The 57095-nt window shown below is 70.6% G+C and carries 56 protein-coding genes; 12 read left to right on the top strand and 44 right to left on the bottom strand.

Going from position 1 to position 57095, the window contains the following annotated elements; all coding sequences use genetic code 11:
- Positions 1-27: 27 nt before the first annotated feature.
- The 4 genes from MR1_RS06420 to MR1_RS06435 all read right to left on the bottom strand — a co-directional run bounded on the left by MR1_RS06420 (position 28) and on the right by MR1_RS06435 (position 2754).
- On the bottom strand, positions 28-1017 hold the full coding sequence (locus MR1_RS06420; protein WP_067244143.1) for an AAA family ATPase: 990 nt from the start codon (positions 1015-1017) through the stop codon (positions 28-30).
- Complete coding sequence (locus MR1_RS06425) at positions 1001-1510, bottom strand: hypothetical protein (protein WP_174522514.1); 510 nt, start codon at positions 1508-1510, stop codon at positions 1001-1003. Before MR1_RS06425 ends, MR1_RS06420 begins: the two co-directional genes overlap by 17 nt.
- Positions 1507-2235 (bottom strand): DUF4129 domain-containing protein, encoded by a 729-nt coding sequence (locus MR1_RS06430; protein WP_067244145.1) that lies wholly within the window; start codon positions 2233-2235, stop codon positions 1507-1509. Before MR1_RS06430 ends, MR1_RS06425 begins: the two co-directional genes overlap by 4 nt.
- Positions 2236-2310: 75 nt before the next feature.
- On the bottom strand, positions 2311-2754 hold the full coding sequence (locus tag MR1_RS06435; protein ID WP_067244147.1) for a MarR family winged helix-turn-helix transcriptional regulator: 444 nt from the start codon (positions 2752-2754) through the stop codon (positions 2311-2313).
- A 46-nt stretch (positions 2755-2800) separates the two neighbouring features.
- Between MR1_RS06435 and MR1_RS06440 the strand changes: the two genes are divergently transcribed.
- A complete protein-coding gene (locus tag MR1_RS06440) occupies positions 2801-3058 on the top strand; it encodes a hypothetical protein (RefSeq protein WP_067244149.1) in 258 nt (85 codons plus the stop codon).
- A 15-nt stretch (positions 3059-3073) separates the two neighbouring features.
- Here MR1_RS06440 and MR1_RS06445 read toward each other — a convergent pair whose 3' ends face one another.
- Both MR1_RS06445 and uvrB read right to left on the bottom strand, forming a co-directional pair.
- A complete protein-coding gene (locus MR1_RS06445; RefSeq protein WP_067244151.1) occupies positions 3074-3436 on the bottom strand; it encodes a TfoX/Sxy family protein in 363 nt (120 codons plus the stop codon).
- A gap of 28 nt (positions 3437-3464) precedes the next feature.
- Positions 3465-5546, bottom strand: coding sequence for an excinuclease ABC subunit UvrB (uvrB, locus tag MR1_RS06450; protein WP_067244153.1), 2082 nt, complete (start codon positions 5544-5546; stop codon positions 3465-3467).
- Between the two features lie 99 nt (positions 5547-5645).
- Here uvrB and MR1_RS06455 point away from each other — a divergent pair, with 99 nt between their 5' ends.
- Entirely contained in the window at positions 5646-6263 is a 618-nt protein-coding gene (locus MR1_RS06455) for a DUF4126 domain-containing protein (protein WP_067244155.1), read from the top strand.
- Here the strand turns inward: MR1_RS06455 and coaE are convergent.
- The 11 genes from coaE to rpsA form a co-directional block, all read right to left on the bottom strand.
- Positions 6250-6849, bottom strand: coding sequence for a dephospho-CoA kinase (coaE, locus tag MR1_RS06460; protein WP_067244261.1), 600 nt, complete (start codon positions 6847-6849; stop codon positions 6250-6252). The two genes, MR1_RS06455 and coaE, sit on opposite strands and share 14 nt — an antisense overlap.
- 41 nt (positions 6850-6890) lie before the next feature.
- Positions 6891-8240: an amidohydrolase gene (locus MR1_RS06465; RefSeq protein ID WP_255218108.1), complete on the bottom strand. Its 1350-nt coding sequence runs from the start codon at positions 8238-8240 to the stop codon at positions 6891-6893.
- On the bottom strand, positions 8237-8890 hold the full coding sequence (locus MR1_RS06470; RefSeq protein ID WP_067244157.1) for a VOC family protein: 654 nt from the start codon (positions 8888-8890) through the stop codon (positions 8237-8239). The genes MR1_RS06465 and MR1_RS06470 overlap by 4 nt, the downstream gene beginning before the upstream one ends.
- Positions 8887-9555 (bottom strand): alkylhydroperoxidase domain protein, encoded by a 669-nt coding sequence (locus MR1_RS06475; protein WP_067244159.1) that lies wholly within the window; start codon positions 9553-9555, stop codon positions 8887-8889. The genes MR1_RS06470 and MR1_RS06475 overlap by 4 nt, the downstream gene beginning before the upstream one ends.
- The gene (locus MR1_RS06480) at positions 9552-10175 is read right to left on the bottom strand and encodes a CMD domain protein (protein ID WP_067244162.1); all 624 of its coding nucleotides are present in this window, start codon (positions 10173-10175) and stop codon (positions 9552-9554) included. The genes MR1_RS06475 and MR1_RS06480 overlap by 4 nt, the downstream gene beginning before the upstream one ends.
- On the bottom strand, positions 10172-11236 hold the full coding sequence (locus tag MR1_RS06485) for a putative FMN-dependent luciferase-like monooxygenase (protein ID WP_067244164.1): 1065 nt from the start codon (positions 11234-11236) through the stop codon (positions 10172-10174). Before MR1_RS06485 ends, MR1_RS06480 begins: the two co-directional genes overlap by 4 nt.
- Positions 11233-12921 carry a dipeptide ABC transporter ATP-binding protein gene (locus tag MR1_RS06490; RefSeq protein ID WP_067244166.1) on the bottom strand — a complete coding sequence of 563 codons (1689 nt, stop codon included), beginning with the start codon at positions 12919-12921 and terminating at the stop codon, positions 11233-11235. Before MR1_RS06490 ends, MR1_RS06485 begins: the two co-directional genes overlap by 4 nt.
- Positions 12918-13787, bottom strand: a complete 870-nt coding sequence (locus MR1_RS06495) for an ABC transporter permease (RefSeq protein ID WP_084344418.1) — start codon at positions 13785-13787, stop codon at positions 12918-12920. The genes MR1_RS06490 and MR1_RS06495 overlap by 4 nt, the downstream gene beginning before the upstream one ends.
- Positions 13784-14788 (bottom strand): ABC transporter permease, encoded by a 1005-nt coding sequence (locus MR1_RS06500; protein ID WP_067244169.1) that lies wholly within the window; start codon positions 14786-14788, stop codon positions 13784-13786. Before MR1_RS06500 ends, MR1_RS06495 begins: the two co-directional genes overlap by 4 nt.
- A gap of 19 nt (positions 14789-14807) precedes the next feature.
- Positions 14808-16457: a TIGR04028 family ABC transporter substrate-binding protein gene (locus tag MR1_RS06505; RefSeq protein WP_067244171.1), complete on the bottom strand. Its 1650-nt coding sequence runs from the start codon at positions 16455-16457 to the stop codon at positions 14808-14810.
- Positions 16458-16721: 264 nt separating this feature from the next.
- The gene (gene rpsA / locus MR1_RS06510) at positions 16722-18176 is read right to left on the bottom strand and encodes a 30S ribosomal protein S1 (protein WP_067244173.1); all 1455 of its coding nucleotides are present in this window, start codon (positions 18174-18176) and stop codon (positions 16722-16724) included.
- Positions 18177-18424: 248 nt separating this feature from the next.
- Here rpsA and MR1_RS06515 point away from each other — a divergent pair, with 248 nt between their 5' ends.
- The 3 genes from MR1_RS06515 (at position 18425) to MR1_RS06525 (ending at position 20793) form a co-directional block, all read left to right on the top strand.
- Entirely contained in the window at positions 18425-18970 is a 546-nt protein-coding gene (locus MR1_RS06515; RefSeq protein ID WP_067244175.1) for a hypothetical protein, read from the top strand.
- A gap of 326 nt (positions 18971-19296) precedes the next feature.
- Positions 19297-19818: a hypothetical protein gene (locus MR1_RS06520; RefSeq protein ID WP_067244177.1), complete on the top strand. Its 522-nt coding sequence runs from the start codon at positions 19297-19299 to the stop codon at positions 19816-19818.
- Between the two features lie 39 nt (positions 19819-19857).
- Positions 19858-20793 (top strand): 5'-3' exonuclease, encoded by a 936-nt coding sequence (locus tag MR1_RS06525; protein ID WP_067244179.1) that lies wholly within the window; start codon positions 19858-19860, stop codon positions 20791-20793.
- Position 20794: 1 nt separating this feature from the next.
- On the opposite strand, the gene MR1_RS06530 is transcribed toward MR1_RS06525, so the two are convergent.
- Together MR1_RS06530 and trpD are read right to left on the bottom strand one after the other, a co-directional pair.
- Entirely contained in the window at positions 20795-21781 is a 987-nt protein-coding gene (locus tag MR1_RS06530; protein WP_067244181.1) for a PHP domain-containing protein, read from the bottom strand.
- A 9-nt stretch (positions 21782-21790) separates the two neighbouring features.
- Positions 21791-22852 (bottom strand): anthranilate phosphoribosyltransferase, encoded by a 1062-nt coding sequence (gene trpD, locus MR1_RS06535; RefSeq protein ID WP_067244184.1) that lies wholly within the window; start codon positions 22850-22852, stop codon positions 21791-21793.
- A 180-nt stretch (positions 22853-23032) separates the two neighbouring features.
- Between trpD and ctaE the strand changes: the two genes are divergently transcribed.
- The 6 genes from ctaE to thrS all read left to right on the top strand — a co-directional run bounded on the left by ctaE (position 23033) and on the right by thrS (position 29341).
- The gene (gene ctaE, locus MR1_RS06540; RefSeq protein ID WP_157517926.1) at positions 23033-23665 is read left to right on the top strand and encodes an aa3-type cytochrome oxidase subunit III; all 633 of its coding nucleotides are present in this window, start codon (positions 23033-23035) and stop codon (positions 23663-23665) included.
- Between the two features lie 23 nt (positions 23666-23688).
- A complete protein-coding gene (gene qcrC, locus MR1_RS06545) occupies positions 23689-24489 on the top strand; it encodes a cytochrome bc1 complex diheme cytochrome c subunit (protein ID WP_067244188.1) in 801 nt (266 codons plus the stop codon).
- A gap of 33 nt (positions 24490-24522) precedes the next feature.
- Positions 24523-25596, top strand: a complete 1074-nt coding sequence (gene qcrA / locus MR1_RS06550; RefSeq protein ID WP_067244190.1) for a cytochrome bc1 complex Rieske iron-sulfur subunit — start codon at positions 24523-24525, stop codon at positions 25594-25596.
- Positions 25593-27419: a cytochrome bc1 complex cytochrome b subunit gene (gene qcrB / locus MR1_RS06555; RefSeq protein WP_067244192.1), complete on the top strand. Its 1827-nt coding sequence runs from the start codon at positions 25593-25595 to the stop codon at positions 27417-27419. The genes qcrA and qcrB overlap by 4 nt, the downstream gene beginning before the upstream one ends.
- 94 nt (positions 27420-27513) lie before the next feature.
- Positions 27514-27933 (top strand): rhodanese-like domain-containing protein, encoded by a 420-nt coding sequence (locus MR1_RS06560; protein WP_067244195.1) that lies wholly within the window; start codon positions 27514-27516, stop codon positions 27931-27933.
- Between the two features lie 199 nt (positions 27934-28132).
- On the top strand, positions 28133-29341 hold the full coding sequence (thrS, locus tag MR1_RS06565) for a threonine--tRNA ligase (RefSeq protein ID WP_067244197.1): 1209 nt from the start codon (positions 28133-28135) through the stop codon (positions 29339-29341).
- A gap of 70 nt (positions 29342-29411) precedes the next feature.
- Here thrS and MR1_RS06570 read toward each other — a convergent pair whose 3' ends face one another.
- The 5 genes from MR1_RS06570 to MR1_RS06590 all read right to left on the bottom strand — a co-directional run bounded on the left by MR1_RS06570 (position 29412) and on the right by MR1_RS06590 (position 34481).
- A complete protein-coding gene (locus MR1_RS06570) occupies positions 29412-29846 on the bottom strand; it encodes a cytochrome c oxidase subunit 4 (RefSeq protein ID WP_067244200.1) in 435 nt (144 codons plus the stop codon).
- A gap of 3 nt (positions 29847-29849) precedes the next feature.
- Entirely contained in the window at positions 29850-31580 is a 1731-nt protein-coding gene (gene ctaD, locus MR1_RS06575; RefSeq protein WP_067244203.1) for an aa3-type cytochrome oxidase subunit I, read from the bottom strand.
- Positions 31581-31585: 5 nt separating this feature from the next.
- A complete protein-coding gene (gene ctaC / locus MR1_RS06580) occupies positions 31586-32485 on the bottom strand; it encodes an aa3-type cytochrome oxidase subunit II (protein WP_067244205.1) in 900 nt (299 codons plus the stop codon).
- A gap of 122 nt (positions 32486-32607) precedes the next feature.
- Positions 32608-32973 carry an iron-sulfur cluster insertion protein ErpA gene (gene erpA / locus MR1_RS06585; RefSeq protein WP_067244207.1) on the bottom strand — a complete coding sequence of 122 codons (366 nt, stop codon included), beginning with the start codon at positions 32971-32973 and terminating at the stop codon, positions 32608-32610.
- 92 nt (positions 32974-33065) lie between these two features.
- Positions 33066-34481 carry a dipeptidase gene (locus MR1_RS06590; RefSeq protein WP_067244209.1) on the bottom strand — a complete coding sequence of 472 codons (1416 nt, stop codon included), beginning with the start codon at positions 34479-34481 and terminating at the stop codon, positions 33066-33068.
- Positions 34482-34527: 46 nt separating this feature from the next.
- On the opposite strand from MR1_RS06590, the gene MR1_RS06595 reads away from it, so the two are divergent.
- Complete coding sequence (locus tag MR1_RS06595; protein WP_067244212.1) at positions 34528-35094, top strand: DUF3043 domain-containing protein; 567 nt, start codon at positions 34528-34530, stop codon at positions 35092-35094.
- Between the two features lie 64 nt (positions 35095-35158).
- Here the strand turns inward: MR1_RS06595 and MR1_RS06600 are convergent, their stop codons facing one another.
- The 20 genes from MR1_RS06600 to MR1_RS06695 all read right to left on the bottom strand — a co-directional run.
- Positions 35159-36178 (bottom strand): quinone-dependent dihydroorotate dehydrogenase, encoded by a 1020-nt coding sequence (locus tag MR1_RS06600; RefSeq protein ID WP_067244214.1) that lies wholly within the window; start codon positions 36176-36178, stop codon positions 35159-35161.
- 10 nt (positions 36179-36188) lie between these two features.
- Positions 36189-36665, bottom strand: a complete 477-nt coding sequence (gene nrdR, locus MR1_RS06605; protein ID WP_067244216.1) for a transcriptional regulator NrdR — start codon at positions 36663-36665, stop codon at positions 36189-36191.
- A gap of 11 nt (positions 36666-36676) precedes the next feature.
- A complete protein-coding gene (gene hisD / locus MR1_RS06610; protein ID WP_067244218.1) occupies positions 36677-38005 on the bottom strand; it encodes a histidinol dehydrogenase in 1329 nt (442 codons plus the stop codon).
- A gap of 6 nt (positions 38006-38011) precedes the next feature.
- Positions 38012-39418, bottom strand: a complete 1407-nt coding sequence (locus MR1_RS06615; RefSeq protein ID WP_067244221.1) for a hypothetical protein — start codon at positions 39416-39418, stop codon at positions 38012-38014.
- Positions 39419-39560: 142 nt separating this feature from the next.
- Positions 39561-43079, bottom strand: a complete 3519-nt coding sequence (gene dnaE, locus MR1_RS06620; RefSeq protein ID WP_067244224.1) for a DNA polymerase III subunit alpha — start codon at positions 43077-43079, stop codon at positions 39561-39563.
- 173 nt (positions 43080-43252) lie between these two features.
- Complete coding sequence (locus MR1_RS06625; protein ID WP_067244227.1) at positions 43253-43825, bottom strand: GNAT family N-acetyltransferase; 573 nt, start codon at positions 43823-43825, stop codon at positions 43253-43255.
- 36 nt (positions 43826-43861) lie between these two features.
- Positions 43862-44782 carry an RluA family pseudouridine synthase gene (locus tag MR1_RS06630; protein WP_067244229.1) on the bottom strand — a complete coding sequence of 307 codons (921 nt, stop codon included), beginning with the start codon at positions 44780-44782 and terminating at the stop codon, positions 43862-43864.
- Position 44783: 1 nt separating this feature from the next.
- Positions 44784-45359 (bottom strand): signal peptidase II, encoded by a 576-nt coding sequence (gene lspA, locus MR1_RS06635; protein ID WP_067244231.1) that lies wholly within the window; start codon positions 45357-45359, stop codon positions 44784-44786.
- Positions 45360-45368: 9 nt separating this feature from the next.
- The gene (locus tag MR1_RS06640) at positions 45369-45953 is read right to left on the bottom strand and encodes a DivIVA domain-containing protein (protein WP_067244234.1); all 585 of its coding nucleotides are present in this window, start codon (positions 45951-45953) and stop codon (positions 45369-45371) included.
- A gap of 126 nt (positions 45954-46079) precedes the next feature.
- Positions 46080-46382, bottom strand: coding sequence for a YggT family protein (locus MR1_RS06645; RefSeq protein WP_067244236.1), 303 nt, complete (start codon positions 46380-46382; stop codon positions 46080-46082).
- Between the two features lie 3 nt (positions 46383-46385).
- Entirely contained in the window at positions 46386-46880 is a 495-nt protein-coding gene (locus MR1_RS06650) for a cell division protein SepF (RefSeq protein WP_067244239.1), read from the bottom strand.
- Positions 46881-46922: 42 nt separating this feature from the next.
- Positions 46923-47603, bottom strand: a complete 681-nt coding sequence (locus MR1_RS06655; protein WP_067244242.1) for a YggS family pyridoxal phosphate-dependent enzyme — start codon at positions 47601-47603, stop codon at positions 46923-46925.
- Entirely contained in the window at positions 47600-48769 is a 1170-nt protein-coding gene (ftsZ, locus tag MR1_RS06660) for a cell division protein FtsZ (protein WP_067244245.1), read from the bottom strand. Before ftsZ ends, MR1_RS06655 begins: the two co-directional genes overlap by 4 nt.
- Positions 48770-48976: 207 nt before the next feature.
- Entirely contained in the window at positions 48977-49957 is a 981-nt protein-coding gene (locus MR1_RS06665; protein WP_067244247.1) for an FtsQ-type POTRA domain-containing protein, read from the bottom strand.
- 3 nt (positions 49958-49960) lie between these two features.
- Positions 49961-51358 (bottom strand): UDP-N-acetylmuramate--L-alanine ligase, encoded by a 1398-nt coding sequence (murC, locus tag MR1_RS06670; protein WP_067244250.1) that lies wholly within the window; start codon positions 51356-51358, stop codon positions 49961-49963.
- Positions 51359-51456: 98 nt separating this feature from the next.
- A complete protein-coding gene (locus MR1_RS06675; protein WP_067244252.1) occupies positions 51457-52530 on the bottom strand; it encodes a UDP-N-acetylglucosamine--N-acetylmuramyl-(pentapeptide) pyrophosphoryl-undecaprenol N-acetylglucosamine transferase in 1074 nt (357 codons plus the stop codon).
- Positions 52527-53795 (bottom strand): putative lipid II flippase FtsW, encoded by a 1269-nt coding sequence (ftsW, locus tag MR1_RS06680; protein WP_067244254.1) that lies wholly within the window; start codon positions 53793-53795, stop codon positions 52527-52529. Before ftsW ends, MR1_RS06675 begins: the two co-directional genes overlap by 4 nt.
- Positions 53749-55296, bottom strand: a complete 1548-nt coding sequence (gene murD / locus MR1_RS06685; RefSeq protein ID WP_067244256.1) for a UDP-N-acetylmuramoyl-L-alanine--D-glutamate ligase — start codon at positions 55294-55296, stop codon at positions 53749-53751. The genes ftsW and murD overlap by 47 nt, the downstream gene beginning before the upstream one ends.
- Complete coding sequence (gene mraY / locus MR1_RS06690) at positions 55293-56402, bottom strand: phospho-N-acetylmuramoyl-pentapeptide-transferase (protein WP_067244259.1); 1110 nt, start codon at positions 56400-56402, stop codon at positions 55293-55295. Before mraY ends, murD begins: the two co-directional genes overlap by 4 nt.
- A partial coding sequence (locus MR1_RS06695) for a glutamate ligase domain-containing protein (RefSeq protein WP_303621319.1) occupies positions 56399-57095 on the bottom strand: 697 nt, incomplete at its 5' end. The genes MR1_RS06695 and mraY, both read right to left, overlap by 4 nt.

Raw genomic sequence — 57095 nt, forward strand, 5'->3', positions numbered from 1 at the left:
CCGTCCGCGGGCCGCGGCGGAGACCGGTCACGGCGCGGCGCCCACGGTCGGAGGCACCGGGGTCTGCGCGAGCGCCGCGGTCACGACCGATGCGGGGTCCGTGCCCTGCGCCCATGCCTGGGGCGTCAGCGTGAGGCGGTGAGCGAGCACCGGCACCGCGATGCGCTTGATGTCGTCGGGGCGGACGTATCCCCGTCCGTCGAGCGCGGCGAGGGCGCGTCCGAGGAGCACGAGCGCCTGTGACCCGCGCGGGGAGGAGCCGACGGCGACCGGGGCCGCCTCGCGCGTCGCGCGTGTGAGCGCGACGCCGTACCGGACCACGTCCGGATCGACGTGGATCCGCTCGACGGCCTCCTGGATCCGACGGAGCCCCGCGCCGTCGATCACCGGCTCCACGACGGTGTCCGGGCGTCCTCGACGGACCCGCTCCAGGATGATGTCCGTCTCGGCGTCGGGCGTCGGATACCCGACCGACAATCGCACCATGAACCGGTCCAGCTGCGCCTCGGGCAGTGCGTAGGTCCCCTCGTACTCGACGGGGTTCGCGGTGGCGATGACGTGGAACGGCTCCGCCAGCGGGAACCGCCGCCCCTCGACCGTGACCTGACGCTCGGCCATGGCCTCGAGCATCGCCGACTGCGTCTTGGGCGTCGTGCGGTTGATCTCGTCGGCGAGCAGCACGCCCGTGAAGATCGGGCCCGGACGGAACTCGAAGTCCGTCGAGCCCGGGACGTACACGAAGGATCCCGTGACGTCGCCGGGCAGCATGTCGGGCGTGCACTGGAGACGGCGGAAGTCCAGTCCGAGCGCGGCCGCGAGGCTTCGCGCGGCGAGGGTCTTGCCGAGACCGGGCACGTCCTCGAACAGCACGTGCCCGCCGGCGAGGATCGTCGCGAGCGCGACGGACAGGGGCTCGTCCATCCCCACGACGGCGGTCCGCACGCCGGCGAGCACGCGCTGCCCGACCTCCGCGACCTCGTCCACGTCCGGCGCGGGTGTCTCATCGTGATCGGTCATGTCCATCGTCCTCTCGGTCGTGTCGTGCATCTGCGGCGGCCGGCGCGAGCCGGTCGACCGCGTCGAGGATCCGACGCAGATCGTCGCGACGGACCTCCTTCGCGGTGAGGGCCGTCCGCAGGTCCTGCCCCAGCAGGGCGTCGATCCGGGCCGCCGAGGCCGGATCGTCCAGATCGAGGCCCCGGCGGGACAGCCGCCGACGGACCACCCTCTGGACGCGGCGCACGATCGCGTGTCCCGCGACTCCCGTACGGGGATTGATGGACCACGCGAGCCGGGACACGTCAGAACCGACGACCGGCCGTTCGGGTTCGGCGGGAGGCCACGTCGCGGTGTCGTCGAAGACCGTCCGCCGGGCGACGACGACCCCTGCGGCGACGAGCAGGAGCCACGCGATCGAGAATCCCCACGGCGCGCCCAGCGTGACGAGCACCGCCAGCACCGGGATCGCAAGGGCGACGCCGACCAGCACGGGCCCGATCCGGGCCCTCATCGCCACGCCTCCTCGATACGGCGGAGCAGCCGCGCGGCCTCCGTGCGATCGCGCTCCGATGCCGTCGCCCCGCCGAAGCGAACGTCCTCGTACAGCCGGAGCAAGGCCGTCACCTCGGCAGCCGATGCGCGATGCCGCGAGAGGATCCGCACCGCCAGCTCTCCCGGGGTCTCGGACGCACCACGGGGCTGCCCCGCCCGTGCAGCCGTCTGCTCCAGCCCGACCCACGCGGCGACGATCGCGTCGTCGGGGCGTCCGATCGCCGTGATGGCGTCCAGGGCTCCGGCGATCCCGGCGCGCACCACGGGGGCGTCGGACGCCGGATCGGACGCGTCGGGGGCGGGCATGGCGTCCTGCAGCTGCACCCCCGCCCGAACGCGCAAGGGGCGATCGCGCCACAGTCGTCGGAGGAGGACGACGAGCACGGCGATCAGCAGAGCGGCGAGGGCGATCGCGACGAGGATCCCGAGGACGACGCCGAGCCAGGCCAGCGCCGCGGGATCCTGATCGCGGACGTCCGGCGGCGCGGTCCCCGCATCGATCGAGGGCGGCGGAGAGGGCGTGACCGCGCCGGCGCCCTCGAACAGCAGCGGACCGAAGACCGGCCGCCCCTGCAGTGCCGCGAAGGCCATCAGCACCAGGATCAGCACCACCAACGCCGATCCGCCGGCGACCGTGCGACGCGCGTCGATTCCCCTCGTGGGTCGCGTGTCGTCGCGGCGCATACGCCCCACCCTAGGTCACCGCCGCTCTCGCCCCCGGTTCTCCACAGGCGACGCCCGGAGACGGCTACCGCGGGCTCAGAGCGTCACGGCACCGGCATACGGCGCCAGACCGTCGCGGACGGCGGCGGCGTCGTGGGCGGAGATGCCCAGCCGAGCGAGGACCTGACCCGGGACGGCCAGCGCCCGCTCGCGCAGTGCGCGGCCGGCGGCCGTGAGGCCGATGTCGAGGCGCCGCTCGTCGGCGGAGCTCCGGACGCGCTCCACCAGTCCGTCCGCCTCCAGACGCTTGACGAGCGGGGACGCCGTGGCCGGATCCATCGCGAGCTCGGTGGCCAGCTCGCGCAGCGTCCTCGGCGCCTGCTCCCACAGAGCGAGCATGACGAGGTACTGCGGGTGCGTCAGACCCAGCGGCTCGAGGATCGGTCGGTAGATGGCCACGACGTTGCGCGCGGCGGTGACCAGGGCGAAGCACAACTGGTTCTCCAGTCGCAGCATCTCTTCCGGCGTCGGTTCCTCCATGGCGTCGATGATACCTCGCACGCAAATCATTAGTACACTAAGCAGTATGAACGACACCCCGGATCCGAGCCCAGCCCCCCGTCCGCCGCTGCGGACGAGGATCCGCGAGGCAGGCGGCCTCTACGCGTGGTTCAACACGAACCTCATCCGGTTCGCCGGCCCGGCGTCGGTCGGCCCGTACGAGGCGACGCCTCCTCCGTCCGACGCGGAGAGGGCGCAGCGCGCCTGCCCGCTGTGCGGCGCTCCGATGACCTCACACGAGATCGACCGATCGGGACCCAAGCCGCTGATGCACTGCCCCTGACCGGCCCCCGTCTCCTCACCCCTCGCCGTCGTCACTGCCGTCGGGCCCGCGCGAGGGCGCCGCGTTGTCCTCACGCGCGGCGTCGATCCAGAACATCAGCTCCGCGTCCCCGAACCCGGTGGTGTCGACGTCGAGCCACCGGGTCCCCATGCTGCGCGCGCCCATCACCGCCACGCGAGCCTCCGGACGCGTGACGAGCTCCTCCCCGTGCTCGTCGCTCAGCCGGACCAGGAGGACTCCCCCGCGGCGCGCGCCGACCAGGATCCGGTCGTTGACCATGAAGACGCGGCTTCCGAACATCCGCTTCTCCTCGAGCGTCGGCTCGTCGGCCAGCAGCGCCCGCACGCGATCCGCAAGCTCGGTCCCCGCCTCATCCATGCCGTGCTCCCGTCGCTCGATCGCCGGCTCAGGCGTGTCCTGCCCGTTCCATGGCCCGCAGCTCCTTCTTCAGGTCCTGCACCTCGTCGCGAAGCCGGGCAGCCAGCTCGAACTTCAGTTCCGACGCCGCCGCGAGCATCTGGTCCGACAGGTCGGCGATGGTCGCCTCGAGCTGCTCCGCCCCCTCGGCGGCGATCCCCTCGCGACGCAGGTTCGGAGTGGGCGACTTGCCCTTCCCGCTCCTGCCCGCCCGCCCGCCGCGCCCGGACAGCATCTCGGCGGTGTCCGCTCCCTCGCGGGCCAGCACCTCGGTGATGTCGGCGATGCGCTTGCGCAGCGGCTGCGGATCGATGCCGTGGGCCGTGTTGTACGCGATCTGCTTCTCGCGGCGCCGCTCGGTCTCCTCGATCGCGTTGCGCATGGAATCGGTCATGTTGTCGGCGTACATGTGCACCTCGCCCGACACGTTTCGGGCGGCACGGCCGATGGTCTGGATGAGCGACGTGCCCGAACGGAGGAAACCCTCCTTGTCGGCGTCCAGGATCGCCACCAGCGACACCTCGGGCAGATCCAGGCCCTCCCGCAGGAGGTTGATGCCGACCAGCACGTCGTACACCCCGGCGCGCAGCTCGGTCAGCAGCTCGACGCGACGCAGCGTGTCGACGTCGGAGTGCAGGTAGCGCACCTTCACGCCGTGCTCGCCGAGGAAGTCGGTGAGCTCCTCGGCCATCTTCTTCGTCAGGGTCGTCACGAGCACGCGCTCATCACGCTCCACCCGCAGGCGGATCTCCTCCAGAAGATCGTCGATCTGGCCCTTGGAGGGCTTCACCACGATCTGCGGGTCCACGAGCCCCGTCGGGCGGATGATCTGCTCCACGACGCCGTCGGCGACGCCCATCTCGTACTTGCCCGGCGTCGCCGAGAGGTACACCGTCTGGCCGATCCGCTGCGTGAACTCGTCCCACCGCAGCGGGCGGTTGTCCAGGGCGCTGGGAAGGCGGAAGCCGTGATCCACCAGGGTGCGCTTGCGCGACGCGTCCCCCTCGTACATCGCGCCGATCTGCGGCACGGTCACGTGCGACTCGTCGATGACCAGGAGGAAGTCGTCGGGGAAGAAGTCCAGCAGCGTGTGCGGCGGCTCGCCCGGCTCGCGACCGTCCATATGGCGCGAGTAGTTCTCGATCCCGGAGCAGAAGCCGAGCTGCTGCAGCATCTCCAGGTCGAAGGTCGTCCGCATCCGCAGTCGCTGCGCCTCCAGCAGCTTGCCCTGTCGCTCGAGCTCCGCGAGCCGCTCGGCCAGCTCCTCCTCGATCGAGCCGATCGCGCGCTGCACGACATCGGTGCCGGCCACGTAGTGGGACGCGGGGAAGATCGGCACGGCGTCGAGCCGCTCGATGATCTCGCCGGTGAGCGGGTGCAGCGAGTACAGCGCCTCGATCTCGTCGCCGAAGAGCTCGATCCGGATGGCGTGCTCCTCGTACACCGGGATGATCTCGATGGTGTCGCCGCGCACCCGGAAGTTCCCCCGGGAGAAGTCCACGTCGTTGCGGTTGTACTGCATCGAGATGAACTGGCGGATCAGCGCATCGCGGTCGTATCGCTCCCCCACCTGCAGCGCCACCATCGCGCGGAGATACTCCTCGGGCGCACCCAGTCCGTAGATGCAGGACACCGTCGACACGACCACCACGTCGCGCCGCGACAGCAGGGAGTTCGTCGTCGAGTGCCGCAGCCGCTCCACCTCGGCGTTGATCGAGGAGTCCTTCTCGATGAAGGTGTCCGTCTGCGGGACGTAGGCCTCGGGCTGGTAGTAGTCGTAGTACGACACGAAGTACTCGACCGCGTTGTGCGGCATCAGCTCGCGGAACTCGTTCGCGAGCTGGGCCGCCAGGGTCTTGTTGTGCGCGAGGATCAGCGTCGGGCGCTGGACCTGCTCGATCAGCCACGCGGTCGTCGCGGACTTTCCCGTGCCGGTGGCGCCGAGCAGGACGACGTCCGTCTCGCCGGCGTTGATCCGGGCGGCGAGCTCCGCGATCGCCTGCGGCTGGTCGCCGGAGGGCGCGTACTCGCTGACGACCTCGAAGGGCCGGACGCTGCGGGTGGGTTGCATGACTACCAGCGTAGGCGGGGCCACCGACACGCGGGCCGGACGGCCGTTCATCCGCACAGCGGTCGGGCGTCCGCCGCCGTCGCGGCCTAGAGTGAGGGCGTGATCGAGTTCGTGATCGGCTCCAGCCTGGCCGCGGCAGCGGGCCTCAACGCCTGGATGCCGCTGTTCCTGCTCGGTCTCGCCGACCGCCTCCTGCCCGCGGTCGCTCTGCCCGCAGGATGGACCTGGCTGTCCAGCGACATCGCGCTCTGGGTCATCGGCGCGCTGCTGCTCGTGGAGATCGTGGCCGACAAGATCCCGGCCCTCGACTCCGCGAACGACGTCCTGCAGAGCATCGTCCGCCCCGCGGCGGGAGGCATCGCCTTCGGCGCAGGGTCGAACGCGCAGACCGTCGCCGTCGACGACCCCTCGACGTTCTTCTCGACCAACGCGTGGGTGCCCATCGTGGCCGGCATCGCCATCGCCCTCGTCGTGCACGCGGTCAAGGCCACCACCCGGGTCGCCGCGAACACGGCGACCGCCGGGATCGCGGCCCCCGTGCTCAGCACCTCGGAGGACGCCGCCTCCTTCGCGCTCGCCGCCGCGGCGATCGTCGTTCCTCTCCTCGCCGCCCTGCTGCTGATCGGGCTGATCGTCGGTGCCGTCGTCCTCGTCCGACGCGCCGCACGCCGCCGACGGCGGTCCGCGGACGCGGCGCCGCCGGTCACGCCCGCGTGAGGCGCTCCCACAGGCGATCGGCCTGACGACGGGTGTCGTCCAGGGAGCCGGTGGTGTCGATCCGCACGTCCGCGATCGCGCGGCGCGCCTCGTCCGAGACCTGCGCCGCGATCCGGGACCGGGCGGCCTCTCTCGTCATCCCCCGCTCGGTGACGAGACGCTCCTCCCGTACCTCCGCGGGGGCGTCGGCGACCACGATCAGGTCCCAGGGATCGTCCGCCCGGGCCTCCACGAGCAGCGGCACGTCGTAGACGACGAGCGCGCCCGGATCCGCGGCGAGGGCCCGCTCGAACCGGCGGTGCGACTCGTCGCGGACCGCGGGGTGCACGATCGCGTTCAGGTCGGAGAGCGCCGCGGGGTCGTCGAAGACCATCGCTCCGAGCGCAGCGCGGTCGAGCGAGCCGTCGGCGGCGATGACCTCCTGACCGAACCTCTCGGCGATGCGGGCGAGCACGGGCGAGCCGGGGGCTTGGACCTCCCGGACGATCGCATCGGCGTCGACGACGACGGCGCCGTGCTCGGCCAGACGAGCGGCGATCGTGGACTTCCCCGAGGCGATCCCGCCGGTGAGCGCGATGAGCGGCATCCCGCCAGTCTTCCACAGCGTGCGGGACCGTCCGGCCGTGGTCAGCGCGACGCGCCCTCCCGTGCGTCCTCCCACCGGAATCGCCCGCCCGCCGCGGCGAACTCGGCGGCCACGGCGTCGCGCAGCTCCGCGTCCGCCAGGTAGTCCGCCGCTGTCGCGGCCAGACCGACCGCGGCATCGGCGAGGGCGGCGAAGGCCGGCTCCCGGATCGTCTGGGCGGCGAAGGCGGCGTTGTGGGGATGGACGTCGTCCGGGCCGCCGAGACCGATCGAGGGGTGCAGCGAGGGAACGTAGCGACTGACGTTGCCCATGTCCGTGGACGGTCCGCCCTGCGCGGCGACGGGCGGAGACGGCGGCACCTCCCGACCGCGGCGGCGCACGGCGTCCGCCCATCGTCGCGTCAGCGCCAGGTTGGGCTGCAGCGGGAGGTACGGAGGAACCGGGTCCACCTCGATGTCCGCGTGGGTCCCGGTCGCGAGCCCGGCCGCCTCCAGCACGGCCACGACGCGGTCCGTGAGGACGCGCAGCGTCTCGATCTCCGCCGAGCGCACGTAGAAGAGCGCCGAGGCGCGCTCCGGCACGACGTTCGGGACGGCGCCGCCGTCGGTGATGATGCCGTGCAGCCGATCCGTGGGGAGGATGTGCTGACGCAGCTGCGCGACGCCCTGGTACGCCGTCACGACCGCATCGAGGGCGTTGCGCCCCAGCCACGGTGCGCCCGCCGCGTGCGCGGCCCGCCCCCGGTACGTGACCGCGACCCGGCGCACGCCCGTCGTCCTCGGGCCGAGGACCGGCGACGTGCGTGCTCCCGCGGCGGGATGCACCATGCCCGCGGCGTCGACCGCGTCGAAGCCGCCCGCGCGCAGGACGAGCTCCTTGCCGCCCCCGTTCTCCTCCGCGGGAGCGCCGACGAGCGACAGGCGCGCACCCAGGCGCTCCGCCACCGGCGCGGCAGCGAGGAACGCCCCGACCGCCGCCGCGGCGATGATGTTGTGACCGCACGCATGGCCCACGCCGGGCAAGGCGTCGTACTCGGCGATCACCGCGAAGTGCGGACCCGAACCCCCGCCGACGGTCGCCAGGAATGCGGTGGGCACGCCGAAGGCGCCGACCTCGACCGCACGGCCGTGGCTCTCCACGAGCTCGGCGATCCTCGCGACCGACCGCTGCTCCTCGAATCCGATCTCGGGATCCTCGAAGAGCGCCGTCGCGAGCGCGCGGAGATCCGGGGCGAGGTCCGCCACCGAGCGACCGAGCTCCGCGTGCACCGCGTCGCCCGCGCCGGCGAACGACGAGGTCTCGGCAACGGGCTCGGGGACGACGGGGGCCACGACGTGGCGCTGCTGCCATTCCAGGTAGGCGGTCAGATCGCCCTCGACCCCGGCCGTCACAGCGCGACCGTCCGGCCGTCCGGCGTGCGCAGGGTCAGCCGGAAGCCGGCGGGCCGCCCCTCGACGACCTCGGCGAGCGCCCCGTCTTCGAGCCCCAGTGCCTCGTGGATCGCCCGCAGGGGCGCGGGGTCCGGCTCCACCCGCTCGAACGAGACGACCTCGATCGTCGGGATGTCGCTGAGGCCCGGCTGCTCGGTGCTCCCCCAGTCGATGAGGAACGGGGACGCGTACCCGCCCGCGCCGCCGCCCCGGGTCAGCCGCCACTCCAGCAGTTCCCCGTCGGGCCGGCGCCGGGACAGCTCCCAGATCTCGCCGGGATCGAAGCCGCGCGCACGGGCGCCCTCCACCGTCGCGTCGATGTCCTCCGGATGGACCGCGTACGTCACGACGGCCGGCCCGCTCAGCGCGTCGATGCCGAACGTCGTCGGGGGCGCGGGGTGGTCGAGCGACGGATCCGGCCCGATCAGCTCGATGTAGTGCGGGGCGCGGCGCCCCTCGACGGTGAGCGCCACGAGCGCGTTGGCGGTTCCCGTGGGGTGTGCCCCGCCGGGCGCCGCGGCGACGCCGGTGCGCTCGGCGAACCAGGAGACGAGACCGGCGAGGTCGGGGCCGGCGATGACGATGTGATCCAGCTGCGCGGGGATGCTCACGGCGTCTCCTCCTTCTCAGGGGTGTTCCGGCGGGCGGGGACCTCGGGTTCGCCGAGGGAGAGCATGAGGCGGTTGGCCCAATTGAAGAAGGCGGCGCCGCCGATCACGTCGAGGATGTCGGCGTCGTCGAGCCCGGCATCGCGCAGCCGCGCGAGGTCCGGCGCGCCGAAGTCGAGCGGCGTCCCGGCCAGCGTCACGGACGCGGCGACGACCGCGTTCCACCGCTCGTCCCCCAGGTCCGCGGCCACGCCCTCGTCGAGAAGGCGCTGCACATCGGCGCCCCGGTCGGACTCGCGGGTCGCCGCGGCGGCATGCACGGACGCGCAGAAGACGCACCCGTTGCGGCGCGACGTCGCAGCGGCCGCGAGCTCCCGCTCCGCACGGCCGATCCCGCCGTCCGTGTTGTAGAAGATGTCGAGATCGGTGAGCGTCCGCGCCTTGAGCGCCCCGGGGTCCCGCGCGAGCAGCCGGAAGTAGGGCATCGAGGCGCGCCGGGGCTCGATGAGGGCGTCGCGCTGGACGTCGGTGAGGTCGGCCTCCGGGACCGGGGCGAGCCAGGGCACCCATCCGAGGCCCTCCTGGGTGAAGCCATGGGGTCGCCTGAGCTCGGGATACTCCGTGACGAGGGTGCCGGGGTCCTGTGCGCCGGCGGCGGTGTCGGTCATCGCTGTGCTCCTTCGAACGAGGGGACGACGTCTCCGGCGGCGCCCGCCGGGTGCTCGCGCACCGCGCGAATCCCCCAGGCCAGCCGGAGCTGGAAGCTCAGGAAGGCGACGAGCTGTGACAGGGTGACGATGTCGTCGGCGCTCCATCCCGCTTCGACGAGCGCCTGCAGAGCCGGCGCGCCGGCCTCGCGCGGACGCAGGACGAGCAGGTGCGCGTGCGTCAGTGCCGCGGCGAGCCGGACGCCGAACTCCGGCGCCGCGGTCCACGGATCGACCGGCTCGTCCTCTCCCCTCAGCCCCGGCTCCCGGTACACGCCGACCGGTCCGCGTCCGCCGGCGCCGTCCGCCGCAGCCGCGATCGCGGTGACCAGATCCGGGGCCTCGTCGCCGAGCAGATCCGCGTAGAACTCCGCTGCCGACCCGAAGCCGTGCAGGCGCGCCACGAATGCCGCCACCGCATAGCGCTCGGCGAGCGGGAAGGTCCCGGGCTCGGCCGGTTCCAGCAGCGCCTCGAAGCTGCGCTGCGCGTTCTCCCGCGCCTGGGGACGTCGCCCGCGCAGTTCGTCGAGCGCGCTTCCCGGGGTCACGCCCGCGAGGAGGTCGATGATGTCGGCGCTCATGCGTCACCGCCTCGGGTCGCCGCGGCGAGATGGAGGCCGCGGAGGTCCTGCGCGGCGGTGTCCCCGAGGGCGTAGCCGAGGCGCGGCGCGACCTCGCTCGCCAGCAGTTCCAGCGAGCGCAGCGTCAGCTCGTGGCCGGGGTCGACCGAGTGCACCTGGAACGACACGTCCGTCGAGGCCCCGATGGCCTGGTCCGCCTCGAGGGAGGCCACGACCTCGTCGACGGTGCCGATGTGGGTGTCGGTGATCCGGATCAGCTCGTCGATGCCGAGCCCGTCCGCGTCCACGCCGTGGAGGGTGGTCGCCAGCCGCCGCAGCCGCGGCGCGGCGTGCTCCCGCACCCGCGTCCTGTCCGCCTCGTCCACCACGACGGCGGTGCGCGAGGCGAGCACCCGGAACGGCGCCCCCGCCGGGAGGCTGTCGCGGTAGGCCTCGATGATGGGCAGCTGCAGCTCGTGCAGCGGGAGGTCGGCGGCGTCCCCCGGCCGGGGCTGCGTCCGCGACAGGAGCAGCCCGTCGCCGTCGGTCCCTGCCCGGACACCGCCCTCGACGGAGAACGTGGCCTGCCAGATCCGGCGGTCGAGCCCGTCGGCGGCCGGATAGATCCGTGCGTCCGTCCCGCGGACGCCGCGGCCGGCCAGCGCGTCCCGGAAGACGGCTGCGTGGTCCGCGAAGATCTCCCGCCGCTGCGCGGAGTCGCGCCCGAACGGCGCGAACGACGACGGCGTGCCCCCGGAGGCGATCCCCAGCTGCACCCGCCCGCCGCTCAGGGCGTCGAGCACGCTCGCGTCCTCCGCCGCCCGGAGGGGGTCGTCGATCGGGAGGGTCAGCACACCGGTGGCCAGGCCGATCCGGGACGTGCGCTGCGCCGCGGCGGCAAGGAGCACGAACGGCGACGGGAGCCCGCCCTCGTCCGCGCCGAAGTGGTGCTGCGCGAGCCAGGCGGAGGCGAAGCCGTGCCGCTCGGCGAGCTCGATCTGCTCCAGGGCGAACCGGTACCGGTCGGCGGCGTCGGCGTCCTCCAGCAGACGGGTGAAGAAGCCCAGACGGGGCGTGGTCATGCATCCTCCTTGACGAACAGGTTGGCGGCGGAAAGGACGGGCGGCGCGGACGGCGCCTCGGGACGGAGGGCGGCGCCGGGGATCGCGTCGATGAGACGGCGCGTGTATACGTGCTCCGGGCGGTCGAAGACCCGCGCGGTCGGTCCGTGCTCGACCTGTCGCCCGCGCTGCAGGACGGAAACGGTGTCCGCGATCTGACGGACGACGGCGAGGTCGTGCGAGATGAAGACGTACGTGAGGGCGAGCTCGTCCTGAAGGCGCGCGAGGAGCCGGAGGATCTGCGCCTGGACCGTGACATCGAGGGCCGAGACGGCCTCGTCGAGCACGACCAGCTCGGGCTCCAGGATCAGTGCCCGCGCGATCGCGACCCGCTGACGCTGTCCTCCGGACAGCTCGGACGGGCGACGCGCCGCGATCTCGGCCGGAAGCGCGACGAGCTCGAGATGGTGGGCCACGCGCTCCTCGCGGTCCGCGCGATTTCCGATCCCGAAGTTCTCCAGCGGCTCCGCCAGCGTGCGGCCGATCGGGCGACGCGGGTCCAGGGACGCATAGGGGTTCTGGTAGACGAGCTGGGCGACGCGGCGGAAGGCCCGCCGGGCGCCACGCGCCGACCCCAGCGCCGTGACCTCCGTCCCGCCGACGAGGATGCTCCCGGCGGACGGCCGGTTGAGCCCCGCGATGCTGCGGCCCGTCGTCGTCTTCCCCGAGCCCGACTCGCCCACGAGGGCGTGCGTGGTCCCGCGTGCCACCGTGAAGGACACGTCATCCACGGCGACGAAGGCCTCCCCGCGCCCGGAACGGTACTCCTGACGGAGTCCGCGGACCTCGACGAGCGGCGGTTCGCCCGGCGCAGGCTGATGGGCGCGCCGTTCCACGACCCTGGCGAGCGAGGGCGCGTCGGCGAGGAGGGTCCGGGTGTACTCCGCCCGGGGCTGCCCGAGAACGACGCGCGAGACGCCCTTCTCCTCGATCCGGCCCTGCCGCATGACGACGAGGGAGTCGGAGTGGTCGGCGGCGACCGCGAGGTCGTGCGTGATGAACAGCACGCCGCTGCCGGATTCCCGACGCAGCCGGTCGATCAGGTCCAGCACTTTGCGCTGCACGGTGACGTCCAGAGCGCTCGTGGGCTCGTCGGCGATGATCAGCTCCGGTTCGAGTCCGAGCGCCGCGGCGATCAGCACGCGCTGACGCATGCCGCCGGACAGCTCGTGCGGATACTGCCGCGCGCGCCGCTCCGGGTCGTCGATGCCCACCTTGTCCAGCAGCTCGATCACCCGGGCGCGGATCCGCGCCCCGTCCTTCCAGCCGTGGATCCGCAGCGCCTCGGCCACGCTCGCCCCGATCGTGGCGACCGGGTTCAGCGAGGTCCCCGGGTCCTGCGGGATGAGCGCCACGCAGCGGCCGCGCAGATGCCGCCACCGTCGCTCGGGGAGACCGACGAGCTGGGTGAGGCCGTCGGTGCGCTCGTTGAGCGCGATGCTCCCGGCGGTGATCCGCCCGTTCCCGGCGAGCAGTCCGATCACCGACTGGGCGACCGTGGACTTGCCCGACCCCGACTCGCCCACGAGCGCGGTCGTCCGGCCCGCCTCGACGTCGAAGGAGACGCCGTCGACGGCCGTGAACTCCCCTCGTCCTGTGCGGTAGGCCACCGCGAGGTCCCGGATCTCCAACAGTGCGCGGGTCATGCTCCTCGGCCTCCTCGGATGACGGCGCTGAGCCGGTTGGTGGCGAGCACGACGAGGGCGACGACCGCGCCGGGCAGCACCGTCAGCCACCAGGCGGTCGCGACGTAGTCCCGTCCCTCCGCGATCAGCAGCCCCCACTCGGGCGTGGGCGGCGGCGCACCGTAGCCGAGGAAGCCGAGGGTCGAGATCTGGAGGATCGCGGAGCCGAGCTGCAGCGCCGCGAGCGCGATGACAGGGGTGAGCGAGTTCGGCAGGATGTGGCGGACGAGCACGGATCCGAAGCTCCCTCCGGATCCGTATGCGGCCTCCACGAACTCGGCTCCGCGCACGCTCACGACCTGCGAACGCGCGAGACGGGCGAACACCGCGATGGAGGTGACGCCGACGGCGATCGCGGCGTTCGTGGTGCCGAAGCCGAGCAGGATGACGACGCTCAGCGAGAGCAGGAGGCCGGGGATCGCGAGCAGGACGTCCACGAACCGCATGAGCACGTCCTCCAGCGCTCCGCCAACCGCACCGGCCGCCACGCCGATGGCCGTGCCGGCGACGAGTCCGACCAGGACCGCGACGACCGCGCCCACGATCGACGCGGACGCGCCGTGCACGACGCGGGTGAAGAGGTCTCGTCCGGTGGCGTCGGTCCCGAACAGGTGCTCCAGGCCGGGCGGCTGCAGCGCCGGGCCGACCGACGCCGTCGGGCTCCCGGGCGCGAAGACCCCCGGCAGGAGCGCCCAGGCGAGGGCGACGAGGAGGACCAGCACGGGCAGGATGACGCCGGGGCGCAGCACCGCGGGCCGCGTCGCGGCGTCGCGCCTGCCGGGGCGACCGGTCCCCCGGTCGACGGTCGTGACGGGTGCGGATGTCATCGGACGACCTCCGTCTCGGGAACGGCCTCGACCGGCGATGTCGGAACCGGACGTGCGAGACGCGACCGACCGGGTCGGCTCGTGCGCAGGCGCGGGTCCAGCAACGGATAGAGGAGATCCACGACGAGGTTGATGACGACGAAGACGACCGTGGAGAGCACCACCACCGCGAGCAGGACCGGGGTGTCGCGGTTCGCGACCGCCTGGGCGGTGAGCTGGCCGACCCCGGCGCGTCCGAACACGGTCTCGGTCACGACCGCGCCGCCCACCAGCTCGCCGAAGAGCAGACCCGCCATGGTGAGCGTGGGGAGGAGGGCGTTGCGTGCGACCGTCCGCCACAGCAGCCAGGACGTGCTCGCTCCGCGGGCGCGCACGACGGTGACGAAGGGCTGGTCGCGCACGTCCTCGATGCTGCGCATCAGGACCTGGGCGAGCGGGGCGGCGATGGGGATGGCCAGCGTCGCCACCGGCAGGATGAGCGCCTGGACCGGGTTCGCGCCGATCACTGGGACGAGGCCGAGACGGAACGAGAAGATCTGCACGAGGACGATCCCGACCCAGAACACCGGAAGGGACACCAGCAGCGGCGGGATCGCGTGGAAGATCCGCCGCAACCACCGGGAGCCTCCGTACGTCGCCGTGAACGCGACGGTCACCGCCAGGAACACCGCCGTCGCCAGCCCGGCCACGGCGAGGACGAGCGTGGACGGCAGTGCCGTCGCGAGCAGCGCCGCCACGGACGCCCCGCTCTGCACCGAGAAGCCGAACTCGCCGCGGAGGAATCCCAGCGTCGACTCCGCGAAGCGCTCGACCAGGCTGCGATCCGCGCCGTATGCGGCCCGGATCTCGGCCAGCTGCTCCGCGGAGAGCCCCAGTTCCGGAGAGCCGTACCGTGCGAGCACGGCATCCCCCGGCAGGGCGGCGAGCAGGAGGTACGCCAGCGTGTAGGTGAGAGCAAGGACGAGCAGCGCCTGCCCGACCCGCCTCAGGATGTACGCCATGTGCCGAGCCTGCCCGCGGTCAGCGGTCGAGCCACGTCGAGTAGAACGACGGGCGACCGACCGACTCGGTGGCGAAGTCCTGCACGCCGGCCCTCAGACCGAACACCTGGGGCTCCTCGAAGATCGGCAGGAAGTACGCCTGCTCGGCGATGCGCTTCTGCGCCGCCTCCGACGCGGCCTGGCGCGCCTCCACCGTGGGAGCGGACGCGATCGCGGACAGGAGCGCGTCGAGCTCCGGGTCGCCGATCGAGTCGTCCGTGTTGTCCCGGTTCAGGAGCGTGTTTCGGTTCCCGCTGAAGAACTGCGACTTCAGCACGTCGAAGTCCGCGCGTCCGACCATCGAGTGGTACACCTGGATCGTGTCGGCGGACAGGGACGCCTCGGTCTGCGCCGCCTGGTCGCCGGCGAAGAGCTGGACGTCGATCCCGAGCTCGCCCAGCTGCTCCTGGACGAGCGTCACGACCTCCTTGGAACGCGGCTGCGGCAGCGCCTCGTTGAAGGTCAGGCTCAGGCGGACGCCGTCCTTCACGCGTACCCCGTCGGCTCCGGCCTTCCACCCCGCCTCGTCGAGGAGGGCCGCGGCGCGCTTCGGGTCGTACGCGTAGTACTCGGAGGTGTCGACGTACCCCAGGGCCGTCCGGGCCAGGGCCCCGGTCGCGAGCGGGTAGCTGTCCGTGAACAGCGTCTCCACGATCGCCTCGCGGTCGACGCCCGCGATGATCGCCTGGCGCACGCGGATGTCGGAGAGCACGGGGTTGCGGAAGCGGAAGCTGAACCCGTTGTTCACGCCGTTCGTGGTGGCGGCGTGAAGGCTCAGGCCGTCGGCCGCGAACTGCGCCTCGTCCGGCGCGTCGATCTGTCGGGCGACGTCGGCCTGCCCTGCGACGACCGTGCCCACGCGGACGCTGCTCTCCCCCGCGACGACGACGTGCACGCCGTCGAGGAGGGCGCGGCCCTGGTGCGCGAGCGACGGCGGAGCCCAGTCGTAGTCCTCACGGGCCGTGAGAGTGAGCTCGGTGCCGATCTTCTCGTCGGCGACGACGAACGGTCCCGAGCCGATCACCGTCGTGGCGTTTCCCGGGCCGAACTCCTCGTTCGTCTTGTCCAGGGTCGCGTTCGACAGCAGACCGGAGTTGATCGTCGAGACGGCCTGCGCGAAGCCCGGCGCAGGAGCCGTGAAGTGGAACCGGACGGTGTGCTCGTCCACGACCTCGCCGCGGTCGTAGTTGTTGATCGCCTCGGACACCGTGAGGGCGCGGGTCGAGTCGCCCTTGCCGAACAGGTCGAGGTTGCGCACGACGTTCTCCGCGTCCAGCGGGGTGCCGTCGGAGTAGGTGACGTCGTCGCGGATCGTGAACGTGTACTCCGTGGAGTCGGCGTTCACCTCGGGCAGGGCCGTGGCGATCCACGGCTCCAGCTCCAGCGTCTCCGGGTTCTGGTACAGCAGCCGGTCGGTGATGTTGTTGACGACTCCACCGTTCGGGTAGAAGCCCGCCGCCGGCGGGTACAGGGTGGTCCAGGTCTGCGGCTCCAGATACGTGAGGGTGCCGCCCGCGCCCGGTTCCTCGCCGCCGCCGGAGCCTGCGGAACCGCTGGAGCACCCGGCCATGAGCGTGGCGACCACGGCGAGCGCTGCGAGCGAGCGGAGTACGCGGGCGGGACGGGACATGGGGTCTCCTCTGGGGATGGACGTGCCGGGTGAGAGCGACAGTCCACCACGCTGCGGCCCCCTCCGTCGGCGGGGCGGTCACATACCGTCACGCCGCTTCACACAGCGTCATCGGACGTCATCCACGGCGTCATATGTCGCCGACGCGCCCCCGTCCGGAAGACGTCCACGGACCGGTCGTCGGTCGCGTCGGAGACGCGGAACGGGCCGCCACCCGCGCCGTGAGGCGGGGTGACGGCCCGTTCGGAACCGAAGCGGTCGGTATTACGCGTTGCCGCCCGAGAGCTTCTCGCGGAGAGCCGCGAGAGCCTCGTCGTCGGCGAGCGTGCCGGCGCCGGTCGACTCGCTGGAGAACGTCTGTCCCCCGAAGTCGTCGCCCGCGGCGGCCTCGGCCTCGGCGGCCTTGAGCACCTGGGCCTTGTGCGCCTCCCAGCGCGCCTGCGCGGCGGCGTACTCCTGCTCCCAAGCCTCGCGCTGGGCGTCGAAGCCTTCCTTCCACGCACCGGTCTCGGCGTCGAAGCCCTCCGGGTACTTGTACTCGCCGTTCTCGTCGTACTCCGCGAGCATGCCGTACAGCGCCGGGTCGAACTCGGTGCCGTAGGGGTCGACCGACTCGTTGGCCTGCTTCAGCGACAGCGAGATGCGGCGACGGTCGAGGTCGATGTCGATGACCTTGACGAACACCTCCTCGCCCACCGAGACGACCTGCTCCGCCAGCTCGACGTGCTTGCTGGAGAGCTCGGAGATGTGCACGAGGCCCTCGATGCCGTCCGCGACGCGGACGAACGCGCCGAACGGGACGAGCTTGGTGACCTTGCCCGGGGTGACCTGGCCGATGGCGTGGGTGCGGGCGAAGACCTGCCACGGGTCCTCCTGCGTCGCCTTCAGCGACAGGGAGACCCGCTCGCGGTCGAGGTCGACCTCGAGGATCTCGACGGTGACCTCCTGGCCCACCTCGACGACCTCGGAGGCGTGCTCGATGTGCTTCCAGGACAGCTCGGAGACGTGCACGAGGCCGTCCACGCCGCCGAGGTCCACGAACGCACCGAAGTTGACGATCGAGGAGACGACGCCCTTGCGGACCTGACCCTTGTGCAGGTTGTTGAGGAACGTGGTGCGCGACTCGGACTGCGTCTGCTCGAGCAGAGCGCGGCGCGAGAGCACGACGTTGTTGCGGTTCTTGTCGAGCTCGAGGATCTTGGCCTCCAGCTCCTGGCCGAGGTACGGCGTGAGGTCGCGGACGCGGCGCAGCTCGATGAGCGAGGCCGGGAGGAAGCCGCGCAGGCCGATGTCGACGATGAGGCCGCCCTTGACGACCTCGATCACCTGGCCGGTGACGACCCCGTCGTTCTCCTTGATCTTCTCCACGTCGCCCCAGGCGCGCTCGTACTGGGCGCGCTTCTTGGACAGGATCAGGCGGCCTTCCTTGTCCTCCTTCTGGAGAACGAGGGCCTCGACCTGGTCGCCGACGGCGACGACCTCGTTGGGGTCGACGTCGTGCTTGATGGAGAGCTCGCGCGAGGGGATGACGCCCTCGGTCTTGTAGCCGACGTCGAGCAGGACCTCGTCGCGGTCGATCTTGACGATCGTGCCCTCGATGATGTCGCCGTCGTTGAAGAACTTCAGGGTCTTCTCGACCGCGGCCAGGAAGTCCTCGGCAGATCCGATGTCGTTGATCGCGACCTGCTTGGCGGCCGTGGCGGTCGTTGCGGTAGTCATGTAGTGGGTAGTCCTTGTAGATGGATGATCGGGCCCCGGGGCTCCGTCGACATGCATGACGGAAGATCGCTCCGAAGCGGATGGTTATGGGATTGCGCGTCACGCACATGCGGACGGATCCCCACGGGTGACACTTCAGGCTATCAGATCGGAACCCTCCATGGGCGACGCCCCTTTCGCCCGCGCTCGACACCCTCGCGCCTGTGGATAACCCGGACGACGCTTCGTCGCGTGGATAGCGTGAAACGGTGACCCCTGAGCACCTCTCCTCCCGTCGGCGCCGCGCCCGCGTCGCCCTCGTCGCGATGGCTGTCGGCGGCGCCATGGCCCTCGGCGGCTGCGCCCCGACGCCCGCGCCCGACCCGACGCCGACGCCCCTGTTCGCGTCCGAGGAGGAGGCGTTCGCCGCCGCCGAAGCGACCTACCGCGCGTACATCGACGCGGCTAACCGGGAGCGCGCTGGGGACCGCACGGCCGACCCGCAGGCCTTCCTGCGGGGCGAAGCACTCGACGCCAACATCGAGAGCAGACGGAAGTTCAAAGAGCGTGGGTTGACTATCAAGGGTGACACAGAGGTCAAGTACGTCGAAGGCCAGAACCCTCCTGCACGTGCCACCGACACTGTGACTATCGACGTCTGCGTCGGCGTCGGCGAAAGTCAGGTCCTGGATTCGAACGGAACGGATGTAACTCCTGCCGACCGAGAGCCGTGGTCTCTTCTGTCCGTCGAAATGATGGTCGAGCGCAACGAGCTAGTAATCGTGATGTCCCAGCTCACGGATCACACGTGCTAACCCGTGTTCTAGCGCTCACACTCGTTGCGATAGCAACGTCGGTCGCAACGCCATCCACAGCGGGAGAAGCCGTGTGTGATGAAATTTCGCTGCATCTCGGTGCTTGCAACGACGGCGACACGATTGATGTTTGGGACGGCTACGAAATACCCGGGCAACCTGAGTCCGATTCTGGGGAGTCAGGGCCGAAGATCCCATCTGACTATCCCGATGACGACCCCGTTTCGGATCCTGGATTCGATGTCGGCATTGACCCGGAGGAGCTCCAGCGCTGTCTGGAACGCCTGCAGGACGCCCGCCTGTGCTTCGGGGCGCGCCCGCCCCAGGTGGACGCCGGCCCCGAGGACCCGGCGGAGCCGGCGCCCCGTCCGATCACCCTCGCCGATCTCGTCCGCTTCGTCCCGACCGGCACGACGGTGTCCGCAGAGCCCGGCAACGTCGGCGTCGTGGGGCTTCCCGCCAACTTCGTCAGCGACGCGACCGCGCAGACCACCTCCGCGGATCTTCTGGGACGCTTCGTCACGGTGCGGTTCACGCCCGTCGGCTTCGACTTCGCGTACGGCGACGGCGCGACTCGGTCGACCGCGGACCCCGGCGCGTCGTGGGCCGCCCTCGGCCAAGCCGACTTCACCCCCACGGCGACGAGCCACGTGTACGGCGCGAGAGGCGAATACACCGCCACCGTCGTCGTCCGCTACGCCGCCGACCTGGACTACGGCCTGGGGTGGATCCCCATGGGCGAGATCGCCGCGGCGCCCGCGACGCAGACGGTGCGCGTGTTCGAGGCCCGCTCGGCGCTGGTGGACGGCACCTGCGAGGAGAGGCCCGGCGCACCGGGGTGCCCGTGACTCCGCGGGCGCCCCGCAGCCGCCTGGCAGACTGAGCCCATGACCGCGCGCGCCCCGAAGCTCATGCTGCTCGACACCGCCTCTCTCTACTTCCGGGCCTTCTACGGCGTGCCCGACACCGTCAAGGCGCCGGACGGCACGTCCGTGAACGCCGCGCGGGGGCTGCTCGACATGGTCGCCAAGCTCGTCACGGCGTACGAGCCGACGCACCTCGTCGCCTGCTGGGACGACGACTGGCGTCCCCAGTGGCGGGTCGACCTGATCCCCAGCTACAAGGCGCACCGCGTCGTCGAGGTCGTCCCGGGAGGCGCCGACGTGGAAGAGGTGCCCGATCCCCTCGAGGCGCAGATCCCCGTCATCCGGGAATCGCTCGCCGCTCTCGACCTCACCGTGATCGGGGCGCCCGCGCACGAGGCCGACGACGTCATCGGCACCCTGGCGCACACGGCGGGGATGCCCGTCGACATCGTCACCGGTGACCGCGACCTCTTCCAGCTCGTCGACGACGCCCGCGGCGTCCGGGTGGTCTACACCGCGCGGGGCATGAGCAACCTGGAGGACCTGACCGACGCCTCGGTGGTCGCGAAGTACGGGGTCCTCCCCTCGCAGTACGCGGACTTCGCGACGATGCGCGGCGACGCGTCGGACGGCCTCCCCGGCGTCCCCGGCGTCGGCGAGAAGACGGCCGCCGCGCTCCTCGCCGCGCACGGGGACCTGGACGGGATCCGCGCGGCGGCGGAGCGCGGGGAAGGGATATCCGCGGGTGTGGCGAAGAAGATCCTCGCCGCCTCGGCCTACCTCGACGTCGCCCCGACGGTGGTGCGGGTCGCGACGACGCTCGACGTCGCCGCGCCGGCCGCTCCCCTGCACCCGCTCGACGACGCCGCACGGGCGGCGGCGGTGGCGCTGGCCGAACGGTGGAACCTCGGCACGTCCATGGGACGGGCGATCGAGGCCCTCGACCGCCTCGGCTGACCTATCCCGCCCAGCGGCGGAGCCGCTCCAGTCCCCAGGTCGTCACGATCCGCTCCGGCGGCACCCCGAGACGCTCCGCCCTCTCCGCGCCGTGGTCCAGCAACGAGAGCTGCCCCGGCGCGTGGGCGTCGGAGTCGATCGAGAAGAGACAGCCGATCTCCACGGCCAGGGCCAGGAGCTCGTCCGGCGGGTCCTGGCGCTCCGGTCGGGAGTTGATCTCCACCGCCACCCCGTGCTCCGCGCATGCCTCGAAGACCGCGCGGGCGTCGAAGACGGACGGCGGGCGGGTGCCGCGCTCCCCCTGCACGAGGCGCCCGGTGACGTGGCCCAGCACCGAGACGTGCGGATGACTCACCGCACGGACGATCCGCCGGGTCATCGGCCCGGCATCCATCCGCAGCTTCGAGTGCACGGACGCCACCACGACGTCCAGCTCCGCGAGAAGCGCGTCCTCCTGATCGAGCGCACCGTCCTCCAGAATGTCGACCTCGATTCCCGCGAGCACGGTGAGACCGTCTCCGCTCGCACCGCGCACGAGCGGGATCTGCTCGCGCAGCCGCTCCGCCGACAGCCCGCGGGCGACCCGGAGCCGCGGCGAATGGTCCGTGATCGCGAGGTAGTCGTGCCCCAGCGCCCGCGCCGCATCGGCCATCACGGCGATCGGGGTCGTCCCGTCGGACCAGTCGGTGTGGGCGTGAAGGTCTCCGCGCAGCCGCGCACGCAGCTCCGAACGGCGCTCGGGCTCGACCTCGCCGCGGAGCTCGACGAGGTAGTGCGGCACCTTCCCCTCGAGAGCCTCGAGGATCACCTCCGACGTGGACGCGCCGATGCCCTTCGTCGCGCGGATCCGGGCGGGGTCGGCGCGCGACGCCTCATCCAGGTCGCCGAACGCCGCGGCGGCCTGCCGGAACGCGCGCGCCCGGTACCGCGACGCCCGCTCGCGCTCCAGCAGCCGGGCGATCTCGAGCAGGGCGTCGACGGGATCCATGTCCGGTCCCTACGCGGCGAAGTCCCGGGAGGCGGAGATCCACTCGTCCAGCTTGGCGAGGGCGCGCCCGTCGTCGATCGCGGCGGACGCGCGCGCCAGGGCGTCGGCGAGCCGCTCCAGGATCGGCCGCTGCGCCTGAGCGGCGTCGTGCGAGAGCTCGTAGGCGACGACCCCGGCCGCGGCGTTGAGGAGGACGATGTCCCGGACCGCACCGGCCTCGCCCGCGAGGGTGCGGCGCAGTACCTCCGCGTTGTGCTCGGGAGAGCCGCCGATCAGGTCCGAGAGCTCCGCCAGCGGGATCCCGAGGTCGCGCGGGTCCAGGTCGTGCTCGTGGATGTCGCCGCGCGTGACCTCCCAGATGCGGCTGTGCCCCGTCGTGGTCAGCTCGTCGAGGCCGTCGTCGCCGCGGAAGACGAGCGCGGTCGCGCCGCGGGTGCGGAAGACGCCGGTGATCAACGGCACGCGCTCGAGCTGGGCGACGCCCACCGCGTTCGCCTCCGCCCGCGCGGGGTTGCACAGCGGTCCCAGCATGTTGAAGACGGTCGGCACGCCGAGCTCCGCGCGCACCCCGCCGGCGTGCTTGAACCCCGGGTGGAAGGCGCCCGCCCACGCGAACGTGATGCCCGTGCGGTCGAGGATGTCGGCGACGGCCTGCGGATCCAGCGTGAGATCCAGCCCCAGGGCGCCGAGCACGTCCGACGCGCCGGAGGCCGAGCTCGCCGCGCGGTTGCCGTGCTTGACGACCGGCACGCCCATCGCGCCGATCACGATCGCCGCCGTCGTGGAGACGTTCACGGTCCCGACCCGGTCGCCTCCCGTGCCGACGATGTCGAGCACGTCCGACGACACCGGCAGCGGGACCGCCGCCTCCAGGATCGCGTCGCGGAAGCCGACGATCTCGTCGATGGTCTCGCCCTTGGCGCGCAGCCCGACGAGGAAGCCCGCCAGCTGCGCCGGGGTCGCCTGGCCGCGCATGACCTGACGCATCGCCCACGTCGACTCGTACACGCTGAGGTCGCGCCGTGCGAGGAGAGTGGAGAGGACATCGGGCCAGGTCAACGCATCCGCCATGGGGGAATCCTATCGACGGGCCCGGTTCGTGACCGGGTCGTGACCTCGGCCGCCGCGGCGAGGAGGCCCTGGACACACAGCGGATTCCCGGCGACTTCTTAGGTCTCCCTAAGTGCCCGGAAGGCGAAACGGCCCCCGGGGGTGCAAGAATCGCCGTCGCGGATCGGCCATAATGGAGGGGTGACGACCTCAGCGACGTATGCCCCGGCGGCGAGAACGATCAAGCGGCCCAACCCCGTGGCCGTCGGAACCATTGTCTGGCTCGGCAGCGAGGTGATGTTCTTCGCGGGCCTGTTCGCGATCTACTTCACCCTGCGCAGCACCTCGCCCGAGCTGTGGGCCTCCCGCACCGAGCTGCTGAACGTGCCGTACGCCACGGTGAACACCATCATCCTGGTGCTGTCGTCGGTCACCTGCCAGATGGGCGTCTTCGCCGCCGAGCGCCTGCAGCCGTACACGGCCCGCAACGACAAGGGCCGCAAGCGGTGGGGCATGGTCGAGTGGTTCTGGCTCACGTTCATCCTGGGCGCCGTGTTCGTCTCCGGCCAGGTCTGGGAGTACGCCCAGCTCGTCGCCGAGGGCATGCCGATCTCGGCCGACTCCTACGCCTCGGCCTTCTACATCACGACGGGCTTCCACGCCCTGCACGTGACCGGCGGTCTCGTCGCGTTCCTCCTCGTCATCGGGCGCGCCTACGCGGTGAAGAACTTCACGCACAAGGAGGCGACCTCCTCGATCGTCGTGTCCTACTACTGGCACTTCGTCGACGTGGTCTGGATCGCCCTGTTCTTCGTCATCTATTTCCTGAAGTAAAGAAAACGGAGCGGATTCCCGACATGGCACGAGAGAAGAAGCGCCGTTCCGGCGGTCGCCGCAGCCCCCTGGCCGCCGCCGCCCTCATCGGCGCCGGCCTCATGATCACCGGCGGCATCTACGCCGGCGCATCCGCTGCGTTCGCCGCCAGCGAGCCGACCGCCGCCACCGCGCAGGTGTCCGTGGAGGAGGGCGAGAAGCTCTTCCAGGCGAACTGCGCCACCTGCCACGGCATGAACCTCCAGGGCACCGAGAACGGGCCGAGCCTGTTCGGCGTCGGCGAGCTCGCGGTGGAGTTCCAGGTCGCGACGGGCCGCATGCCGCTGCAGATGCAGGGGCCGCAGGCGCCGCAGAAGCACCCGCAGTTCACCGACGAGCAGATCAAGTCGATGGCCGCGTGGGTGCAGTCCGTCGCGCCCGGTCCGACCTACCCCGAGGCCGAGGTGCTGGACGGAAAGGGCGACGTCTCGCACGGTGCCGAGCTGTTCCGCATCAACTGCGCGATGTGCCACAACGTCGCCGCCGCCGGCGGTGCGCTGACCGAGGGCAAGTACGCGCCCCCGCTGACGAGCACGAGCGCCCTGCACATGTACGCGGCCATGGTCACCGGTCCGCAGAACATGCCCGTCTTCGGCGACATGAACCTGTCCGCCGAGGACAAGCGCGACATCATCTCCGCCCTGCTGTTCCAGCAGGAGGCGGTTCAGGTGGGCGGCTTCACGCTGGGCTCGCTCGGCCCCGTCTCCGAGGGCCTTTTCGTCTGGATCTTCGGGATCGGCGCGCTGGTCGCCATCACCGTGTGGATCACGGCGAAGTCCAACTGACGCTTGCATATCGAAGAACGTACGAGGAGCACCATGGCACACGACGACTCGCAGGCTCTCGACAGGGCCTATCAGCCCTCCCCCGGGCTGAGCGTCGCAGTCAGCGATCCCGCGGAGAACCCGGGTCTTCCGCCGCACCGTGAGCGGATCACGGACAAGGACCCGAAGGCGATGAAGACGGCCGTCCGCACGGTCTACACGCTCTTCTACCTGTCCCTCGCGGGCAGCCTGTGGGCGGTCGCCGCCTACATGCTGTTCCCGATCGAGAGCGGCGCGCTCATCGACGTGCGCTACAACAACCTCTTCATCGGCCTCGGCATCGCCCTCGCGCTCCTCGCACTCGGCATCGGCGCCATCCACTGGTCCAAGGCCGTGATGAACGACAAGGAGTTCGTGGAGTCGCGCCACCCCACCCGTGGTCGCGACTCGACACGCGCCGCCGCCGTCAAGGCGTTCGCGGACGCGAACGAGGAGTCCGGGTTCGGGCGCCGCACGATGATCCGCAACTCGCTCTTCGCCGCGCTCGTCGCCTCGATCATCCCCGGCGTGACGCTCTTCCGCGGTCTCGCCCCCCACAGCACCCCGGAGAACCCGATCGCGGGCGACCCGGTCCAGCTGCTCAAGCACACGATGTGGGAGAAGGGCGTGCGCCTGGCGCGCGACCCCGACGGCACCCCGATCCGCGCCGCGGACGTCACCCTCGGCTCCGCCGTGCACGTCATCCCCGAGAGCCTCACCGAGCTCGGCCACGACGGCGGGTACCTGGAGGAGAAGGCGAAGGCCATCGTCCTCCTCATGCGCCTGCTGCCCGAGCAGCTCATCGAGTCCGAGGAGCGCAAGGACTGGTCGTACGACGGCATCGTCGCGTACTCCAAGGTCTGCACGCACGTCGGCTGCCCGGTCGCGCTCTACGAGCAGCAGACCCACCACCTGCTCTGCCCCTGCCACCAGTCGCAGTTCGATGTGACCGAGCACGCCAAGGTCATCTTCGGCCCGGCCGCCCGGCCGCTGCCGCAGCTGCCCATCACCGTCGATGACGAGGGCTACCTCGTCGCGCAGAGCGACTTCACCGAACCCGTCGGTCCGAGCTTCTGGGAGCGCCATTGAGCACCGCAACCGTCACCCCCGAGACGAAGGGCGACAAGAAGGACGAGAAGCCGCTCGGCGGCCGTTTCGTCGGCGCCACGGCGAACTACCTCGACGAGCGCACGAGCCTGTCCGGCTTCGTCAAGGAGCTCGGCCGGAAGATCTTCCCGGATCACTGGTCGTTCATGCTCGGCGAGATCGCCCTGTGGAGCTTCGTCGTGGTGCTCCTCTCGGGCACCTTCCTGACGTTCTTCTTCCAGGCGTCGATGGTTCCGACGCACTACACGGGCGCTTACGCCCCGATGCGCGGCATCGAGATGTCCGCGGCTCTGGAGTCCACCCTGCGGATCTCGTTCGACCTGCGCGGCGGACTCCTGGTCCGGCAGATCCACCACTGGGCCGCGCTGGTGTTCGTCGCCGGCATCGGCGTGCACATGCTGCGCATCTTCTTCACGGGCGCCTTCCGCAAGCCGCGTGAGCTGAACTGGGTGATCGGCTTCGTGCTGTTCATCCTCGCGATGGCCGAAGGCTTCACCGGGTACTCGCTGCCGGACGACCTGCTCTCCGGCAACGGCCTGCGGATCATCGACGGCATGATCAAGGGCATCCCGCTGATCGGAACGTGGACCTCGTTCCTGCTCTTCGGCGGCGAGTTCCCCGGCACCGACATCGTGGGCCGCCTGTACACCCTGCACATCCTGCTGCTGCCGGCCCTCGTCCTCGCGTTCGTGGTGCTGCACCTGATGCTCATGGTGATCAACAAGCACACGCAGTTCGCCGGCCCCGGCCGGACGAACGACAACGTCGTCGGCTACCCGATGATGCCGGTGTACATGTCCAAGATGGGCGGCTACCTGTTCATCGTCTTCGGCACGATCGTGCTGATCGCCTCCCTCTTCCAGATCAACCCGGTCTGGAACTACGGCCCGTACGACCCGTCTCCCGTGTCGGCGGGTACGCAGCCGGACTGGTACATCGGCTTCGCGGACGGCGCGCTGCGTCTGGCTCCGTCGAACCTCGACGTCGTGTTCCTCGGCCACACCTGGTCGTTCGGCATCCTGCTGCCGGTCGCCGTCCTCGGCATCTTCATCGTCCTGGTCGCGATCTACCCGTTCATCGAGGGATGGATCACCGGGGACAAGCGCGAGCACCACATCGCCCAGCGCCCGCGCAACGCCGCCACCCGCACGGGCATCGGCGTCGCCGGCGTGATCTTCTACGCCGTGCTCTGGGCCGCCGCGTCCTCCGACCTCATCGCGACGCACTTCATGGTCACGATGGAGGGTGTCATCCACACGCTGCAGGCGCTGCTGATCCTCGGCCCCGTGCTCGGGTACTTCATCACGAAGCGGATCTGCATCGCACTGCAGAAGAAGGACCGTGAGATCGTGCTGCACGGCTACGAGTCCGGACGCATCGTCCGCCTCCCCGGTGGCGAGTTCATCGAGGTGCACAAGCCCGTGGACGTCTACGACCGGTGGAAGCTCATCGACGTCGACACCTACGAGCCGCTCGTGGTCCGTCCGAACGCCAAGGGCCGGATCCCGTGGACCGAGAACTTCCGCTCGGCACTGTCGCGCTGGTTCTTCGAGGATCGCCTGCAGCCGCTCACGCAGACGGAGATCGCTGCGGCCGACGCTCACCAGAGCCACGCGCTGCACGACGTCGACGAAACGGCTCACGAGGAGATCCTGGGCGCCCACGCCCGCGCCGGGGTCTCCGAGGACCAGATCGAGCCGACCGACGAGGGACACATCGGCGAGACGCCGAACACTCCCAGCTCGGTCGTCGCGACGGAGCCGGTCAAGAAGCCGCGCAAGAAGCCAGAGGACGGAGAGAAGTAGTCCTCCCTCCCCCATGACAGAGCCCCGTCCGGGTCACCGGACGGGGCTCTGTCATGCTCCCCCGGTCCAGGGCACGCCCGCGTACGCTGAGATCATGATCGACCGCCAGGACTACTTCGCCGCCAAGCTCGCCTTCGAGACCGATGCCAGCGATCTTCACGCCGCACGCTCCGCCGGCGACCCCGTCGTGGTGGTCGACGTGCGCTCCGAGGAGGCCTGGGCGCAGGGACGGGTCCCGGACGCCGTCCACATGCCCTACCGCGAGATCGCCGAGCGGGCGTCGACCGAGATCCCCGCCGATGCGGACGTCGTCGTCTACTGCTGGAGCCCGGGCTGCAACGCGGGCGCCAAGGGCGCCCTGGAGTTCGCGAAGCTCGGATACCGCGTGCGCGAGATGATCGGAGGCTTCGAGTACTGGGCCCGGGAAGGCTACCCCGTGGAGGATGCGGACGGCGTGCACCGCCGTCCGGTGGATCCTCTCACCGGCATCCCTCGCGTCCGTCATCGCGCCTGACCGAGGTCGTCCCGGCCGTCGTCCCCGGATCGCCTGACGTGCTATCGTCGGCGCATGCGAATGCTGCAGGTCACGACGACGCCGGTTCCTCTCCGGCGCGACCTCTAGCGACACCACGCATGACGCACAGCCCGGGGAGACACCCCGGGCTTCGTCGTCTCCGGTGTCCTCTCCGCGCACTCACCCTGGAGAAGGACAGATGGACAACGATCACCGCGTACTCGGCCGAAGACTCGGCCTCTTCGAGACCAGCGCCGACATCGGCGCCGGTCTCCCCCTGTGGCTCCCGCACGGCGCGGCCGTCCGCGCCTCCCTGGAGCAGTTCGCCGCCGAGATCGCCCAGGAGACCGGGTGCCGACGTGTCTACACCCCCGTGCTCGCACGGCGCTCCCTGTTCGAGCGGAGCGGCCACTGGGACAAGTTCGCCGCCGACATGTTCCCCGCCATGCGCGTCGGCGGAGACGAGCTCGTCCTCCGGCCGGCGAACTGCCCGAGCCACGTCCAGGTCTACGCGGCCGAACCGCACAGCTGGCGGGACCTCCCCGTCCGCCTCACCGAGTCGGCTGCGATGTTCCGCAGCGAGCTCACCGGCGTCCTCGGCGGTCTGAGCCGCGTCCGGCAGATCAGCCTGGACGATGCGCACGTCTTCTGTCGGCCCGACCAGGTCGTGGAGGAAGTCGTCACCGCGGTCGACGCGATCCTCCGGGCCTACGACGTCCTCGACATCGAGATCTCGTACATCCGCCTCTCCGGACGCGACCTGCGAGAGGCGTCGGCGTACGCGGGATCCGACGAGGACTGGCGAGCGTCCGAGCAGGACCTCCTGGACGCTCTCGACCGGCGGGGGCTGCCGCATCGCCGAGCCGATGGGGAGGCGGCCTTCTACGGGCCCAAGATCGACGTCCAGGTGATCGATGCCGCCGGGCGGGAGCTGACCCTCTCGACCGTCCAGGTCGATCGCGTGCTGCCCGCACGATTCGATCTCCGCTACACCGACGCGCACGGACGCGTCGCGCGTCCGGTCATGGTGCATCGCGGACTCATCGGATCGATGGAGAGGCTCGTCGCGCTGCTGATCGAGCGCTACGAGGGGCGCTTCCCGACCTGGCTCGCGCCCGTGCCGCTCGCGCTCGCGCCCGTCCGCGTCGATCGGCACGGGACCCCGGCGGACGCTGTGGCCGAGCGCTTCCGCGCGGCCGGGATCCGTGTCGAGGTCGCGCGCCGCGGCTCCCTCGGCTCGCGCGTGCGCGGCCTGCAGGAACGCCGCGTGCCCCGCGTGGCGGTCCTGGGCGACCGCGAGGCCGCCGAGGACCTCCTCAGCGTGAACGGGAAGGCCGTCGCGGTCGATGACCTCATCACCGGAATGCAGGAGGAGATCCGCCGACGCTCATCGGTCTTCCTGGTCTAGTTCCGCCGCACAGCGAGATCGGGCCCCGGGACCGATGGTCCCGGGGCCCGATCTCGAGGCGCTCTCCCGCTCAGCGGGCGAAGTTCCCGCGGTAGTACTCGTAGACCCAGCCGACGATCGCCACGACGAAGATCGCGATGGAGATCGGGAACAGGAACTGTCCCACGGCCAGGCCGATCATGCCGAGGGCCGCGGAGCCTGCGAGCACGATGGGCCACCACGACCACGGGCTGAACTCGCCGAGCTCCGGGTCCCCGTCGTCGATGTCGGCGGTGAGGATGTCCTCGGGGAGCTGGCCGCCCTGCGCGCGGTGCGTGCGGTCCAGGTAGAAGGCGATCATGGCGGACATGAACGCGGTGAAGAACAGGGCCACGGTCCCGACCCACTCGATCGCCGTGACGAGCTCACGGTCCGGGTGGGCGAGGATGTTCCAGCCGGTGTAGACGACCCCGACGAGGGCGAAGAACGCGGTCAGGATCCACCACAGGATGACGTTGTCGCGCATGGCTTACTTGGCCTCTCCTTCGGCGACGCCCGCCGCGACCGGGTGCTCCGCGGCCTCGGGGTGGTTGAGGTCGAACGCAGGACGCTCGCTGCGGATGCGCGGGATCGACGTGAAGTTGTGCCGCGGCGGCGGGCAGGAGGTCGCCCACTCGAGGGAGGCGCCGTAGCCCCACGGGTCGTTCACGGTGACCTTCGGCGCCTTGCGGGCCGTGATCCAGACGTTCAGGAAGAACGGCAGCATCGAGGCGCCGAGGATGATCGCACCGATCGTGGAGACCTGGTTGCCCCACGTCCAGTTGTCGAACGAGGAGTAGTCCGCGTACCGGCGAGGCATGCCGTCCACGCCCAGCCAGTGCTGGATGAGGAACGTCATGTGGAAGCCGATGAACAGCATCCAGAAGTGCACGTAGCCGAGGCGCTCGTTGAGCATCCGTCCCGTCCACTTGGGCCACCAGAAGTAGAAGCCCGCGAACATCGCGAACACGACCGTGCCGAACACGACGTAGTGGAAGTGCGCGACGACGAAGTACGAGTCGGACAGGAAGAAGTCCAGCGGCGGCGAGGCGAGGATGACGCCGGTCAGACCGCCGAAGACGAACGAGACCAGGAAGCCGAGGGCGAACACCATCGGCGTCTCGAAGGTCACGGAGCCGCGCCACATCGTGCCGATCCAGTTGAAGATCTTCACACCCGTCGGCACGGCGATGAGCATCGTCATGAGGGCGAAGAACGGCAGCAGGACCGATCCGGTGACGTACATGTGGTGCGCCCACACGGCCACGGACAGCGCCGCGATGGCGATCGTCGCGTAGACCAGGGTCTTGTACCCGAAGATCGGCTTCCGGCTGAAGACCGGGAAGATCTCGGACACGATGCCGAAGAACGGCAGCGCGATGATGTACACCTCGGGGTGGCCGAAGAACCAGAACAGGTGCTGCCACAGCAGGACGCCGCCGTTGGCCGGGTCGTAGATGTGCGCGCCGAGGACGCGGTCGGCCGCCGCCGCGAGCATCGCCGCGGCGAGCACCGGGAACGCCATCAGGATCAGCAGGCTCGTGATGAGCGTGTTCCAGGAGAAGATCGGCATGCGCCACATGGTCATTCCGGGAGCGCGCATCGTGATCACGGTGGTGATGAAGTTCACCGCGCCGAGGATCGTGCCGAAACCGGACAGACCCAAGCCCAGCATCCAGAGGTTGCCTCCGGCGCCCGGAGAGAACGAGGCGTTCGCGAGCGGCTGGTAGGCGAACCACCCGAAGGAGGCCGCACCCTGCGGGGTCAGGAAGCCTGCGACCGCGATCGTCGAGCCGAACAGGAAGATCCAGAAGGCGAACGCGTTCAGACGCGGGAAGGCGACGTCCGGCGCACCCAGCTGCAGCGGCAGGATCGCGTTCGCGAAGCCCGCGAACAGCGGCGTCGCGAACATCAGCAGCATGATCGTGCCGTGCATCGTGAACAGCTGGTTGTACTGCTCCTTGGTCGGGATGATCTGCATCCCGGGAGCGAAAAGCTCCGCACGGATGATCAGCGCCATCACGCCGCCCAGGAGGAAGAACAGCACCGAGGCGATCAGGTACATGTACCCGATGGTCTTGTGGTCCGTCGACGTCAGCCACTTGACGACGATGTTGCCCTTCTGCTCCACGCGGGTGGTGGTGAGCAGCGCCGCCTGACGCGGCGGGATCGTCGTCGGGCGTGCGCCCGCTTCGGAGGTTCCCGGGAGAGTGGAGGTCATCCTGGTTACTTCCCTTCTTCCTCGGAGGTCGGCGCGCCCGTGCCCGGAAGGTTCGCGAGCCGGTCGTATGCGTCGGTGATGTCGCCGGTGTTGCCCTCGTCGCGCAGCGTCTCGAGGTAGGCGTCGTAGTCGGCCTGGCTGACCACCTTGACGTTGAAGAGCATCATCGAGTGGTACTCGCCGCAGAGCTCGGCGCACTTGCCCTGGTACTCGCCGATGCGCGTCGGGGTGAAGGACCAGGAGTTGTCCTTGCCGACGTACATGTCCTTCTTGTACAGGAAGTCGATGATCCAGAACGAGTGGATGACGTCGCGGGACTGCAGCTCGATGCGGACCTTCTGGTCCACCGGCAGGTACAGCGTCGGCAGGGCCTCCTGGTCGACGTTGCCGTCCTTGTCCGGCTGCGCCTGGATCCCCATGCTCCAGACGGCGTCCGAGTTGTCCTCGTCCTCGCCGTCGTACTGGAAGTCCCAGGACCACTGCTTGCCGATCGCGGTGATCGAGACGTCCGGGTCCTCGTACTGGGTCTCGATGATCGTCTGGTCACGCGCGGTGAAGGCGAACATGCCGGCCACGAGGATCAGCGGCACGATCGTGTAGAAGATCTCGATCGGCATGTTGTAGCGCAGCTGCACCGGCAGGCCGGTCTGGCCCTTGCGACGGCGGTACGCGATCGCGGCCCAGGCCATCAGGCCCCACGTGATCACGCCGACGGCGAGCAGGACGATCCAGGAGTTCACCCAGAGGGCGGCGACGCGGTCCGTGTGGTTGGTGGCAGGAGTGCCATCCTCAACGAAGCCCGGGAGGAAGCCGTGGAGCTCGGTGGGAGAGCATCCCGCCAGGGCCACAGCTGCCGCGACTCCCAGAGGGAGCGCAGCCCAACGAAGGCGGCGTTTCGAAGGCACGGTGCACCTTTCAGATCTCGGACAGGGGCGTACCCAAGTCTAGGGCAACCTCACACCCGATTCATGCCAACCACGCAGGTTCAGCGAGGTCGCGACGGCGTTTCCGGGTGGTTGCCGAGGGGTCAGTGGAAGCTGTCGCCGCAGGCGCAGGAACCCTGCGCGTTGGGGTTGTCGATCGTGAACCCCTGCTCCGAGATCGTGTCCTTGAAGTCGATCGACGCGCCGTCGAGGTAGGGCACGCTCATGTTGTCGACGATGACCTCGACGCCGTCGAAGTCGACGGTCTCGTCGCCCTCGAGATAGCGCTCGTCGAAGTAGAGCTGGTAGATGAGACCGGAGCAGCCGCCGGGCTGGACCGCCACCCGCAGACGCAGGTCGTCACGGCCTTCCTGCTCCAGCAGGCTCTTCACCTTCTGCGCGGCGGCGTCGGTGAGGCTCACGCCGTGGGCGTGGGTGGTCTCCGGGGTCGTCAGGGTGGTGTCGCTCATGTCGCTCCTTCGGAAGGCCCCTGGCAGGGCACGGGCTCTCCCCCGAATTCTACCGCCGGCCCCGCCGCCCGGGGCGGAGCCGGCGGCAGGGCTCACTGCTGGATCTCGTTCATCCGCGCCAGCAGCAGCGCCTCGGTGGCGATCGAGTGGCGGAACGTGTCCAGGTGCAGCGACTCGTTCGGGCTGTGCGCACGCGAGTGCGGGTCCTCCACCCCGGTCACGAGGATCTGTGCGGCGGGGAACGTCTCGACGAGGTCGGCGATGAAGGGGATCGACCCGCCGATGCCGACGTCGACCGGGTCCTTGCCGTATCCGTCGGCCATCGCCGCACGGGCGAGGCCCACCGCCCATCCCGCCGTGTCCACGAGGAAGGGGTTCCCGAGGTCCTCGTCGGAGAACTCCAGCTGCGCGCCGAACGGCGCATGCGCGCGCAGATGCGCCGTCAGCGCCTCGTACGCCTCCGTCGCGGACTGGCCGGGGGCGACCCGGCAGCTCAGGACGACGCGGGTCTGCGCGGCCAGCGTGTTCGATGCCTCTTCGACCGAGGTGGCGTCGATCCCGATGATCGTCACGGACGGCTTGTTCCAGATCCGGCCGAGGATCGTCCCCTCGCCGATCGGGCTCACCCCGGGGAGCAGTCCGGTCTCCGCGCGAAGCGTGTCCTCCCCGTACTCGGGCGTCTCCGCGTCCCGCACGTGGAGTCCTTCGACCGCGACGGAGCCGTTCTCGTCCCACAGCGTGTCGAGGAGGCGCACGGTGGCCATCATCGCGTCCGGCACGGCGCCCCCGAACATCCCGGAGTGCGAGGAGTGATCCAGCGTGCGCACCGTCATGGTGAACCGCGCCGCGCCGCGGAGGGAGACCGTCAGGCCCGGGGTCTCCGAGTCCCAGTTTCCGGAGTCCGCCACCACGATCGCATCGGCCCGCAGCGCGTCCTCGTTGTCGCGGAGGAACTGCGCGAAGGAGCGCGATCCGTACTCCTCCTCCCCCTCCACGAAGAGGGCGATACCGAGGTCCAGATCGTCGCCGAGCGTCTCGGCGACCGCGCGCAGGGCGGCGATGTGGGTCATGATGCCGGCCTTGTCGTCCGCCGCGCCGCGGCCGTAGAGGCGCCCGTCGCGGACCGTGGGCTCGAACGGCGGGGTCTCCCACAGCGCGTCGTCTCCGGGGGGCTGCACGTCGTGATGGGCGTACAGCAGGATCGTCGGCCGGCCGTTGCGCGCGGCGCGCGTGGCCAGGACGGCGGGCTGGCCGAGCTCGTCCGTCCCGGGGATCGCGGCGCGCAGCACGCGCACGCTGTCGAACACCCCGGTGTCGGTCGCCAGGGCCGCCACGGCGTCCGCGCTGCGCACGAGCTGCTCCTGGTCGAACGCGGGCCAGGCGATGCCGGGAATGCGCACGAGGTCGCCGAGATCGGCGAGAGCGGAGGGGACGGCGCCGGCGACGGACTCGCGCAGGGCCGCCTCGACGTCGGCGGACGCGGTGACCGAAGGTGAGGGAGAAGTCATGCGAGTAATCTTAAGGCGACCCCTTCCACGCACGTCAGGAGCCTTCGTGGCCGATACCCCCGCAAGCCCCGCCTCGAACGACGAGTCCGCAGCGCCCACGGTCGGCAAGGGCCGGCCCACGCCGAGCCGCGCCGAGCAGGAGGCTGCGCGCCGCCGACCGCTCGTGGCGGACACCAAGGAGGCGCGGGCCAAGGCCAAGGCCGAGCTGCAGGAGCGCCGCGAGCGGGCCCGCATCGGGATGGCGAACGGCGAGGACAAGTACCTCCCCGCCCGGGACAAGGGTCCGCAGCGTCGCTGGGTCCGCGACTACGTCGACGCCGGCTGGCATCTCAGCGAGTTCGTGATGGCGCTGATGGTGCTCGTGATCATCGCCTCGCTCATCCCGAACATGGCCGTGGCCTACTGGGCGTTCGTGGTGCTGTGGGGCTACATCATCCTCGCCATCGCGGACATGGTGATCCTCAGCGTCCGGATCAAGCGCAAGGCCGCGGCGAAGTTCGGCGAGGATCGCCGCGAGAAGGGCCTCGGCTGGTATGCGGCCATGCGCTCCCTGCAGATGCGTTTCATGCGCTTGCCGAAGCCGCAGGTCAAGCGCGGTCAGTACCCGGTCTGACGCGGTCACCGGCCCGACGAGACCCCTCGTCCTCCGCGGAGGACGAGGGGTCTCGTCATCGGGTTCAGCGCGGAAGGCCCCGGGAGATCTGACGCGCCCAGAGCGGCCCGCGGTAGAGGAAGGCCGTGTACCCCTGGACCAGGGTCGCGCCGGCGTCCAGCCGCTCGCGGACGTCGGCGCCCGTCTCCACTCCCCCGACCGAGATCACGCAGAAGTCCTCCGGGACCGCCGATCGCACGATGCGCAGCACCTCGAGCGACCGCGCGCGCAGGGGCGCGCCCGACAGCCCTCCGGCGCCGGCGGCCTCCACCACGCTGGCGGCGGTGCGCAGGCCCTCCCGCCCGATCGTCGTGTTCGTCGCGATGATCCCGTCGAGTCCCTCGGCGACAGCGAGGCGGGCGATCGCCTCGACCTCGTCGTCCGGCAGGTCCGGCGCGATCTTCACCAGCAACGGCGTGGCCCCCGCGGCCGCCTTCACCTCGCGGAGCAGGGGCGCGAGCGTCTCGACCGCCTGCAGCCCGCGCAGCCCCGGGGTGTTCGGCGAGGAGACGTTGATCGCGAGGTAGTCCGCCAGCGGTGCCAGGCGCGTCGCCGAGGAGACGTAGTCGGCGATCGCATCCTCCACGGCGACCACTCGGCTCTTGCCGATGTTGACGCCGACGACGGCGCGCGGATGACGTCGGCGCAGCCGGCGCAGACGCGGCTCCACCGCCTCCGCTCCCGCGTTGTTGAACCCCATGCGGTTGATCACCGCGCGGTCGGGCAGGAGCCGGAACAGCCGGGGCTTGGGGTTTCCCGGCTGCGCGAGCGCCGTGATCGTGCCCACCTCGACGTGGCCGAACCCGAGGGCGTCCAGCCCGCGGACGCCGACGGCGTTCTTGTCGAACCCGGCCGCGACGCCGAACGGCGTCGGGAACGTGAGGCCGAGCGCGGTCACCCTGTCGCCCTCGGGCGAGCGGGTCAGCGCTCGGGCGGCCCACGAGAAAGGAGGCACCCCCAGGATGCGGATGACGAGCATCGCCGCGTGGTGGGCGAACTCGGGATCCAGTCGCGACAGGACGTGGCGGAAGAGGAGCGCGTACATCCCTGCCAGGCTACCGGTCGGCGGGCTCCGGCTCGGACGAGGCGTGGTCGGCACGGAGATCGGCGATCGCGGACTCGAAGTCCTCCAGCGAGTCGAACGCCTGGTAGACGCTCGCGAACCGGAGGTAGGCGACCTCGTCGAGATCGCGCAGCGGCCCGAGGATCGCGAGCCCGATCTCGTTCGTGTCCAGCTGCGAGACACCGGTCTGACGGACCGCCTCCTCCACGCGCTGAGCGAGGATGGCAAGATCCGCCTCCGTCACCGGACGGCCCTGGCACGCCTTCCGGACGCCCGAGATCACCTTCTCGCGGCTGAACGGCTCCATGACGCCGGAACGCTTGATGACGTTGAGGCTCGCCGTCTCCGTGGTCGAGAAACGCCCCCCGCATTCGGGGCACTGACGACGGCGGCGGATCGAGAGACCGTCATCGCTCGTGCGGGAGTCGATCACACGCGAATCGGGGTGACGGCAGAAGGGGCAGTGCATGGTGAGTAAGACTACGCCTCCGCCGTGACCACCGGCGCACCGACGAACCGCGCCTCGATGGCCTCGCCGTGCGCGGGAAGGACCTCGGTGTCCGCAAGGGCGACGATCGCCTCGCGGACCTCCGACAGCGCCGCGCGGTCGTACTCGATCACCTGCTGCGGACGCAGGAACGTGTAGGCGCCGAGGCCCGGCGCATAGCGCGCCTGCCCGCCGGTCGGCAGGACGTGGTTGCTGCCCGCGAGGTAGTCACCCAGGCTCACCGGGCTGTCCTCGCCGACGAACACGGCTCCGGCGCTCGTGAAGGACGCTGCCGCCTCGGCCGCATCGGCGAGGTGCAGCTCGAGGTGTTCGGGCGCGTACGCGTTGCTGAAGGCCACAGCGGCCTCGCGTCCGTCCACGAGCACGAGGGCGGACTGCGGCCCGGACAGCGCCGCGGCGACCCGATCCGCGTGACGGGTGGCCGCCGCGAGCTGCTCCACCCGCTCAGCGACACGGGCAGCGAGCTCGGCCGAATCGGTCACGAGCACGGCCGACGCCTGTTCGTCGTGCTCGGCCTGGCTGACGAGGTCGGCCGCCACAAGGATCGGGTCCGCCGTCTCGTCGGCGACGATCAGGATCTCCGTCGCGCCCGCCTCCGAGTCGGTTCCGACGACGCCGGCCACGGCCCGCTTGGCGGAGGCGACGAAGTTGTTGCCGGGACCGGAGAGGACGTCGACCGGGTCGAGGCCGAGCGCGTCCACGCCGTAGGCGAACGCGCCGATCGCTCCCGCGCCGCCCATCGCGTAGACCTCGTCGACGCCGAGCAGGCCCGCCGCGGCGAGGATCGTCGGGTGCACCCGGCCGTCCTGGTCCGCCTGCGCCGGCGAGGCGAGCGCGATCTCGGAGACGCCCGCCACCTGTGCCGGGACGACGTTCATGATCACGCTGGAGGGGTAGACGGCCTTGCCGCCGGGGATGTACACGCCGACGCGGCCGACCGGCTGCCACCGTTGGCGGATCCGTGCGCCCGCTCCCAGCTCGGTGACCGCGGGAGCCGGCACCTGCGCCTCGGAGGCCGCACGCACCCGACGGATCGACTCCTCGATCGCGGAGCGGATCCTCGGCTCCAGCGCGGCCACAGCGTCGTCGATGTGCTGCTTCGGCACCCGGATCGCGTGATCGACGACGCGGTCGAAGCGCTCGGCCTGCTCGCGCAGCGCGCTCTCGCCGCGCACGCGCACGTCCTCGACGAGGGCGGCCGCGGTCGCCAGGGCCTCGGCACGGGCCGCGGTGGCGCGCGGGACCGCCGCGAGCATCTCGGCGGTAGTGAGGGTGCGTCCCCTCAGGTCGATCGTCTGCATGCGTCCTCAGCCTCGGGTCATGTCGGTCGTGTCGTGCAGGTAGCCCACCCGCCCGTCGTCGTGGCGGACCACATAGGCGCCGCCGCGGTCCTCGAGGACGAGGATCCACGCATCGGGCCCGATCTCGAAGATGACGGATCCCCGCTCATCGTGCACCGGTCGCCGCTCGGGCGCCAGCGCCCAGAAGGGCTGTGCGACGGAAGCCGCCGGCTCGTCGACCGTCGAGACCGCACGCGTCCGCGTGTCCTCGACGTCGTCGTCCTCCGGCACGGGGCCGGCCTGCTCACCCGAGAGGCGCAGATCCGTGTCCGTCTCCACCAGCGGAGCGAACACCTCGGTGAGGGCGTCGGGCATGACCTCGTCGTGCTCCTCGGCGGGCTGCACGGCGTCCGTGTCCGTGCCGGCGTCCGTGCCGGTACCGGTCTCGTGCCGGCGCGCATCGGCGCGGTCCCGCGTGTCGACGGCGTCGTCCTCCACCGCGGAACGGCGCGAGTAGGCGGGAGCGTAGGCGTCGCCGGCGGGGTCGACGGAGCTGGTGCCGGGCTCGGCACCGGCGGCGTGCGCACGGGAGGAGAACTGCGGCGGGGCGTCGGTCGCGCCCGTCGCCGAGTCATCCGTCGGCGCCGCTGCCTCCTCGGCGGCGGGTGCGGGGGGCGAGTCCGGCTGCGGGATGGGGCGCGGACGCGCGATCACCGGGCGCACCGGGTTGGCGTTGCGGTGCGCGAGCGTCTCCTGACGCCCCTCGAAGTCGTCGCGCAGGCGCGGGACGAGCGGGGCGAACACCGTGAGGACCACGAGTGCGAGCGCGAGGAGGAGCTCCAGCCAGACGGCCCAGCTCCCGGCGCCCGGGTGCGCCGTGGCGAACGACAGACGGATCTGCTGCCACAGCAGCGCGGCCCAGCTGACAGCGGCGACCGAGAACGCCACCGAGGCGAACTGGTCGATCCCCAGGGACCCCACCCGACGGATGCCCTCCGGCGAGAACCGGCGCAGCACGATCAGGAAGGTGGCCACGGTGGGGACGCCCATCGGGAGCAGCCATTGCAGGTCAGGGCCCCAGAGCGACACGCCGTCGGCGAACGGGAAGCCGAAGGCCGGCACGAACGACAGCACGAAACCGACCAGCCACGCGCCGACGATCAGGAGCTCGCGCAGGGTGAAGCCCAGGATGCCCTCCTGCGGCGCGGCCTCGACGATGACGTCGGCCTCGGCGGTCGCGTCGATGCCCTCCACGACCGGGACGGCATCCGCCGGGTCGGTCGTTCGCGACGTGGCCGCGGGCTCCCCGTCGTCGGTGACGCGGGCCGTCTCCGCCACCGGCGCGGCGGCGGACGGCCCGTCGGGCGTGGGCAGGGCGTCGTCGTTCGCGTCGTCCTCAGGCGCCGAGGGGACGGAGGGATTCTCGTTCGTCATGAGGGTCCTTTCGCGTGAGAGCGGCCGTGCCCGGCGTCTCCGACGCGATCAGATCCTACCCGCGCGCCGCGGATCGTCCCTGAGCGGAACGTGCACGTGACGGGGGCGACGTGGTGCGCGTCGCCCCCGACCCCGAACGGTGTCAGCCCAGGCACTGCGGACCGAGGAGCGACTTGAGGTCCCCGAACAGGTCGGCCGTGACCGAGACCGGCATCGGGACCTCGAAGACCTTCGCCCGCCCTCCCCGGTGCATGGTCAGCATGACCTCGGTCTCCCCCGCGTGGCGGCGCAGGACGTCCGCGAGGTCCTCGATCACCCGTTCCGTCGCCCGCTGCTCGGGGACCACGAGCGTCAGCGGTCCTGCCGCGTCGAAGGAGCCGACGTCCGGCGTGAACGCCGCCTGGGCGTGCAGGTTCATCCCGTCGTCGCGTCGCGACACCCGCCCTCGGACCGCGATGATGGCGTCCGACTGCAGCATGCCCTGGAACTCGAGATAGGTCTTGCCCATGAACATGACGGTGATCTCGCCGTGGAAGTCCTCGACCGTGATCATTCCGTAGGGGTTTCCGCTGGCCTTCGCGACGCGGTGCTGGACGCTCGTGATGAGACCCGCGATGGTCACCTGGTCGCCGTCCTGCAGGTCCTCCGACTCCAGCAGGCTGTTGATCGCGATGGACGCGTGCTTCGCCAGCGGCACCTCCAGGCCCGCGAGAGGATGGTCGGAGACGTACAGCCCCAGCATCTCGCGCTCGAAGGCGAGCTTGTCCTTCTTCGTCCATTCCGGGCGCTCGGGGACCTTCGCCGGAGCCGCCTCCTCCAGGTCGTCGTAGAGGCTGTCGAAGTCGAAGCCGATCGCCCCCTGGGCCTCGTTGCGCTTCTGGCCGACGGCGGCCTCCACCGCGTCCTCGTGGATCTCCACCAGCGCGCGGCGCGTGTCCCCCATCGAGTCGAAGGCACCCGCCTTGATCAGCGACTCGATGGTCCGCTTGTTCGAGACGTGCATCGGGACCTTCTTGAGGAAGTCGTGGAAGGAGGTGAAGTTCTCCTTCTCCCTCGCCTGCACGATCCCGTCCACGACGTTGCTGCCGACGTTGCGGACGGCGCCGAGACCGAAGCGGATGTCCTCCCCGACGGCCGCGAAGAAGTTGATCGACTCGCGCACGTCCGGCGGGAGGACCTTGATCCCCATCCGTCGGCACTCGTTGAGGTACAGCGCCATCTTGTCCTTGGAGTCGCCGACGCTCGTGAGCAGCGCCGCCATGTACTCGGCGGGGTAGTGCGCCTTGAGGTAGGCGGTCCAGTACGAGATCACGCCGTAGGCGGCGGAATGCGCTTTGTTGAACGCGTAGTCGGAGAACGGCAGCAGGATCTCCCAGAGCGCCTGGACCGCGCCGTCGGAGTACCCGTTGGCTCGCATGCCCGCGTGGAACCCCTCGTACTGCTTGTCCAGCTCGGACTTCTTCTTCTTGCCCATCGCACGCCGCAGGATGTCCGCTTGGCCCAGGGAGAAACCGGCCACCCGCTGGGCGATCGCCATCACCTGCTCCTGGTAGATGATCAGGCCGTAGGACTCCTCGAGGATGTCGGCCAGCGACTCGGTGAACTCCGGGTGGATCGGCGTGATCTCCTGCAGGCCGTTCTTGCGCAGCGCGTAGTTCGTGTGCGAGTTCGCCCCCATCGGCCCCGGACGGTACAGGGCGATCAGCGCCGAGATGTCGCCGAAGTTGTCGGGCTTCATCAGACGCATGAGGGAGCGCATCGGTCCGCCGTCGAGCTGGAAGACCCCGAGCGAGTCGCCGCGGGCCAGCAGGTCGTACGCGGCGCGGTCGTCCAGCGCCAGATCCTCCAGCACGAGGTCCTCGTCGCGGTTCATCTTGATGTTCGCGAGGGCGTCGGAGATGATCGTCAGGTTCCGCAGCCCGAGGAAGTCCATCTTGATGAGCCCGAGGGACTCGCAGGACGGGTAGTCGAACTGCGTGACGATCTGTCCGTCCTGCTCCCGTCGCATGATCGGGATGATGTCGATCAACGGGTGCGAGGACATGATCACGCCGGCGGCGTGCACGCCCCACTGGCGCTTCAGGTTCTCCAGTCCCAGTGCGGTGTCGAAGACCGTCTTGGCCTCGGGATCCGTCTCGATGACGGTGCGGAACTCCGACGCCTCCTTGTATCGCGGGTGGTCCTTGTCGAACATGCCGTCCAGGGGCATGTCCTTGCCCATCACCGCCGGCGGCATCGCCTTGGTGAGCTTCTCCCCCATGCTGAACGGGAACCCGAGCACGCGCCCGGCGTCCTTGAGGGCCTGCTTCGCCTTGATGGTGCCGTAGGTGACGATCTGGGCCACGCGCTCGTCGCCGTACTTCTCGGTGACGTACTGGATCACCTCGCCGCGACGACGGTCGTCGAAGTCGACGTCGAAGTCGGGCATGGAGACGCGGTCCGGGTTCAGGAAGCGCTCGAAGATGAGACCGTGCTCGAGCGGGTCGAGGTCGGTGATCCGCATCGCGTAGGCCGCCATCGACCCCGCTCCGGAGCCTCGTCCCGGACCGACGCGCACGCCGTTGTCCTTGGCCCAGTTGATGAAGTCGGCGACGACGAGGAAGTAGCCGGGGAAGCCCATGGACGAGATGACCTCGACCTCGTAGTCGGCCTGCTTGCGCACCGCATCCGGGATGCCGTTCGGGTAGCGGTAGTGCAGCCCCTTCTCCACCTCCTTGATGAACCAGCTCTCCTCCGTCTCGCCCTGCGGGACGGGGAAGCGCGGCATGAAGTTGGCGCTGGTGTTGAACGAGACGTCGCAGCGCTCGGCGATCAGCAGCGTGTTGTCGCAGGCGACCGGGTGGTCTCGGAACACCTGGCGCATCTCCGCAGCGGACTTCACGTAGTAGCCGTCGCCGTCGAACTTGAACCGGTTCGGGTCGTCGAGGGTCGACCCCGACTGCACGCACAGCAGTGCCGCGTGGCTCTTGGCGTCGTGCTGGTGGGTGTAGTGCAGATCGTTGGTCCCCACCAGGGGGATGCCGAGGTCCTTCGCGATCTTGAGGAGGTCCCCGGTGACTCGGCGCTCGATCTCAAGCCCGTGATCCATGATCTCGGCGAAGTAGTTCTCCTTGCCGAAGATGTCCTGGAACTCCGCGGCGGCCGCGCGGGCGGCGTCGTACTGGCCGAGGCGGAGCCGGGTCTGGATCTCCCCCGACGGGCACCCCGTCGTGGCGATCAGGCCCTTGCTGTACTTCTGCAGGATCTCCCGATCCATGCGGGGCTTGAAGTAGTACCCCTCGATGCTCGCCGTCGAGGACAGCCGGAACAGGTTGTGCATGCCCTCCGTCGTCTCGGACAGGAGAGTCATGTGGGTGTAGGCGCCGGATCCGGAGACGTCATCGCGCTGCTGCTCGGGGGATCCCCACCGCACCCGGCTCTTGTCGCTGCGGTGCGTGCCCGGCGTGACGTAGGCCTCGATGCCGATGATGGGCTTGACCCCGGCGTCCTTCGCGGCCTTGTAGAACTCGAACGCCGCGAAGGTGTTGCCGTGGTCGGTCACCGCCACCGCGGGCATCCCCTGTTTCACCGCCTCCTGCACGAGCGGGCCGATGCGTGCGGCACCGTCCAGCATCGAGTACTCGCTGTGCACGTGGAGGTGGACGAAGGAGTCGGATGCCATGCCTTCGAGTCTACGGACCGCCTCCGACGCCCGGCGCCGGCGTCAGCGGGCCGCGTGGCATCAGGCATTCGCACGAGATCAGGCGAATATTGCGCTGACCAGCCTGAACTCGCGCGTGTGCCTGATCTCGCGCGGACTCCCGATCACGCCGACGACGCCAGAACCGCGCGGGATCAGCGGAGGTCGAGGCGCATCAGCACGCGAGGAAAGCCGTCCAGCACCGAACGGGTCTCCGCGGCCTTCTCGAATCCCGCCGACTCGAACAGGGCGCGTGTGCCCACGTACGCCATGGTCAGGTTGACCTTCTCCCCCGCGTTGTCGACGGGGTACCCCTCGATGGCCGGGGCCCCGCGCTCTCGCGCGTAGGCGACGGCTCCCTCGATCAGGGCGTGCGAGACGCCCTGCTTGCGGTGGCCGGGACGGACGCGGAAGCACCAGAGCGCCCAGACGTCCAGGTCGTCGACGTGCGGGATGAGCCGATTGCGCGCGAAGCTCGTGTCCCGTCGCGGATGCAGCGCCGCCCAGCCCACCGGCTCGCCGTCCCGGTAGGCGATCACGCCGGGAGGCGGGTCCTGATGACACAGTTCACGGACGCGGTCGGCGCGCGCCGCTCCGCGCAGGGCGACGTTCTCCTTGTTCCCGATCCGGTAGCTCAGGCAGAAGCACACGTTCGAGGCCGGGTTCTTCGGCCCCACGAGGGTGGCGACGTCCTCGAACACGGTCGCGGGCCGGACGACGATGGTCATGGGCCCAGTCTGGCGCCCCGCACCGACATCCGCGCGTCATTCCCCGCGGAGGATCTCCAGCGCGTGCCGGAAGTCCGCGGGATACGGGGACTCGAACTCCACCCAGTCCCCCGAGCCCGGGTGGGAGAAGCCGAGTCGATGCGCGTGCAGCCACTGCCGGGTGAGGCCGAGCCGGGCCGACAGCGTGGGGTCGGCGCCGTAGAGCGGATCCCCCACACAGGGGTGGCGATGCGCCGCCATGTGCACCCTGATCTGATGCGTGCGCCCGGTCTCCAGGTGGATCTCCAGCAGGGATGCCCCGGGAAAGGCCTCGAGCGTCTCGTAGTGCGTGACCGAGGGTTTACCGTCCGGGGTGACGGCGAACTTCCACGAGTGGTTCGGGTGTCTGCCGATGGGCGCGTCGATGGTCCCGACGAGCGGATCCGGGTGTCCCTGCACGACCGCGTGGTACACCTTCTCGACGGTGCGCTCCTTGAACGCGCGCTTGAGCGCGGTGTACGCACGCTCGGTCTTGGCGACGACCATGAGCCCGCTCGTTCCCACGTCCAGCCGGTGCACCACCCCTTGCCGCTCCGGTGCGCCGCTGGTCGCGATGCGGAAGCCGGCGGCCGCGAGGGCTCCGACCACGGTCGGCCCCTCCCAGCCGAGCGAAGGATGGGCGGCGACCCCGGTGGGCTTGTCGACGACGACGATCTCGTCGTCGTCGTGGACGATCCCGAGCTCCGGGACGGCGATCGGCTCGATCCGCGGCTCCTGGCGGGGCTGCCAGGAGACGTCGAGCCACCCGCCTCCGCGCAGCCGGTCGGACTTGCCGAGCACGGCACCGTCCTGGGACACCCCGCCCGCCTCGGCCACCTCCGCGGCGAAGGTCCGCGAGAAGCCCAGCATCTTCGCGAGCGCGGCGTCGACGCGGACGCCGTCGAGACCGTCCGGGACCGGAAGGGAACGGGTCTCCACGTCAGACGTCCGCGCGGTCCTGGCCGTCACCGGCCGACTCGCCCGCGGGGGACGCGGGCGCCGCATCCCGTTCGCGCGTACCGTCCAGACGCAGGCCCACCACCACGAGAAGGGCGACGGAGATCATACCCGTGACGATGAAGATGTCCGCGACGTTGAAGATCGCCGGCATCATCCACGGCATCGAGATCATGTCCACGACGTGGCCGACGGGAAATCCCGGCTCGCGGAAGAGGCGGTCCGACAGGTTCCCGAGCACCCCGCCCAGGAGCGCGCCGAGCACCACGGCCCACAGCCGCGAGCGGACCCCCAGCGCCTTCCACACGATGACGCCCGCGACCACCGCGAGCGCGATCGTGAAGATCCACGTGACGTTCTCGCCGAGGGAGAACGCGGCGCCCGGGTTGCGCACGGAGTACAGCTGCAGGAACTCGCCGAGGACCGGGACCGGCTGGTGCAGCGGCAGGTACTCGATCGTGAGGTACTTCACGAACTGATCGGCGGCCAGCACGACCGCCGCGAGGATCGCGACGATCGCGCCGGCCGCCGAACGATGCAGAGGTCGACGCCCTGGCAACAGGCCGACCTAGCGACCGGCCTGCGAGACCGGGCTGTCCGAGGAGCCCGAGGGACCCGACTGGGAGTCGAGGTCGCGGAGCTGGTTCTCGATGTAGCTGCGCAGCTGCGAGCGGTAGGAGCGCTCGAAGTCGTGCAGCTCGGTGATCCGGCTCTCCAGCACGTTGCGCTCGCGCTCGAGGCGAGCGGTCTGCTCGCGCTGCTGCGCCTCGGCGTCGGCGAGGATCTTCGCCGCCTGCGCCTTGGCGTCCGCGATGAGCTGGTCGCGCTGGGACTTGCCCTCGGCGACGTGCTCGTCGTGCAGACGCTGGGCCAGCTCGATGATGCCCGCCGGGGCCGCACCCGAGGAGGGCTCGGGAGTGGGCGCCGGAGCAGCGACGGGGGCCGGCGCGGGCGTCTCGGCGGCGGCCGGGGCCTTCTCGCCGGACTCGTACGCGGCCAGCTTGGCCTTCAGCTCGGCGTTCTCCTCGAGGGCCTTGCGCCACTCGATGACGATCTCGTCGAGGAAGTCGTCCACCTCGTCCGGGTCGAACCCGTCCTTGAAACGGACGTGCTGGAACTGCTTGGTGACGACGTCATCCGGGGTCAATGCCATTGGTGGCTCCTCTTTCGATGAGTTCTCGGCGGCCAGGTGGACTGTTGGCGCGTACCCGGGGCGCGCACCTCTGGGAAAGCATAGTCGTCCCGGCCGGGTTTGCGCGGGACGGGGGTCGCCCCGCGTTCAGGACTGGGCGATCACGCGCGTGACGGACATCAGGATGAGCACGACGAGCATCGTCAGGGCGAATCCGAAGTCGATCGCGACCGGTCCGACCCTCAGCGGAGGAATGAGGCGGCGGAACAGCTTGATCGGCGGATCGGTGACCGTGAAGACGATCTCGGCGACGACGAGCCCGGCGCCCTTGGGACGCCACTCGCGGTTGAACATCGGGATGTACTCGAGCACGAGGCGCGCGAGCAGCACGATGAAGTAGATCAGCAGCACCCCGTTGAGGATGGCCGCGATCAGCGGGATCGGTGACACGCGTCAGGAGTGCGCGAGCGCGGTGTCCGGGTCCGCCCCGGCGATCCCGCCCTGACCCGACACCGCGATGCTCTCCGGGGAGAGCAGGAAGACCTTGCTGGTCACCCGCTCGATGCGCCCGTAGAGGCCCAGCGACAGGCCGCTCGCGAAGTCGATGAGCCGGCGCGCGTCGGCGTCGCTCATCTGCGAGAGGTTGATGATCACGGGGATCCCGTCACGGAAGCTCTCCGCGATCACCTGGGCGTCACGGTACTGCTTCGGGTGCACGGTGAGGATCTCGTTGACCGCACCGGAGGCCGGCTGACGCACGGCGGTGGGACGCCGCAGGGGCGTCACCGGAGCGGCGGGCTTCAGGTCCTCGCGCTCACGCTCGCGCTCGCGCTCGACGTCGCGCTCACGGCGCACCGGAGCGGCGGAGGCCTGAGCCTCCTCCTCGTAGACCTCTTCCTCATCGGCGAGGCCCAGGTACACCATGGTCTTCTTCAGCGGGTTCCCCATCGTGTCCTCCGGAAGTGTGTGGGGTGTGTTCTTCCTTCGAGGCTAGCCCTGGGCAGGGCGGGGACCCGTGATTGCGGAGCCGATCCGCAGGTGTGTCGCGCCGGCGGCGATCGCCTCCGCGAAGTCTGCGGTCATGCCCGCGGAGATCCAGGACGCGTCGGGCGCGACCGCCCGCAGGCGCGCAGCGTATCCGTGCAGCCGCGCGAACGCGGAGGCCGGCTCCTCGTCCAGCGGAGCGACCGCCATCAGTCCGCGCAGCGTGAGGGTCGACAGGCTCTGCACGTGCTCCGCGAGCGCCTCGAGGCCGTCGGGGTTCACCCCGCCTCGGGACGGATCGTCCGTGAGGTTCACCTGGATCAGCACGTCGAGGGCGCGATCGTCCTCCGCCGCTCGCTCGAGGGCGTCCGCGAGCCGCTCGCGGTCCACGGAGTGCACGGTGTGCGCGGCGCGGCGGATCGCCGCCGCCTTCTTGGTCTGCGCCTGTCCGATGAAATGCCAGCGCAGATCGTCGAGGTCCTGCAGCTCGCCCGTCTTCGCGGTGATCTCCTGTTGCCGGTTCTCCCCCACGTCGCGCACGCCGAGACCGTGCAGCTCACGGACCAGCGACGCCGGGTGGAACTTGGTCACCACGATGCGCGTGAGCTCCGCGGGGTCTCGCCCGGCCCGACGCGCGGCGTCCGCGATCGCCTCGTCGATCGCGGACAGCCGCTCCGCCAGCGTCACTTCAAGAACTCGGGGATGTCGATGTCGTCGTCGGCGAACGCCGGCTCGAGGCTGGTCGCCACGACCGGGAGGACGGGCGAGGCAGGGGTCGAAGCGGTCGGCGCCGGGGCATCGGCGGACTCCGTCGCGGTGGTCTCGGACTCGTCGTCGGCCAGCCCGATCTCCTGCACCGGGGCGGCCGGCCGGGAGACGACCATCGGGTCCAGCCGCAGCGACGGCTCTCCGCCGTCGAAGCCCGCCGCGATCACCGTGACGCGCACCTCGTCGCCGAGCGTGTCGTCGATGACCGTGCCGAAGATGATGTTCGCCTCGGGGTGCGCGGCCTCCTTGACGAGGTCCGCCGCGTCGTGGATCTCGAAGATGCCGAGGTTCGACCCGCCCTGGATCGACAGCAGCACGCCGTGCGCGCCCTCGATCGAGGCCTCCAACAGCGGCGACTCCACCGCGAGCTCGGCGGCCTTGATCGCCCGGTCCGCGCCGCGCGCGGATCCGATGCCCATGAGCGCGGAGCCCGCGCCCTGCATGACCGACTTCACGTCGGCGAAGTCGAGGTTGATGAGGCCGGGGGTGGTGATGAGGTCCGTGATGCCCTGAACACCGGCGAGCAGCACCTGGTCGGCGGTCGCGAAGGCCTCGATCATCGAGATGCCCCGATCGCTGATCTCCAGCAGCCGGTCGTTCGGCACGACGATGAGCGTGTCGACCTCTTCCTTCAGCTTGGCGACACCGGCTTCGGCCTGGCTCTGGCGACGGCGCCCCTCGAAGGAGAACGGCTTGGTCACGACGCCGATCGTCAGCGCGCCGATGGACTTCGCGATCCGCGCGACGACCGGCGCGCCGCCGGTGCCCGTGCCGCCGCCCTCGCCGGCGGTCACGAAGACCATGTCCGCACCGGTGAGCGCCTGCTCGATCTCCTCCGCGTGGTCCTCGGCCGCCCGGCGTCCGACCTCCGGGTCGGCGCCCGCGCCGAGACCCCGGGTCAGCTCCCGGCCGACGTCGAGCTTGACGTCCGCGTCGCTCATCAGCAGCGCCTGCGCGTCGGTGTTGACGGCGATGAACTCGACACCGCGCAGCCCGAGCTCGATCATGCGGTTGACGGCGTTGACGCCGCCACCGCCGACGCCGACGACCTTAATCACGGCGAGGTAGTTCTGGTTCTGGCTCATCCCGGCCTCCGATTGTCGAGCCTTGAGTCGGGAACCTTAAACCTCAACGAGAGGGTTAAAGTATTTCCCGGTATTGCGTTCTCTCGAATCGAAGGTAAGCGGCACCGGGGCCCTGCGATCGCAAGGACACGCGCGTGTCGGCGTTAACGAGCCGAAACTCCCCCGCGGCGCGGCCTTCGGCCTTCCCGCCCGGGGCGGCTTCGCGACTCAGCCCACGACGGCCGCGTCCGGCGAGGAGACGTCATACAGCGCCCGCTCCGGCTGCGCCGCCATCAGCTTGCTCAGGATCAGCGCCTTCCGACCGGAATCCTCCGCGCTCCCCCACACGACCGTCGCTCCCGACGAGAGCGCGAGGGTGACGTCGTCCACCGAGCTCGCGGTCACCTTCTCGACCTGCCCGCGCAGTTCCTCGGGCAGCGCGCGCATGACCGTGCCGGCCGCCGTGAACGGCTTCGACCCCGTGCCGCCCTCGACCTCGATCAGGGCGTATCCCGGGGGGCGCTCGGTGGACGTCGAAAGGGCGATGCCGGCGCCGTCGACGACCGTGAAGCCCGCCTCGGACGAGACCACACCGACCGGCGTCCGCTCGACGATGCGCACCGTCAGCTCGTGGGGTGGCTTCGCCTCGAGCTGATAGGTCTCGATGAGCGGGAAAGCGACGAGCGCCTCCTTCACCTCGCTCGAGCTGATCAACGCCAACGGCGTGCCCTTCTGTCCCGAAAGCGCCTCCGCCACCTCCTCGGGGTTGAGCGCGTGCGTGCCCACCACGGTGATCTTCTCCAGCGCGAACAGGGGGCTGTACGCGGTCGCCGCACTTCCGAGCACGATGGCGAGCACCGCCGCGATCCCCCCGATCCAGGCGAGGCGGCGCCGGCGCGAGCGCTGCGTGAAGCGGCGGATCTCGGCCCGCAGCGTCCGGCGCCGCGCCTTGGCGGCGCGCCACACGTCACGTGGGCTCAGCCGGCCGTCGGAGACCCCCGGCTCTGCGGGTCCCTCCCGATCCACGGGCGCGGGCTGCGGGGGCGACGCCGGACGGATCAGGCCCGGCAGCAGCGGGGCGATCGGCGCGGTCTCCTGCAGATCCTCCGCCGTCGCCCCGGAGGGAGGACGCTCGACGTCCGCGGGCCGAGCGGGCGGCGCGGGCTCGACCGGTTCAGCCGGCCGAGGGATCGGGGCGGGCCGCCGCACCGGTCACGCCCCGGTGCGCCGCAGCGCCTCGAGGACCTGAGGGATGATCTGGTAGACGTTCCCGCAGCCGAGCGTGATGACGTGGTCCCCCTCGCGGGCGACGGAGGCGGTGTAGTCCGCCGCCTCCTGCCAGTCCGCCACGAAGTGCACGTGGGAGGGATCCGCGAAGGCGCCGCTGACGAGCTCGCCGGTCACCCCGGGCACCGGGTCCTCCCGCGCCCCGTACACGTCGAGCATCACCGTGTGGTCGGCGAAGCGCTCGAGGACCTCGGCGAACTCCCGGTACATGTGCTGGGTGCGCGAGTACGTGTGCGGCTGCTGGATCGCGATGATCCGCCCGGGACCGGAGATCGTCCGCATCGCCTCGAGCGCCGCGCGGACCTCGGTCGGGTGGTGCGAGTAGTCGTCGTACACGCTCACCCCACGCTCCGTGCCATGCAGCTCGAGGCGCCGCACGGTGCCGGCGAACCCCTCCACCGCATGGACAGCCTCGGCGAGACGGTGGCCCAGTGTGAGCAGCACCGCGACCGCGCCGGCGGCGTTGACGGCGTTGTGGACGCCAGGAACGGCGAGCTGCATGCGTGCGCTCTCGCCCGCGTGCTCGATCGTGGCTGCGACCGGACCGTCGGTGGCGATGTCCGTCAGACGGACGTCGGCGTCATCCGCCTGCCCGAACGTCACGACGGTCGGGTGCGTGAGCCCCGCACGGACCCGCAGCGCACCGGGGTCGTCGCTCGAGATCACGACGGCCTCGGAGGCCTCGTTCCCGAAGCGGACGAAGGCATCGTGGAAGGCCTCGTCGGAGCCGAAGTGGTCGAGGTGGTCCGGGTCCACGTTCGTGATGAGCGCGACCGCCGTGTCGTAGAGGAGGAAGGTCCCGTCCGACTCGTCCGCCTCGATGACGAAGAGGTCGTCCGCACCGGAGGAACTGGAGACGCCGAGCTGCTCGATCACGCCGCCGTTGACGAAGTTCGGGTCCTCCCCGAGCGCCTGAAGCGCCGTCACGATCATGCCCGTCGAGGTGGTCTTCCCGTGTGCTCCCGCCACCGATACGAGGCGTCGAGCGCCGATCAGCCAGTACAGCGCCTGCGAGCGGTGGATCACGTGCAGCCCGCGCTGCTTGGCCGTCACGTACTCGGGGTTCTCCGGCCAGATCGCGCCGGTGTGGACCACCGTGTCCGCATCGCCCAGATGGGCGGCGTCGTGTCCGACGTGGACGGTGGCCCCCCGCTCGGCGAGAGCCCGCAGGGCGGCGCTGTCCGCGCGGTCCGAACCGGAGACGCGGATGCCCGCGTCGAGGAACATCCGAGCGAGCCCGCTCATGCCGGATCCGCCGATGCCGATGAAGTGGGCGGAGCGGATCTCGTCCGGGATCGGGAGGGAGAGGTCGGGTCTGATCATGGCTCCCTCATCCTAAGTCGCCCGGCTCGGAGCGGGCTCCGGGGCGCGCCGTCCGGCGATGCCCGGTGCTCTTCGAGCTGCACGGCCGAGGTGCTCGGTCAGCGCTCGAGCGCGCGATCGATCAGGGCGATGAGGTCCTCGGTGCCTCGCCGCGAGCCGACGTCCTCCGCGGCACGTGCCATGGCCTCACGGCGCCCGGCGTCCTGCAGCAGCGGCACGACGACGGCGCGGACGCGCTCGGGCGTGAACGTCGCGTCGTCCTCCACGAGGGCCGCTCCTGCCGCCACCGCGGAGGCGGCGTTCAGGCGCTGCTCGCCGTTGCCGACGGCGTAGGGGACGTAGACGGCGGGGATGCCGAGGGCGCTGACCTCGCTGACGGTCGCGGCGCCGGAGCGCGACACGATCAGGTCCGCGAGGGCGAACGCGAGATCCATGCGGTCGACGTAGCGGCGCATCGTGTAGCCGGCGGCACCCGGGTCGGCGAGATCCGACCGCTCTCCGGTGACGTGCAGGAGCTGCCATCCGGTGGCCAGGATGTCCTGCCACGATCCGGCGATGGCTTCGTTGATCCGCTGCGCGCCGAGGGATCCTCCGAACACCAGCAGCACCGGTCGCGCCGGGTCGAGACCGAACTCCGCCGCCGCCTCGAGCCGCCGCGCGGCACGGTCGAGCTCGACGACCTCGCGCCGCAGAGGCATCCCGACGAGGGTGGAGCCGCGCAGCGGCGTGCCCTCGAAGGCCACCCCGACTCCGGCCGCGGAGCGCGCGCCGAGCACGTTCGCGAGCCCAGGGCGCGCGTTCGCCTCGTGCACCACGGACGGGACCCCCTCGCGGCGCGCCGCGACATAGGCCGGGGCCGACGCATAGCCGCCGAATCCCACCAGGACATCCACCCCCCGACCCGTCAGGTGGTCGCGCACCTGGCGAACGGCCCGGGGGAATCGCACGGGGAAGGCGAGAGCCGCGCCGTTCGGCCGCCGCGGGAACGGCACCTTGTCCACCGTCAGCAGCTCGTAGCCTCGCTGGGGCACCAGGCGTGCCTCCAGCCCCTCCTTGGTGCCGAGAACGAGGACCGAGGCGTCGGGATCGCGGGCGACGAGCCCGTCCGCGACGGCGAGCAGCGGGTTGACATGGCCGGCGGTGCCGCCGCCGGCCAGAAGATAGGTGGTCACCGAGCGACCCTACCCCGGTTTGCCGGCCCCTCCCGGAGCGCCGGCCCGCGAAGGGCGCCGGCGGACGCACCCGCCGGCAGCGATCGGGCGAAGGAGAGCAGCACACCGCACGCGATCAGCACCGACACGAGCGAGGTGCCTCCCTGCGACATGAACGGCAGCGGGACGCCCAGGACCGGGAAGATCCGCAGCACGACGCCGATGTTGATGAGGGCCTGCCCGATCACCCATACGACGATGCCGCCGGAGACGATGCGCACGAACGGATCGGCCGTCTTTCGGATGATGTGGAAGACCCCGACTGCGAACATCGCGAACAGGCCCAGGACGATCGCGCAGCCGATCAGCCCCAGCTCCTCGCCGACGATGGCGAAGATGTAGTCGTTCGACGCCGCGGGGAGCCACCCGTACTTCTCCTGCGAGTTGCCCAGCCCGAGACCGAAGATCCCCCCGTTCGCCATCCCCCAGACGGCGTGCAGCTGCTGATAGCAGTCCGTGTAGTAGCAGTCGATCGTGTCGGGGTTGAACAGGCTCATGATCTGGCTCATCCGGCGCTTGCTCGTGAGGGCGAGCACGGCCACCGCGACCAGCGACAGCAGCAAGGGCAGCAGGAAGATCCGCAGACGCACGCCGGAGAAGAACAGCGCCCCGAGCAGGACGAGGAACAGGATCATGGCCGTGCCGAGATCGTGCCCGCCCATGACCGTCCCGATCACGAGCGCGGACACCGGGATCAGCGGGATGAAGACGTGTTTCCACAGCCGCAGCAGCTTCTGCTTGCGATAGAGGATCAGTCCTGCCCACAGCGCCAGCGACAGCTTCAGGAACTCCGAGGGCTGGATGTTCTGTCCCGCGACGAGGATCCAGTTCCGGTTCCCGTCGTTCTCCACACCGAGACCGGGAACGAACACGAGGAGCTGCAGAAGCGTCGTCAGGATCAGCGCGGGCCAGGCGATCCGCTTCCAGAACTCCACGGGAAGGCGACTGAGCAGGAACATCAACGGGACGCCGACGAGCGCGAAGACCCCCTGCTTCAGGACGACGTCGTAGGGCCCCTCCCCCCGGTCCACCGCGGTCGCGCTGGTGGCGGACAGGACCATCACGAGCCCGAACGCGGTCAGCAGCAGCGCTGTGGAGGCGATGATCACGAACTCGGACGACACCGGGGTGAAGATGCGGCCCAGGGAGACGCGAGCGGCCAGCCCGCGCCCGCCGCCGTCAGCCGCCCCGCGGGTCGTCATCGCGGGGCGAGTCATCTGCGTCATGCGCGCTCCCCCGACTGATCCACTGCCGCACCGCCTCGGCGAAGCGGTGGCCTCGATCCGCGTAGCTGTCGAACTGGTCGAAGGATGCTGCGGCGGGTGCGAGGAGCACGGTGTCGCCGTCATGCGCGATCCCGGCCGCCAGTTCCACGACGCGGTTCATGACCCCTTCAGTCTCGCCGGGGACGACCTCGATCACCGGGACCGCCGGCGCGTGTCGCTCGAACACCGCGAGCACCTCGCCGCGGTCCGCGCCGATCACGATCGCGGCGCGCGCGGTCGCCCCGGCTCCGGCGACGAGCTCGGAGAGGTCGACGCCCTTCAGATCGCCGCCGACGACCCAGATCGCCCCGGGGAAGGCACGGAGCGAGGACTGCGCCGCGTGCGGGTTGGTCGCCTTCGAGTCGTCGATCCAGGTGACACCGCCCGAACGGGCCACGACCTCGATGCGATGCGGGTCGAGCCGGAAGGCCTCCAGGGCGTCCCGGACGGCCTCCGGCGCCGCGCCGAAGGAACGCGCGATGGCCGCCGCCGCGAGGATGTTCTGCACGATGTGCGGGGCGGAGAGACCGCGCTCGGCGAGGGCGGCGACCGTCGTGAGCTCCAGGGCGCTGCTCCGGCGCTCCTCCAGGAACGCACGATCGACGAGGATCCCCTCGACGATGCCGAGATCGCTGGGGCCGGGGATGCCGAGATCGAAGCCGATCGCGCGGGCGCCCTCGACGACGTCCGCCTCCTCGACCATGCGGCGCGTCGCCTCGTCCGCCTTGTTGTAGACGCAGGCCGTGGTCGTGTTGCGGTAGACGACGGCCTTCGCGTCCCGATAGGCGGCGGCACTGCCGTGCCACACGAGGTGGTCGTCGGCCAGGTTCAGGCAGACCGACGACCGGGGCACGATCTGCCCCGCGGGTGCGCTGAGGCCGAGGTACCAGAGCTGGTGGCTGGACAGCTCGACGACGAGGACGTCGAACCCCTCGGGGTCGCGGACGGCGTCCAGCACGGGGACGCCGATGTTCCCGCAGGGGGCCGCGCGCAGCCCGCCCTCGACGAGCATCGAGGCCGCGAGCCGGGTGGTCGTCGTCTTGCCGTTCGTCCCGGTGATCAGCGTCCACTCCGCCGGCGTGCCATCGGCACGGAGCACCTTGTCCCGCACGCGCCAGGCCAGCTCGACGTCCCCCCACAGCGCGATCCCGTTGTCCCGGACCCAGCGGATGACCGGATGGGACGGCGCGAAGCCCGGGGACGCGATCACGACCTCGGGGGCGAACGCCGCGAGAGCCTCGGGCACCTCGTCCAGCGGTCCGAGGTGCAGGCCCGCGCCGATGACGGGGACCAGGCGGCGATAGTCGTCGGAGGCCGACTCCGAGAGCACGAGCACCTCCGCGCCGAGCTCGGTGAGCGTGTCCGCGGCCGAGAAGCCGGTGACCGACAGGCCGAGCACGGCCACGCGCAGGCCCTTCCAGTCCGCGTGCCAGCTCGTCAGCGTGTCGAGGTCGCGGGTCATGACCGGGTGAGCCACTCGACGTAGAAGAGGCCGACGGCCGACACCGCAAGGAGCCCGGCGATGATCCACATCCGCACGACGATCGTGCTCTCCGGCCAGCCTCGCATCTCGAGATGATGGTGGAACGGGCTCTGCAGGAACAGTCGCTTGCCGCGGGTGAGCTTGAAGTAGGTGAGCTGGACGATCACCGAGCCCGGGGCGATCACGAAGACGCCCGCGAGGAGGACGAGCAGCAGCTCGGTGCGGGTGAGGATCGCCATCGCCGCGATGACGCCGCCGATCGCCATGGATCCGACGTCGCCCATGAAGACCTTCGCCTTCGGCGCGTTCCACCAGAGGAAGCCCACGAGCGCTCCGACGAAGGAGGCCGAGATCACCGCGAGGTCGAACGGGTTGGCCACGTCGTAGCAGCCGCCCTGGACCGAGGACTCCAGCGCCGGGGCCACACAGGACTGCTTGAACTGCCAGAACGAGATCAGGCTGTAGGCGCCGATCACGAAGACCCCGGCGCCGGCGGCCAGCCCGTCGAGCCCGTCGGTGAGGTTCGCCCCGTTCGATGCGGCGATCCCGATCAGCGACAGCCAGATGAGGTACAGCGCCCAGCCGACGATCGGCCCGAGCGCGAAGAGCCAGAGGACGGGGATGTCCCGGAAGAGCGAGATGAAGCCGCTCGCGGGGGTGTTTCCCCACTGGTTCGTCGTGGTGAGCGCGACGATGCCGAAGGGGATCACGACGAGGATCTGACCGATGATCTTCCGCCATCCGGAGAGACCGGCGCTGCGCTGGCTGCGGACCTTCATGAAGTCGTCGATGAAGCCCACGATCCCGAAGCCCACCATCATCCAGATCACGAGCCACCCCGACGCGGTCGGAGAGCTGCCGCCGGTGAGCGTGCCGATCGTGTAGCCGACGATCGTGCCGACGATGAAGATCGTGCCACCCATCGTGGTCGTGCCGCGCTTGGCGTGGTGGCTGGGGTTCTCGATCGCCTCGGGGGTGCGGATCACCTGCGCCCAGCCCCACTTCCGGAACAGCCGGAGGAAGACCGGCGTCAGGAAGAGGGTGAAGGCGAGCGAAATTGCCGCCGCGGTAAGCAGGGACCTCACGAGAACGATTCTCCCAGACGGTCGCCGAGGAACCGGAGCCCGGCGGAGTTGGACGACTTGACCAGGACGCGGTCGCCGGGGCGCAGCTCCTCACGGAGGTAGTCGTACGCGGCGTCCGCATCCGGCAGGTGCACGGCCTCCCCGTCCCACGACCCCTCGCCGACCGCGGCGAGGTACAGCCTGCGGGCATCGGCGCCGACGACGACGATGCGCTGGATGTTCAGACGCACGGCGAGCAGGCCGATGCGGTCGTGCTCGTCGCCGGCGGCCTCCCCCAGCTCGCTCATGGCGCCGAGGACCGCGACGGTGCGCTCCCCCGGCCGCGTGATCTGCGCCAGTGTGCGCAGGGCCGCGGCCATGGAGTCCGGACTGGCGTTGTACGCGTCGTTGATGATGCGGACCTCGTCATTGCCCATCGGCTGCATCCGCCACCGCTCGGCGATCTCGACCGTCTCGAGACGGCGGACCGCGTCGCCCGGGGCCACCCCGAGCGCGGCAGTGGCGGTGATCGCGGCGAGGGCGTTGCCGACGTGGTGGGCGCCGAGGACCTGCAGGCGCAGCGGAAGGCGCTGTTCGCCGTCGTCGCCGGCGAGGACGACGGTGCACGTCGTCCCGCTCGCGTCGACGTCCACGTCGACCGCGCGCACGTCGGCGCCCGGCCCCGTGCCGAAGCCGCGGACGGTCAGCCCGCGC

This window comes from Microbacterium resistens NBRC 103078, from assembly GCF_001552355.1.
Classification (GTDB): domain Bacteria; phylum Actinomycetota; class Actinomycetes; order Actinomycetales; family Microbacteriaceae; genus Microbacterium; species Microbacterium resistens.

Excerpts from the sequence above, each read along its gene's own strand:
- MR1_RS06420 (WP_067244143.1), bottom strand. The coding sequence starts at position 1,017 with ATGACCGATCACGATGAGACACCCGCGCCGGACGTGGACGAGGTCGCG.
- MR1_RS06425 (WP_174522514.1), bottom strand. The coding sequence starts at position 1,510 with ATGAGGGCCCGGATCGGGCCCGTGCTGGTCGGCGTCGCCCTTGCGATC.
- MR1_RS06430 (WP_067244145.1), bottom strand. The coding sequence starts at position 2,235 with ATGCGCCGCGACGACACGCGACCCACGAGGGGAATCGACGCGCGTCGC.
- MR1_RS06435 (WP_067244147.1), bottom strand. The coding sequence starts at position 2,754 with ATGGAGGAACCGACGCCGGAAGAGATGCTGCGACTGGAGAACCAGTTG.
- MR1_RS06440 (WP_067244149.1), top strand. The coding sequence starts at position 2,801 with ATGAACGACACCCCGGATCCGAGCCCAGCCCCCCGTCCGCCGCTGCGG.
- MR1_RS06445 (WP_067244151.1), bottom strand. The coding sequence starts at position 3,436 with ATGGATGAGGCGGGGACCGAGCTTGCGGATCGCGTGCGGGCGCTGCTG.
- uvrB (WP_067244153.1), bottom strand. The coding sequence starts at position 5,546 with ATGCAACCCACCCGCAGCGTCCGGCCCTTCGAGGTCGTCAGCGAGTAC.
- coaE (WP_067244261.1), bottom strand. The coding sequence starts at position 6,849 with ATGCCGCTCATCGCGCTCACCGGCGGGATCGCCTCGGGGAAGTCCACG.
- MR1_RS06475 (WP_067244159.1), bottom strand. The coding sequence starts at position 9,555 with ATGACCGACACCGCCGCCGGCGCACAGGACCCCGGCACCCTCGTCACG.
- MR1_RS06480 (WP_067244162.1), bottom strand. The coding sequence starts at position 10,175 with ATGAGCGCCGACATCATCGACCTCCTCGCGGGCGTGACCCCGGGAAGC.
- MR1_RS06485 (WP_067244164.1), bottom strand. The coding sequence starts at position 11,236 with ATGACCACGCCCCGTCTGGGCTTCTTCACCCGTCTGCTGGAGGACGCC.
- MR1_RS06490 (WP_067244166.1), bottom strand. The coding sequence starts at position 12,921 with ATGACCCGCGCACTGTTGGAGATCCGGGACCTCGCGGTGGCCTACCGC.
- MR1_RS06495 (WP_084344418.1), bottom strand. The coding sequence starts at position 13,787 with ATGACATCCGCACCCGTCACGACCGTCGACCGGGGGACCGGTCGCCCC.
- MR1_RS06500 (WP_067244169.1), bottom strand. The coding sequence starts at position 14,788 with ATGGCGTACATCCTGAGGCGGGTCGGGCAGGCGCTGCTCGTCCTTGCT.
- MR1_RS06505 (WP_067244171.1), bottom strand. The coding sequence starts at position 16,457 with ATGTCCCGTCCCGCCCGCGTACTCCGCTCGCTCGCAGCGCTCGCCGTG.
- rpsA (WP_067244173.1), bottom strand. The coding sequence starts at position 18,176 with ATGACTACCGCAACGACCGCCACGGCCGCCAAGCAGGTCGCGATCAAC.
- MR1_RS06525 (WP_067244179.1), top strand. The coding sequence starts at position 19,858 with ATGACCGCGCGCGCCCCGAAGCTCATGCTGCTCGACACCGCCTCTCTC.
- MR1_RS06530 (WP_067244181.1), bottom strand. The coding sequence starts at position 21,781 with ATGGATCCCGTCGACGCCCTGCTCGAGATCGCCCGGCTGCTGGAGCGC.
- trpD (WP_067244184.1), bottom strand. The coding sequence starts at position 22,852 with ATGGCGGATGCGTTGACCTGGCCCGATGTCCTCTCCACTCTCCTCGCA.
- qcrC (WP_067244188.1), top strand. The coding sequence starts at position 23,689 with ATGGCACGAGAGAAGAAGCGCCGTTCCGGCGGTCGCCGCAGCCCCCTG.
- qcrA (WP_067244190.1), top strand. The coding sequence starts at position 24,523 with ATGGCACACGACGACTCGCAGGCTCTCGACAGGGCCTATCAGCCCTCC.
- MR1_RS06560 (WP_067244195.1), top strand. The coding sequence starts at position 27,514 with ATGATCGACCGCCAGGACTACTTCGCCGCCAAGCTCGCCTTCGAGACC.
- thrS (WP_067244197.1), top strand. The coding sequence starts at position 28,133 with ATGGACAACGATCACCGCGTACTCGGCCGAAGACTCGGCCTCTTCGAG.
- MR1_RS06570 (WP_067244200.1), bottom strand. The coding sequence starts at position 29,846 with ATGCGCGACAACGTCATCCTGTGGTGGATCCTGACCGCGTTCTTCGCC.
- ctaD (WP_067244203.1), bottom strand. The coding sequence starts at position 31,580 with ATGACCTCCACTCTCCCGGGAACCTCCGAAGCGGGCGCACGCCCGACG.
- erpA (WP_067244207.1), bottom strand. The coding sequence starts at position 32,973 with ATGAGCGACACCACCCTGACGACCCCGGAGACCACCCACGCCCACGGC.
- MR1_RS06590 (WP_067244209.1), bottom strand. The coding sequence starts at position 34,481 with ATGACTTCTCCCTCACCTTCGGTCACCGCGTCCGCCGACGTCGAGGCG.
- MR1_RS06600 (WP_067244214.1), bottom strand. The coding sequence starts at position 36,178 with ATGTACGCGCTCCTCTTCCGCCACGTCCTGTCGCGACTGGATCCCGAG.
- nrdR (WP_067244216.1), bottom strand. The coding sequence starts at position 36,665 with ATGCACTGCCCCTTCTGCCGTCACCCCGATTCGCGTGTGATCGACTCC.
- hisD (WP_067244218.1), bottom strand. The coding sequence starts at position 38,005 with ATGCAGACGATCGACCTGAGGGGACGCACCCTCACTACCGCCGAGATG.
- MR1_RS06615 (WP_067244221.1), bottom strand. The coding sequence starts at position 39,418 with ATGACGAACGAGAATCCCTCCGTCCCCTCGGCGCCTGAGGACGACGCG.
- dnaE (WP_067244224.1), bottom strand. The coding sequence starts at position 43,079 with ATGGCATCCGACTCCTTCGTCCACCTCCACGTGCACAGCGAGTACTCG.
- MR1_RS06625 (WP_067244227.1), bottom strand. The coding sequence starts at position 43,825 with ATGACCATCGTCGTCCGGCCCGCGACCGTGTTCGAGGACGTCGCCACC.
- MR1_RS06640 (WP_067244234.1), bottom strand. The coding sequence starts at position 45,953 with ATGGCATTGACCCCGGATGACGTCGTCACCAAGCAGTTCCAGCACGTC.
- MR1_RS06650 (WP_067244239.1), bottom strand. The coding sequence starts at position 46,880 with ATGGGGAACCCGCTGAAGAAGACCATGGTGTACCTGGGCCTCGCCGAT.
- ftsZ (WP_067244245.1), bottom strand. The coding sequence starts at position 48,769 with ATGAGCCAGAACCAGAACTACCTCGCCGTGATTAAGGTCGTCGGCGTC.
- murC (WP_067244250.1), bottom strand. The coding sequence starts at position 51,358 with ATGATCAGACCCGACCTCTCCCTCCCGATCCCGGACGAGATCCGCTCC.
- ftsW (WP_067244254.1), bottom strand. The coding sequence starts at position 53,795 with ATGACGCAGATGACTCGCCCCGCGATGACGACCCGCGGGGCGGCTGAC.
- murD (WP_067244256.1), bottom strand. The coding sequence starts at position 55,296 with ATGACCCGCGACCTCGACACGCTGACGAGCTGGCACGCGGACTGGAAG.